This window comes from Gryllotalpicola reticulitermitis (genome assembly GCF_042651345.1).
In the GTDB taxonomy this organism is placed as follows: domain Bacteria; phylum Actinomycetota; class Actinomycetes; order Actinomycetales; family Microbacteriaceae; genus Gryllotalpicola; species Gryllotalpicola reticulitermitis.
Map to the genome: position 1 here is coordinate 510,542 of NZ_JBHSCN010000005.1, position 55,326 is coordinate 565,867.

55 protein-coding genes (1 of these 55 running past the window's edge) are annotated in these 55,326 nt (G+C 67.9%); 21 read left to right on the forward strand and 34 right to left on the reverse strand.

The window, feature by feature from the left end:
- From ACFOYW_RS09515 to ACFOYW_RS09530, 4 genes are all read right to left on the reverse strand, one after another.
- Positions 1 to 871 carry the 5' portion of a D-alanine--D-alanine ligase family protein gene (locus ACFOYW_RS09515; RefSeq protein WP_390228691.1) on the reverse strand. It extends 146 nt beyond the left edge of the window, so only the first 871 of its 1,017 coding nucleotides appear in the window; it begins with the start codon at positions 869 to 871; its stop codon lies beyond the left edge, outside the window.
- A 152-nt stretch (positions 872 to 1,023) separates the two neighbouring features.
- Positions 1,024 to 1,281, reverse strand: coding sequence for a type II toxin-antitoxin system RelE family toxin (locus ACFOYW_RS09520; protein WP_390228692.1), 258 nt, complete (start codon positions 1,279 to 1,281; stop codon positions 1,024 to 1,026).
- Positions 1,278 to 1,526 carry a type II toxin-antitoxin system Phd/YefM family antitoxin gene (locus tag ACFOYW_RS09525; RefSeq protein ID WP_390228693.1) on the reverse strand — a complete coding sequence of 83 codons (249 nt, stop codon included), beginning with the start codon at positions 1,524 to 1,526 and terminating at the stop codon, positions 1,278 to 1,280. Before ACFOYW_RS09525 ends, ACFOYW_RS09520 begins: the two co-directional genes overlap by 4 nt.
- A 52-nt stretch (positions 1,527 to 1,578) precedes the next feature.
- Positions 1,579 to 2,127, reverse strand: a complete 549-nt coding sequence (locus ACFOYW_RS09530; RefSeq protein ID WP_390228694.1) for a GNAT family N-acetyltransferase — start codon at positions 2,125 to 2,127, stop codon at positions 1,579 to 1,581.
- A gap of 207 nt (positions 2,128 to 2,334) precedes the next feature.
- Here ACFOYW_RS09530 and ACFOYW_RS09535 point away from each other — a divergent pair, with 207 nt between their 5' ends.
- Positions 2,335 to 2,919 (forward strand): AAA family ATPase, encoded by a 585-nt coding sequence (locus ACFOYW_RS09535; protein WP_390228695.1) that lies wholly within the window; start codon positions 2,335 to 2,337, stop codon positions 2,917 to 2,919.
- A gap of 171 nt (positions 2,920 to 3,090) precedes the next feature.
- Here ACFOYW_RS09535 and ACFOYW_RS09540 read toward each other — a convergent pair whose 3' ends face one another.
- On the reverse strand, positions 3,091 to 3,315 hold the full coding sequence (locus tag ACFOYW_RS09540; protein WP_390228696.1) for a DUF433 domain-containing protein: 225 nt from the start codon (positions 3,313 to 3,315) through the stop codon (positions 3,091 to 3,093).
- Positions 3,316 to 3,577: 262 nt separating this feature from the next.
- Between ACFOYW_RS09540 and ACFOYW_RS09545 the strand changes: the two genes are divergently transcribed.
- The gene (locus tag ACFOYW_RS09545) at positions 3,578 to 3,781 is read left to right on the forward strand and encodes a hypothetical protein (RefSeq protein WP_390228697.1); all 204 of its coding nucleotides are present in this window, start codon (positions 3,578 to 3,580) and stop codon (positions 3,779 to 3,781) included.
- Positions 3,782 to 3,842: 61 nt separating this feature from the next.
- Here the strand turns inward: ACFOYW_RS09545 and ACFOYW_RS09550 are convergent, their stop codons facing one another.
- The 7 genes from ACFOYW_RS09550 to ACFOYW_RS09580 all read right to left on the reverse strand — a co-directional run bounded on the left by ACFOYW_RS09550 (position 3,843) and on the right by ACFOYW_RS09580 (position 9,803).
- Positions 3,843 to 4,556 carry a tyrosine-protein phosphatase gene (locus ACFOYW_RS09550; protein WP_390228698.1) on the reverse strand — a complete coding sequence of 238 codons (714 nt, stop codon included), beginning with the start codon at positions 4,554 to 4,556 and terminating at the stop codon, positions 3,843 to 3,845.
- A 5-nt stretch (positions 4,557 to 4,561) separates the two neighbouring features.
- Positions 4,562 to 5,455, reverse strand: coding sequence for a carbohydrate ABC transporter permease (locus ACFOYW_RS09555; RefSeq protein ID WP_390228699.1), 894 nt, complete (start codon positions 5,453 to 5,455; stop codon positions 4,562 to 4,564).
- Positions 5,452 to 6,327: a carbohydrate ABC transporter permease gene (locus ACFOYW_RS09560; RefSeq protein WP_390228700.1), complete on the reverse strand. Its 876-nt coding sequence runs from the start codon at positions 6,325 to 6,327 to the stop codon at positions 5,452 to 5,454. Before ACFOYW_RS09560 ends, ACFOYW_RS09555 begins: the two co-directional genes overlap by 4 nt.
- Positions 6,324 to 7,121, reverse strand: coding sequence for a sugar phosphate isomerase/epimerase family protein (locus ACFOYW_RS09565; RefSeq protein WP_390228701.1), 798 nt, complete (start codon positions 7,119 to 7,121; stop codon positions 6,324 to 6,326). The genes ACFOYW_RS09560 and ACFOYW_RS09565 overlap by 4 nt, the downstream gene beginning before the upstream one ends.
- A gap of 100 nt (positions 7,122 to 7,221) precedes the next feature.
- Positions 7,222 to 8,535, reverse strand: a complete 1,314-nt coding sequence (locus ACFOYW_RS09570; RefSeq protein ID WP_390228702.1) for an ABC transporter substrate-binding protein — start codon at positions 8,533 to 8,535, stop codon at positions 7,222 to 7,224.
- A gap of 63 nt (positions 8,536 to 8,598) precedes the next feature.
- Complete coding sequence (locus tag ACFOYW_RS09575; RefSeq protein ID WP_390228703.1) at positions 8,599 to 8,937, reverse strand: hypothetical protein; 339 nt, start codon at positions 8,935 to 8,937, stop codon at positions 8,599 to 8,601.
- A 92-nt stretch (positions 8,938 to 9,029) separates the two neighbouring features.
- Positions 9,030 to 9,803, reverse strand: coding sequence for a GntR family transcriptional regulator (locus ACFOYW_RS09580; protein ID WP_390228704.1), 774 nt, complete (start codon positions 9,801 to 9,803; stop codon positions 9,030 to 9,032).
- Between ACFOYW_RS09580 and ACFOYW_RS09585 the strand changes: the two genes are divergently transcribed.
- Both ACFOYW_RS09585 and ACFOYW_RS09590 read left to right on the forward strand, forming a co-directional pair.
- The gene (locus tag ACFOYW_RS09585; RefSeq protein WP_390228705.1) at positions 9,783 to 9,941 is read left to right on the forward strand and encodes a type II toxin-antitoxin system RelE family toxin; all 159 of its coding nucleotides are present in this window, start codon (positions 9,783 to 9,785) and stop codon (positions 9,939 to 9,941) included. The two genes, ACFOYW_RS09580 and ACFOYW_RS09585, sit on opposite strands and share 21 nt — an antisense overlap.
- 51 nt (positions 9,942 to 9,992) lie before the next feature.
- Positions 9,993 to 10,808 (forward strand): alpha/beta fold hydrolase, encoded by an 816-nt coding sequence (locus ACFOYW_RS09590; protein WP_390228706.1) that lies wholly within the window; start codon positions 9,993 to 9,995, stop codon positions 10,806 to 10,808.
- Positions 10,809 to 10,817: 9 nt separating this feature from the next.
- On the opposite strand, the gene ACFOYW_RS09595 is transcribed toward ACFOYW_RS09590, so the two are convergent.
- Positions 10,818 to 11,417 carry an MFS transporter gene (locus ACFOYW_RS09595; protein ID WP_390229599.1) on the reverse strand — a complete coding sequence of 200 codons (600 nt, stop codon included), beginning with the start codon at positions 11,415 to 11,417 and terminating at the stop codon, positions 10,818 to 10,820.
- A gap of 186 nt (positions 11,418 to 11,603) precedes the next feature.
- Here ACFOYW_RS09595 and ACFOYW_RS09600 point away from each other — a divergent pair, with 186 nt between their 5' ends.
- Complete coding sequence (locus tag ACFOYW_RS09600; RefSeq protein WP_390228707.1) at positions 11,604 to 12,179, forward strand: peroxidase-related enzyme; 576 nt, start codon at positions 11,604 to 11,606, stop codon at positions 12,177 to 12,179.
- Between the two features lie 9 nt (positions 12,180 to 12,188).
- On the opposite strand, the gene ACFOYW_RS09605 is transcribed toward ACFOYW_RS09600, so the two are convergent.
- The 3 genes from ACFOYW_RS09605 to ACFOYW_RS09615 form a co-directional block, all read right to left on the reverse strand.
- Entirely contained in the window at positions 12,189 to 12,674 is a 486-nt protein-coding gene (locus ACFOYW_RS09605; protein WP_390228708.1) for a glutathione peroxidase, read from the reverse strand.
- A gap of 64 nt (positions 12,675 to 12,738) precedes the next feature.
- Positions 12,739 to 13,152, reverse strand: a complete 414-nt coding sequence (locus ACFOYW_RS09610; RefSeq protein ID WP_390228709.1) for a VOC family protein — start codon at positions 13,150 to 13,152, stop codon at positions 12,739 to 12,741.
- Positions 13,153 to 13,212: 60 nt separating this feature from the next.
- Positions 13,213 to 14,187 carry an NAD-dependent epimerase/dehydratase family protein gene (locus ACFOYW_RS09615; RefSeq protein ID WP_390228710.1) on the reverse strand — a complete coding sequence of 325 codons (975 nt, stop codon included), beginning with the start codon at positions 14,185 to 14,187 and terminating at the stop codon, positions 13,213 to 13,215.
- 85 nt (positions 14,188 to 14,272) lie between these two features.
- On the opposite strand from ACFOYW_RS09615, the gene ACFOYW_RS09620 reads away from it, so the two are divergent.
- Positions 14,273 to 14,734 (forward strand): MarR family winged helix-turn-helix transcriptional regulator, encoded by a 462-nt coding sequence (locus tag ACFOYW_RS09620; protein ID WP_390228711.1) that lies wholly within the window; start codon positions 14,273 to 14,275, stop codon positions 14,732 to 14,734.
- Positions 14,735 to 14,766: 32 nt separating this feature from the next.
- On the opposite strand, the gene ACFOYW_RS09625 is transcribed toward ACFOYW_RS09620, so the two are convergent.
- Positions 14,767 to 16,170, reverse strand: coding sequence for an FAD-binding oxidoreductase (locus ACFOYW_RS09625; protein ID WP_390228712.1), 1,404 nt, complete (start codon positions 16,168 to 16,170; stop codon positions 14,767 to 14,769).
- A gap of 171 nt (positions 16,171 to 16,341) precedes the next feature.
- Between ACFOYW_RS09625 and ACFOYW_RS09630 the strand changes: the two genes are divergently transcribed.
- The 11 genes from ACFOYW_RS09630 to ACFOYW_RS09680 all read left to right on the forward strand — a co-directional run bounded on the left by ACFOYW_RS09630 (position 16,342) and on the right by ACFOYW_RS09680 (position 26,687).
- Positions 16,342 to 16,800, forward strand: coding sequence for a VOC family protein (locus ACFOYW_RS09630; RefSeq protein WP_390228713.1), 459 nt, complete (start codon positions 16,342 to 16,344; stop codon positions 16,798 to 16,800).
- A 6-nt stretch (positions 16,801 to 16,806) separates the two neighbouring features.
- The gene (locus ACFOYW_RS09635; RefSeq protein ID WP_390228714.1) at positions 16,807 to 17,448 is read left to right on the forward strand and encodes a winged helix-turn-helix transcriptional regulator; all 642 of its coding nucleotides are present in this window, start codon (positions 16,807 to 16,809) and stop codon (positions 17,446 to 17,448) included.
- Positions 17,449 to 17,522: 74 nt separating this feature from the next.
- A complete protein-coding gene (locus ACFOYW_RS09640) occupies positions 17,523 to 18,251 on the forward strand; it encodes a DUF1684 domain-containing protein (protein ID WP_390228715.1) in 729 nt (242 codons plus the stop codon).
- A 160-nt stretch (positions 18,252 to 18,411) separates the two neighbouring features.
- The gene (locus ACFOYW_RS09645) at positions 18,412 to 19,938 is read left to right on the forward strand and encodes an ABC transporter substrate-binding protein (RefSeq protein ID WP_390228716.1); all 1,527 of its coding nucleotides are present in this window, start codon (positions 18,412 to 18,414) and stop codon (positions 19,936 to 19,938) included.
- A 29-nt stretch (positions 19,939 to 19,967) separates the two neighbouring features.
- Positions 19,968 to 20,921, forward strand: coding sequence for an ABC transporter permease (locus ACFOYW_RS09650; protein ID WP_390228717.1), 954 nt, complete (start codon positions 19,968 to 19,970; stop codon positions 20,919 to 20,921).
- Positions 20,918 to 21,790, forward strand: a complete 873-nt coding sequence (locus ACFOYW_RS09655; protein WP_390228718.1) for an ABC transporter permease — start codon at positions 20,918 to 20,920, stop codon at positions 21,788 to 21,790. Before ACFOYW_RS09650 ends, ACFOYW_RS09655 begins: the two co-directional genes overlap by 4 nt.
- Positions 21,787 to 22,608 carry an ATP-binding cassette domain-containing protein gene (locus tag ACFOYW_RS09660; RefSeq protein ID WP_390228719.1) on the forward strand — a complete coding sequence of 274 codons (822 nt, stop codon included), beginning with the start codon at positions 21,787 to 21,789 and terminating at the stop codon, positions 22,606 to 22,608. Before ACFOYW_RS09655 ends, ACFOYW_RS09660 begins: the two co-directional genes overlap by 4 nt.
- Positions 22,605 to 23,387, forward strand: a complete 783-nt coding sequence (locus tag ACFOYW_RS09665) for an ABC transporter ATP-binding protein (RefSeq protein ID WP_390228720.1) — start codon at positions 22,605 to 22,607, stop codon at positions 23,385 to 23,387. Before ACFOYW_RS09660 ends, ACFOYW_RS09665 begins: the two co-directional genes overlap by 4 nt.
- A gap of 96 nt (positions 23,388 to 23,483) precedes the next feature.
- Positions 23,484 to 24,173, forward strand: a complete 690-nt coding sequence (locus ACFOYW_RS09670; RefSeq protein WP_390228721.1) for a hypothetical protein — start codon at positions 23,484 to 23,486, stop codon at positions 24,171 to 24,173.
- 446 nt (positions 24,174 to 24,619) lie between these two features.
- Positions 24,620 to 25,300, forward strand: a complete 681-nt coding sequence (locus ACFOYW_RS09675) for an AAA family ATPase (RefSeq protein ID WP_390229602.1) — start codon at positions 24,620 to 24,622, stop codon at positions 25,298 to 25,300.
- Between the two features lie 28 nt (positions 25,301 to 25,328).
- Positions 25,329 to 26,687 carry a DHA2 family efflux MFS transporter permease subunit gene (locus ACFOYW_RS09680; protein ID WP_390229605.1) on the forward strand — a complete coding sequence of 453 codons (1,359 nt, stop codon included), beginning with the start codon at positions 25,329 to 25,331 and terminating at the stop codon, positions 26,685 to 26,687.
- A 26-nt stretch (positions 26,688 to 26,713) separates the two neighbouring features.
- Here the strand turns inward: ACFOYW_RS09680 and ACFOYW_RS09685 are convergent, their stop codons facing one another.
- The 5 genes from ACFOYW_RS09685 to ACFOYW_RS09705 all read right to left on the reverse strand — a co-directional run bounded on the left by ACFOYW_RS09685 (position 26,714) and on the right by ACFOYW_RS09705 (position 31,773).
- On the reverse strand, positions 26,714 to 27,844 hold the full coding sequence (locus ACFOYW_RS09685; RefSeq protein ID WP_390228722.1) for a Gfo/Idh/MocA family protein: 1,131 nt from the start codon (positions 27,842 to 27,844) through the stop codon (positions 26,714 to 26,716).
- Positions 27,841 to 28,635: a ThuA domain-containing protein gene (locus ACFOYW_RS09690; protein WP_390228723.1), complete on the reverse strand. Its 795-nt coding sequence runs from the start codon at positions 28,633 to 28,635 to the stop codon at positions 27,841 to 27,843. The genes ACFOYW_RS09685 and ACFOYW_RS09690 overlap by 4 nt, the downstream gene beginning before the upstream one ends.
- Before the next feature lie 53 nt (positions 28,636 to 28,688).
- Positions 28,689 to 29,540, reverse strand: coding sequence for a carbohydrate ABC transporter permease (locus ACFOYW_RS09695; RefSeq protein ID WP_390228724.1), 852 nt, complete (start codon positions 29,538 to 29,540; stop codon positions 28,689 to 28,691).
- Positions 29,537 to 30,472, reverse strand: a complete 936-nt coding sequence (locus tag ACFOYW_RS09700; protein ID WP_390228725.1) for a carbohydrate ABC transporter permease — start codon at positions 30,470 to 30,472, stop codon at positions 29,537 to 29,539. The genes ACFOYW_RS09695 and ACFOYW_RS09700 overlap by 4 nt, the downstream gene beginning before the upstream one ends.
- A 62-nt stretch (positions 30,473 to 30,534) precedes the next feature.
- The gene (locus ACFOYW_RS09705) at positions 30,535 to 31,773 is read right to left on the reverse strand and encodes a sugar ABC transporter substrate-binding protein (protein WP_390228726.1); all 1,239 of its coding nucleotides are present in this window, start codon (positions 31,771 to 31,773) and stop codon (positions 30,535 to 30,537) included.
- Positions 31,774 to 31,944: 171 nt separating this feature from the next.
- Between ACFOYW_RS09705 and ACFOYW_RS09710 the strand changes: the two genes are divergently transcribed.
- Positions 31,945 to 32,973 carry a LacI family DNA-binding transcriptional regulator gene (locus ACFOYW_RS09710; protein WP_390229607.1) on the forward strand — a complete coding sequence of 343 codons (1,029 nt, stop codon included), beginning with the start codon at positions 31,945 to 31,947 and terminating at the stop codon, positions 32,971 to 32,973.
- A 25-nt stretch (positions 32,974 to 32,998) separates the two neighbouring features.
- On the opposite strand, the gene ACFOYW_RS09715 is transcribed toward ACFOYW_RS09710, so the two are convergent.
- From ACFOYW_RS09715 to ACFOYW_RS09745, 7 genes are all read right to left on the reverse strand, one after another.
- Positions 32,999 to 34,936, reverse strand: coding sequence for a hypothetical protein (locus ACFOYW_RS09715; RefSeq protein WP_390228727.1), 1,938 nt, complete (start codon positions 34,934 to 34,936; stop codon positions 32,999 to 33,001).
- The gene (locus ACFOYW_RS09720) at positions 34,933 to 37,506 is read right to left on the reverse strand and encodes an alpha-mannosidase (RefSeq protein ID WP_390228728.1); all 2,574 of its coding nucleotides are present in this window, start codon (positions 37,504 to 37,506) and stop codon (positions 34,933 to 34,935) included. Before ACFOYW_RS09720 ends, ACFOYW_RS09715 begins: the two co-directional genes overlap by 4 nt.
- The gene (locus tag ACFOYW_RS09725; RefSeq protein WP_390228729.1) at positions 37,503 to 38,087 is read right to left on the reverse strand and encodes a D-sedoheptulose-7-phosphate isomerase; all 585 of its coding nucleotides are present in this window, start codon (positions 38,085 to 38,087) and stop codon (positions 37,503 to 37,505) included. The genes ACFOYW_RS09720 and ACFOYW_RS09725 overlap by 4 nt, the downstream gene beginning before the upstream one ends.
- Positions 38,080 to 39,060 (reverse strand): ROK family protein, encoded by a 981-nt coding sequence (locus ACFOYW_RS09730; protein WP_390228730.1) that lies wholly within the window; start codon positions 39,058 to 39,060, stop codon positions 38,080 to 38,082. Before ACFOYW_RS09730 ends, ACFOYW_RS09725 begins: the two co-directional genes overlap by 8 nt.
- Before the next feature lie 147 nt (positions 39,061 to 39,207).
- Positions 39,208 to 41,064 (reverse strand): MBL fold metallo-hydrolase, encoded by a 1,857-nt coding sequence (locus ACFOYW_RS09735; protein ID WP_390228731.1) that lies wholly within the window; start codon positions 41,062 to 41,064, stop codon positions 39,208 to 39,210.
- Positions 41,039 to 42,907: a hypothetical protein gene (locus ACFOYW_RS09740; RefSeq protein WP_390228732.1), complete on the reverse strand. Its 1,869-nt coding sequence runs from the start codon at positions 42,905 to 42,907 to the stop codon at positions 41,039 to 41,041. The genes ACFOYW_RS09735 and ACFOYW_RS09740 overlap by 26 nt, the downstream gene beginning before the upstream one ends.
- A 137-nt stretch (positions 42,908 to 43,044) precedes the next feature.
- On the reverse strand, positions 43,045 to 44,109 hold the full coding sequence (locus ACFOYW_RS09745; RefSeq protein ID WP_390228733.1) for a LacI family DNA-binding transcriptional regulator: 1,065 nt from the start codon (positions 44,107 to 44,109) through the stop codon (positions 43,045 to 43,047).
- A 195-nt stretch (positions 44,110 to 44,304) separates the two neighbouring features.
- Here ACFOYW_RS09745 and ACFOYW_RS09750 point away from each other — a divergent pair, with 195 nt between their 5' ends.
- Positions 44,305 to 45,291 (forward strand): carbohydrate ABC transporter permease, encoded by a 987-nt coding sequence (locus ACFOYW_RS09750; protein ID WP_390228734.1) that lies wholly within the window; start codon positions 44,305 to 44,307, stop codon positions 45,289 to 45,291.
- The gene (locus tag ACFOYW_RS09755; RefSeq protein WP_390228735.1) at positions 45,291 to 46,226 is read left to right on the forward strand and encodes a carbohydrate ABC transporter permease; all 936 of its coding nucleotides are present in this window, start codon (positions 45,291 to 45,293) and stop codon (positions 46,224 to 46,226) included. Before ACFOYW_RS09750 ends, ACFOYW_RS09755 begins: the two co-directional genes overlap by 1 nt.
- Before the next feature lie 38 nt (positions 46,227 to 46,264).
- Here ACFOYW_RS09755 and ACFOYW_RS09760 read toward each other — a convergent pair whose 3' ends face one another.
- Positions 46,265 to 46,915 carry a hypothetical protein gene (locus ACFOYW_RS09760; protein WP_390228736.1) on the reverse strand — a complete coding sequence of 217 codons (651 nt, stop codon included), beginning with the start codon at positions 46,913 to 46,915 and terminating at the stop codon, positions 46,265 to 46,267.
- A gap of 307 nt (positions 46,916 to 47,222) precedes the next feature.
- Here ACFOYW_RS09760 and ACFOYW_RS09765 point away from each other — a divergent pair, with 307 nt between their 5' ends.
- On the forward strand, positions 47,223 to 48,611 hold the full coding sequence (locus ACFOYW_RS09765; RefSeq protein ID WP_390228737.1) for an ABC transporter substrate-binding protein: 1,389 nt from the start codon (positions 47,223 to 47,225) through the stop codon (positions 48,609 to 48,611).
- 250 nt (positions 48,612 to 48,861) lie between these two features.
- On the opposite strand, the gene glgX is transcribed toward ACFOYW_RS09765, so the two are convergent.
- The 4 genes from glgX to ACFOYW_RS09785 are packed head-to-tail and all read right to left on the reverse strand — an operon-like array spanning position 48,862 to position 55,266.
- Positions 48,862 to 50,925: a glycogen debranching protein GlgX gene (gene glgX, locus ACFOYW_RS09770; RefSeq protein WP_390228738.1), complete on the reverse strand. Its 2,064-nt coding sequence runs from the start codon at positions 50,923 to 50,925 to the stop codon at positions 48,862 to 48,864.
- Between the two features lie 14 nt (positions 50,926 to 50,939).
- Complete coding sequence (treZ, locus tag ACFOYW_RS09775; RefSeq protein WP_390228739.1) at positions 50,940 to 52,679, reverse strand: malto-oligosyltrehalose trehalohydrolase; 1,740 nt, start codon at positions 52,677 to 52,679, stop codon at positions 50,940 to 50,942.
- On the reverse strand, positions 52,676 to 54,955 hold the full coding sequence (treY, locus tag ACFOYW_RS09780; protein WP_390228740.1) for a malto-oligosyltrehalose synthase: 2,280 nt from the start codon (positions 54,953 to 54,955) through the stop codon (positions 52,676 to 52,678). The genes treZ and treY overlap by 4 nt, the downstream gene beginning before the upstream one ends.
- A gap of 5 nt (positions 54,956 to 54,960) precedes the next feature.
- The gene (locus ACFOYW_RS09785; RefSeq protein ID WP_390228741.1) at positions 54,961 to 55,266 is read right to left on the reverse strand and encodes a hypothetical protein; all 306 of its coding nucleotides are present in this window, start codon (positions 55,264 to 55,266) and stop codon (positions 54,961 to 54,963) included.
- Positions 55,267 to 55,326 lie beyond the last annotated feature (60 nt).

Below are 55,326 nucleotides of genomic sequence, written 5' to 3' on the forward strand. Positions count from 1 at the left end.
CGTCGAGCCGGAAGTCTGAGCGGCTGTACCCGTCCAGCCGGAGAAGCTCATGAGCAGCTACCGCTGCGCTACGTGCGGCTTCAGCCACCGCGGCGGGCACCTCAGCTGGGAACTGCTCACGCACCGCGCCGGCTTGATACTTGTCCTCATAGGAGAACGCCTCGTCAGGCGGGATCACGATCTCGCCCACGGCGAGCGGCTGCCCGTCCAATATCCCCACGGTCAGCTCGCGACCACGGACGAATCGCTCGACCATGACGGGTCCGAACGAGCGAGCCTTGGCGATCGCCGGAAACAGGCTCTCCCGGTCTCGTGCGATAGACAGACCAACCGTCGATCCTTGCGCAGTCGGCTTCACCACCACGGGGTAGCCGAGCCGGTCACCAACCGCACGCGCGAAGGATGCGTCGTCACTCGGGAATGGGGCGATCACCCAATCGGGAGTGAGCACGCCGCCGGCCCGCAGCAGGGTCTTACTGATGTCCTTGTCCATCGCGAGGCTGCTGCCGAGCGACCCGGACCCCGTAAAGGGAATCCCGGCGAGGTCAAGGAGAGCCTGAAGCCTACCGTCCTCCCCCGAACCGCCATGCAAGGCGATGAAGACGAGATCGGTCGACCCGACAGCTGTGGGCAGCCGCAACGAACTGCCACCTTGCCGCATCGCTTGGAGGTGGGCCCCGGATGGCGGCTCGATCCCGACGCCGCCGCGTAGCACTCGTTGCTCTTCAGCCGTATCCAGAGCGCCATGCGCGGTGTCAACCGCAAGCACCTCGTAGCCGCGGGAGCGCAGGGCGGGGATGATTTCAGCGGCACTCGCGATCGAAACGTCCCGCTCTTCGCTCTCGCCGCCGAACAAGACCGAAATCCGCACGAGACGACCCTATGCGCCCGCAGGACAGCAACGGCCACCTCGCCCGCTGAAGGCTCCGTGGGTTCGTGCGGTGGTCGCAACACGATCGGGGCGGTGCATCGATGCAAGCTCCACGACCGCGCCGGCATCTCGAACGATCAGCTCGTGGTCGATCACCGGTCGTAAACATCGCGACGATGACGGAGCGCGATCACCGTGACGATGAGGACGTCGTCGTGGACGGTGTAGATGATGCGGTAGTCCCCAACCCTGACTCTGAGGGCTGGGCGCCCCTTGAGCGCTCTTGCTCCGGGCGGCCGCGGGTCCTCGCCCAAGAGCGAGATCGCTCCGCGAATCCGGCCGCGGTCACGGTGGTCGATCCGCTTCAGCGCCCGAACCGCGGCGGGACGCAGTTCGATCTGATAGCTCACGCCCAGCCCAGGTCGGCCTTCACCTGGGCCCACGGAATGTTGGGACCTTCCTCAGCCATCGCCTCATCAAACGCGGAGATGTCCTCGGAGTCCTCGAGGGCGTCAAGCATCCGCTCGTACTGCTCGGGGCTGATGAGGACGGCCGCACGCCGCCCCCGACGTTCGATGAACACGGCCTCACTCTGCGAGCGATCGATGACGTCGGACAGGTGGCTGCGCGCGTCTGCGACGCTGACGTGGGACATCGGTCAATTGTACATCCCACATTATTGGATGTACATCTTGCAATACGTCTGCTCAGCGCAACACCACTCCAAGCTCGGCGTCAGTGAGCGCACGGTTTGAGTACACCAGGCGGATCGCACTCGGGTCCGGGTTATCCGCATCGCGGCCGCGGTACGCGAGATCGAAGCCGAGTTTCACGGCGACGCGCGCGGAGGCGATGTTGTGCTCAAGCAGGTAGGCCACGATCGGGAGGTCGGGCAGTACCAGCGCAGCGTGGCGCACGGCTTCCTGAGCTATTTCGGTCGCGTAGCCCTGCCCGTGTTCGTCAGCGGCGAGCCGGTAGCCGAGATTCCAGATCGTGCCGCCGGCCATCAGAGTGCAGCCCCCGTATCCGATCACGCGTGACGAACCGAGCGGGCGCACGACCCACGCGCCGAGCCCGACCTGAATCCAACTCTCGAGCCACCGGGACATGACGGCACGCGTCTGGGCGATGTCAGCGTGCCGGCCGCTGGGAAAGTGACGCCAGACTCGCGGATCGCTGCCGATGACGAACAATTCCTCGGCATCCGCGTCTTCAGGACGCGACAGAGTCAGCCGGGCAGTTTCGACAGGCAACACGCCGTCGACGCTACGCGAAACCCACGCAAAGCCCCACGACCCCACCGCTGTCGGCTCTGACATACGAGCTCACGAGGAAAGAGGTACACCAATTTCTCAGCACGAGTGGATTGACGCCGGGGCTGGCGACGCCCTTTGACCGATCGGGTTGTAGCTTCGGCTTCCGCGTGCTAGTTCGGCGAGCAGTGAGTCTGTTAGAACGTGGATATGTCCGTCGAGCGACTTGCGCCAGGAACCCTGTACGTGGTGCTGGTAGTCGGACGCCCTGCGTCGGGTAAGTCGACCGTCAGTGCCGAGGTCGCCCGGCGTTGGAGCTTGCCTCTGGTGTCAAAGGATGGGCTGAAGGAAGTCCTGTTCGATTCCCTTGGCGTCGGTGACCGCGCCTGGTCAGTGAAGCTCGGGCAGGCCTCGTTCGCGCTTCTGGACCACGTCATCGATCTCCAGTTGCGCACCGGCCTGCCGTTCGTTGTCGATGCTGCCTACAGCGCGGAGTTCGAGAACGCGAAGTTCCAGGACTGGCAGAGGAGATACGGATTCGTGGCAGTGCAGGTTCATTGCACCGCCCCGGCCGCTGAGCTTCTGAGGCGATACCGTCGTCGTGCGAGCGATGGCACGAGACATCCCGGTCACCGCGATGCTGACGCGAGCGAGGAGTTCCGCTCCTCTTTGAAAGACACGCGGGCCGAAACGCTCAACCTCATCGGACCGGTCCTCGAATTCCCGTCAGAGCAGCCCGAGAGTCAGGCGAAGCTCATCGAAGAACTCGACGGGCTGCTGCCCGCACCTGACTAAGTCGAACGGCCTTCGGAGCAACCGGTCGCGGAAACCTTGCATCTTCGGCCGCCAGAAGCGATACATCTATCTGCGGTGCGGCGCTCAGTGAAGCTCGATCAAGCGGTTCCCGGCGGTGACCATCTTGACGGCAGAACCCAAGCGCGGCATGAACCAGGAGAGCAGCGCACGCTAGGAGGCGATCAGGACCGCGTGATCAGCCCGCGCGGCCGCGTACTCCAAGCACGCCTTGATGTCGTCTGCGGTCAGATACGGGTAGTCCTCGAGGATCTCCGCTTCGGGCACCGCGGACGCCAGGAGCGAGAGCACGTCGCTCACACGCACGCGCGTGCCGCGCACGCCTGGACGACCATGCGCGACGTCGGGGTCGACCACGATGCGCTCAAGCAGAGACATGCCGGCAGGATAACTGGCGCGACCAACGCCCCGCGGAAATCCGCTCACGCCGTACCTGCCAGACAGCCTTGTGCCCACACCGTGCGCACAATCGCACGACATTCAAGGTCAACCGGTGTGATCAATGAACTTCACGTCGGCTGCGGCCGAGTTAGCGGGCTTCACCCGTGCGCGACTCATTGCACAGATTTCCCGGCACGTCAGCCCCGTTGCGTGAACCACCGCGCGCGCGGAATCTGGATTCACGACCGAAGGAGTCTTGATGAGCGAGTCACACGAAGCCGACACCGACAAGATGCCTGCCGACGAAGAACTGCAGGAGCCGAGCACCGAGAAGGAGCCCGGCGACGAGCCGAAGGATGGTGACGACACGCCTGACGAGGTCGATCACGAGGCCGTCGGTGTCGGCGTGGTCGAACACGAGCCGGTTGAGAGCGGTTCGTCCGACGGGAACTCGGGCGAATGAGGCCTGGCGCCCGCGATCCGCGCGGGCATCGCGGCGTGACCAGTCACGTCGACCCTCGACGCTAAGGCGCGAGCCGCCGCTTGAGCTCGTGAATCTCCTCGCGGCTGCCGCCGTTGTCGAGATACCAGCCGGCGGTGCCGCCGGGATAGGCGTCCCAGTGCGCAATTACTCGCGCGATCAGTTCCGGCGGGGCAGCCACGCTGCGAACGGTGACGAGGTCCGCTTCGCGGGCGAGGTGAGAGAGACGTGAGTAGTGCCGACGCAACCTGCGGGCGAGGTCGGGCGAGATCTCGTTGGTCTTCAGATATTCGGCCTCGACGTATTCCGAGGGGATCTCGAGGAGACGTAGCACCATGGCGATCGCAACTCCGGTGCGGTCCTTGCCCGCAAGACAGTGGATCAGCGTGGGTCCCGACGAGTTCGCGACGACGCCGACGACGCGTGCAAGCGCCTGCGCGCCGGTCGAGTGCAGTAGTGAGGCGTAGAACTCACCGAGTTCTTCGCCAGAACTGGGACCTCCGGGGCCCGGTTCGCTCGGGTCGATGAGTGAGATCGCGTGGACGGTCGCGCTGTTCGCGAACGGGTGGCTCTCCGACTTCTCAAGCAGATGCCGGAGGTCGATGACCGTCGCAGGAGGCCAGGCCGCTCCGGCCGGGAGCCAGGCCGGCGGAAGATCATCCGAGAGAGGTGCGTCGCTGCGCAGCAGAACCGCCGGGCGCAGCATGCCCTGAGGCAGGCCCGCGGCGACGTCACGAAGGTTGACGAGAGAGTTCACGGCTGTTATCCCTTCATCCCGCTCAGCGCCATCGTGTTCTTGAGATGGCGTTCGATCAGCAGGAACACGATGATCGCCGGAAGCGCGACGAGTGTCGCGGCGGACATGAGCAGGGGCCAGTCGGTGCCGTTCTCGCTCTTGAACAGCGAGAGGCCGACGGTCACTGTGCGCATGGACGGGGAGCGCGTGACGATCAGCGGGTACAGGTAGCTGTTCCACGAGGAGATGAAGGTCATGAACGCGGCGACCGCCAGCGCAGGTCTCGACAGCGGGACAACCACGTTCCACATGATGCGGACCGGTCCGCACCCGTCGAGCACCGCCGCCTCCTCGAGCTCGGCAGGGATGCCTTCGAAGAACTGCTTGAGAAGGAAGATGACGAAGGCGTTCGCGAGGAATGGCACGATCAGCGCCTGGTAGCTGTCAACCCAGCCCCAGCCGCTCAGCATGACGAAGAGCGGAACGAGCAGCACTTCACCGGGAATCATGAGGCTGCCGAGAACGACGAGGAAGAGCGCATTTCGCCCAGGAAACTTCATACGCGCGAAGGCGTAGGCCGCGGGAATGCCGACCACCAGGTCTCCTGCAATCGTGGCCACCGCGACGATGAGACTGTTCAGGTACCAGCGGGCGAAGGGCCCTGCTTTCTCAACCTGCAGTACATTCCCCCATTCCCAGTGCGAGGGAATGATCCGTGGCGGCCAGGCCGCCACCGCCGAAGTCGGCTCGAGGGCGGTGAGGACCATCCAGATCAGCGGAAACAGCATGACGAGCGCAACGAGCAGCTTCAGCACGGTCGACGCTCCGCGAAGCATCCGCTCACGGGAACGAGCTCGCGATGTGGCGGCCGCGCGCGTCACCGGGCGCACACCGAGCGCCAGTTCGCGGGTGGCGGTCATTGGTAGAACACCTTCGAGCCGAGCCAGCGCTGCTGCACAAAGGTCACGAGCCCCAGCACAAGCATGAGCATGACGGCCATCGCGCAGGCGTAGCCGGTGTGGAAATAGCTGAAGCCCTGCTGATACAGCTCGTAGACGATCACGTCAGTGCTCTCCAAGGGGCCGCCCTGCGTCATCAAGTCGACCTGCGCGAACACCTGGAACGCGTCGATGACGCCGAGAACGAGACAGAAAAACAGTTGCGGGCCGAGGAGAGGCAGGGTGAGACGCAGGGCGCGCGTCGCCGGCCCGGCGCCGTCGAGTCGTGCGGCTTCGTAATAGGCCTGGTCGATGTTCTTCATGCCGGCGAGCAGGATCAGCATGAAGTAGCCGAACTGCCGCCAGACCGAGGGGATGGCGATGCCGATCATCGCGGTCGACGGATGCGTGAGCAGGCTCTGGCCGCCGAGCCCGACGAGACTCAGGGCGTAGTTCAGCAGGCCGAAGTTCGGGTCGAAGATCCACACCCACACGATCGAGACCACCGGGATGCTGATGACGAACGGCACCGCGAACGCCACACGGAGGATGGTCGACGCAATGCTCGCTCGCTCGACCGCGAGCGCGGCGAGGAAGGCGAGCACGAGAGTCGCGGGCAGAGTGAGCGCGACATACAGCAGCGTGTTTGTCGTTGCATGCAACACTTCAGGGTCGACCAGCAGTTGCGCATAGTTGCGCAGCCCGATGAAGTCACTCGTTGTGGAGATGCCGTTCCAGTTCGTCAGGCTCGTGAGCGCAGCGCGCACGATCGGATAGAAGACGAACACCCCGAGCAGGATGAGGGCCGGCGCGAGGAAGACGAAGGGAAGGAAGCGGCGGGAGCGGGCGTTCATGCCGCTCGCTCGCCGAATCGCTGAACAAGCATCTCGACGGCCTCGCGCTGTCGTGGCGCAGGACCGAACTCGAACACCGCGAAGCCGGTGAAGTCCACCTCCTCGAGCGCGGTGAAGACCGAATCCCAGTCGATCAGTCCGTCGCCGATCGGGAGATGCTCGTCGATCGGGCCGCCGTGGTTGTCCTGCAGGTGCAGATGCTTGACGCGCGGGCCCAGCCGGCGCACGGCCGCCGCTACGTCGAGCCCGGCTTGATTCGCGTGGCCGGTGTCGAGACAGACGCCCTTGAGCTCGCTGCGCCAGGCATCGTGCAGGGCGATCACCCCATCGAGGGTCCAGGTGTCCTCAAAGTGCACGTTGGTCTTGATCAGGTTCTCGGCAACGATCCGGATGCCTCGCGCTGAGCCGTAGTCGGAGAGGTCCTCGTACACGTTGCGCTCGAGTTCCTTCATCCGGGGCCAGTGCTGCGGCGGGAAATAGCCGTGAATTCCGGGATGCACGTTCACGACCTCGGCACCGATCCGATCGGCGACCTCAACCGCTCGCATCATGTCTGCCCGCGCCGCCTCGTAGGCGCCCGGGTTGAGCGAAGCGATGTTGAGGTCTCGGAACGGGGCGTGCACTGAGAAGCGCACGCCGTCGGAGCGCAGTTCAGCGATCTCGTCGAAGAGCTGGTCGGGCAGCTCGTCGAGGGCGAAGTCGACGGAAAGCTCGAAGGCACGGATGAATGACGCTGACTCGCGCATCTGCGCGACGTTGGTGATCGAGGCGGCGGCGGAGGGAGTGATGTGCACGAGGGGTCCTCTGGGTCGGCAGTTCGGCAGTGAGATGGAGGTGTTCCGGGCGCCGCCATGACGGCGGCACCCGGAACGGGGAGGGGATGCAGGTCGACAATCAGCCGGCGGATTTGGCGAGAATCGAGTTCGCTTGGCTCACGGCACTGTCCAGATTCGACTTGGCCGATCCCTTGCCGCTCATCGTCGCTTCGAACGCGTTCGCCCAGTCCGTCGAGATCTGCGGGTAGGACGGCAGGTTCGGGCGCGACCGGGCGTCGGCGATCTGTGCCGCGGCAACGGCACGACTGGGGTTGCCTGCCTCCCAGTCCTTCACGGTCTGGGTGTCCCACGCCGCCTGGATCCCGGGCATGTAGCCCGACGCGGCGGTCCACTGGGCCGAGACGTCAGGACTCGCCCACCACTTCTCGAACTCAGCGGCCGCCTGCTGCTGCCGCTTGGGGGCCCCCTTGAACACGCCGATGTTGTAGCCGCCGAGACTGAAGACCTTCTTGCCCATGGTGGGGAACTGGGAGACCCCCACCGTGAACTTGGCCGCGGTCGCAATGCCGGAATACGCCGTCGACGACTGCTCGAACATCGCCACCTTCCCTGCGGCGAACAGACTCGTGAGCTGGTCGAGTGAGGAGTCGGTCTGCACCATCTGCGCACCGCCGGTCTTCAGCAGCTGGCTGTAGTTATCGAACATCGCGAGGGACGCCTTCGAGTTGAAGGTCGCCTTGGTGTTCTTCGCGTTGAAGATCTCGCCACCGGACTGCCATTCGCGAACCTCGAGGATCCAGGGAGCCTGCGCGGGGAATCCGTATCCGATCACGGACCCACCTGTCGCCTTGGTGATGGCGCCCGCGTCGGTTTCGAGTTCACTCCAGGTCGTCGGCAACTGCGAGGTGCTGATGCCTGCCTTCTGAATGAGCGAAGGGTTGTAGTAGAGAACGTTGGAGTTGTAGCCCATCGGCACGGTGTAAAGCGTGCCGTCGTAGGAGTTCGCCGTTTCGATACTCGGGGTCATCGAGGCGCCGAGCGTCTTGGCCTCCGAGGCACCGACTGCATCGGAGAGCGGCGTGAGCGCCCCGAGTGCCGCCAGCTGAGCCATCGAGGTCAGCTCGAGCTGAGCGAGGGCGGGCGGTTTCTTGGCGGCGACCGCCGTCTGCAGCGCCTGCAGTTCGGAGTCGTACGGCTCGTAGACGAGCTTCACCTTGATGCCGGGGTGGGACTTCTCGAAGCTCCCGACGAGCGTCTGGAGCGAAGTTTCGAGCGGTCCCGTGTAGGTGTTCCAGAATTCGATTGTGACGGGGTGAGCAGCGTCGAAGCTCGGTGTCGCGGACGACTCCGAGTTCGTGGCTGCGGTGGCGCTGCATCCGGCGAGCGCCGTGATGAGGGCGAGCGGCAGCGCCGCCCTGAAGATTTTCTTCACGGTGTGCTTTCTGTTCGGTTGTCGCGAGGAGGGGCAGTGGAGGGGAGGCGAGCGGTTCGGCCGCTAACTGTCGGCGCGGCGCTGCTGGGGTCCGAGCGCTTCGTACATGCGCACGATGCTGACGGTGGTGTCGATCGACTGAGACTTGGTCCGCCCGGGAGCCATCTCGATGACGGTGCGCAGCGTGGCGTCGATGTCGTCGGATTCGATCTCGTAGACCGCCAGGTATTGCGGTCCGTCGAAGGGCGGGACTGAGTCGACCAGCCTGAACCGCTGGCCGGTGAGGAAACCGGGCATTCTGAGCACTTCCGGTACGTGAGTGTTCTCGTACCAGTCGTTGAACTCGGGCTCTGCGTCGGGGGAAGGTTGGGTGGAGACGATCTGGAGGAACCGAGGAGGCATGCCTAGATCGTAGATTCATCTAGATGAATCTACGACGGGCCCGTGCCTTAACGTTCCATGAACCGCGCAGGGCTCGTCGCGGACACCGAACCTCAGTGTTCCGCGTGACGGCCGCGATAGTGCACGACGTAGGACGCCCGCTCGGCGCGGATGCGCCTACGCACGTAATAGACGGGCACGTCATCAGGGTCGACGCTGACCCCATCGCGAACGATCAGAGGCGCCCCGAGGTATCCGCCGAGATGCGCGACCTCGATGTCGCCTGCCGCCGCAGCCGAGAAGGCGCGCCACGAGTAGAACAGGGTAACGCCGAAGCGCCGCCGCAGCTCCCCCGACATCGTCGCACCGCCGATCCAACCCTGCGCAAGGTCGGGAAAGCGCGCGCCGTCGACCCAGTAGCTGCTCACGGCGAAGGTGTCGCCCCCCGAGCCGACAAGGGTATCGAGACGGACAAGCCGCTCCGGCGGCATACCGAGATGACCTGCGGCGAGCGCGCTCGGATCGGCCGACCAGCCGAGCACGTGCTCGACCACGTCGTTCACGACGCTCTTGATCGAGGCATGCACGCTGCCCTCGTCGATCGACTGCCCTTGCGGATCGACCTGGATCTCCAGAACGGCCGGCGGATCGGCGACATAGCTACCGCTGCCCTGGCGCACCTCGATCACGCCGAGCTGCCGCAGATGCGCGAGAGCCTCTCGCAAGGTCAACCGGCCAACGCCGTACTCGGCCATCAATGCGACCTCGGTGGGCAGCCGCTGACCCGGCATCCACTCGCCTGCGTTGATCCGATCCTGCAGCCGGGAGGCGATCGTCCGAAACACGGAGTTACGGCCATATCCTCGTTGCGGCACGCCCCGAATCATAGGCCGCCTGCATGGCGCGCCGGTATCGGCAGGCCTCTCGATGGCGACTACCGCATCGTCTACGAGATTCACGACGGCGTGCTCGTGATTCTCGTGTTGGCCGTCGGTCACCGACAGGAGGTCTATCGAAATCTCTAGTGCATAACTGCCGGTGGGCGAGCGGCTCACTGGATGAGTGAGGATTCATTCATGACGGATGAATGGCAGGGGCGCACGCTCGAGCTCGACGGAGCGGTGATCTCATACTCGGAGCTGCCCGGGGACGGGCCGGTGATCGTATACGCCCACGGCCTGTCGTCGAGCAGGTCGGCCGACGATCGACGCGGAATCATCGATTTCACCCCGATCACGGAGTCGGGCCGACGATTCATCCGCTACGACGCTCGCGGGCACGGCCGCTCGACGGGGCGTGCCGTGCCGGACGACTATCTGTGGGACCGCCTGGCCGACGACCTGCTCGCCTTGGCGGACGCGGTCTCGCCCGACGAGCCGATCGTCGTGTTCGGGACCTCGATGGGGACCGGCACAGCCCTGCACGCGGTCGCGAAACGGCCGGACCGGATCAGCGCGCTTGTTCTCTCAGCGGTCCCGACAGCGTGGGAGCTGCGCGCCGCGCAGGCGGGTCTCTACGAGCAATTCGCGACGGCGGTCGAGACCAACGGCGCGGAGTACCTCGAGTCGATGCTCGAGAACGCCCCGGCCGTCCCGATCTTCGCCGACCTGGAAGTGGAGCAGTTCGGTCCGGACATCCCCGAGGCGCTGCAGCCGTCCGTGTTCCGGGGCGCCGCCCGCACCGATTTCCCGAGCCGCGACATCGTCGCTCGAACCACGACGCCGACGCTCGTGCTCAGCTGGGACACGGATCCCTCGCATCCGGTGAGCGTGGGGGCAGAGGTCCACTCGCTCATCGCGGCGTCCGAGTTCCGGGTTGCGGAAACGTCGGCCGAGGTGCGCACGTGGGGCGCCGCAGCAGCAGACTTCGTCGCGGCACTGGCTGAGCGGTAACGCGCGCCGTCAGAACTCGGGAACCTCGACCTTGCCCTCGGCGACGTCGATCATCTCGGTGGACAGCGGCTTCTCCCGCATGACCAGAGCAAGGATGAGTGACACGGCCATGAGCGGCACGGTCAGCTTGAACAGGTCTCCATACGCGCTCGCGAGTTGCGCCTGCGTCCGGGCGCCGGCAGTGGCGGCCGCCAGCACGGCGGAGAAGATCGCGGTGCCGAAGGCCCCGCCCATGGTCTTGAAGAAGTTCAGTGCGCCGGTCGCCGCGCCGAGGTGCTCGTGCGGGGCGGCGTTCTGGCCGCCGAGCAGCGCGACCTGGACGAACAGGCCGGCGCCGGCGCCGACGAACACGAGCGGGATCATGACGACCCACACACTGGTTCCGGCCCCGACATATCCGAGGAACCACATCGCGATGCCGGTGATGATCGCGGCGATCACCGGGTAGAACTTGTACCTGCCGCTCTTGGCGATGGCCGGCCCCGCGATCGAGGTGGCGACGATGAGGCCGAGGAACATCGGAATGAGCGAAAGCCCCGCGAGGAATGCGCTGTAGCCGCGGACGGTCTGAAGGTAGAGCGGCACGTAGACCATGGCGACGAACAGAATCCAACCGGCAACGAGTCAACGCGGCTGATCTGATCAACCGCCTCATCGCGCTTGCGTCACAGCGCGCAGATGAGCCGAACGACGCATAGTGGCCGAACCACGGCCAGAGACCTATCGCGACACACTCGCGGCCAGCCGCGGCCGTCACTATGATCCGCGGTATCTCGCACGTGCGAAAGGCCGGCCATGACCATACTGCGTACCGCCGATCCGTCCGAAGCGAGCGGCGACATCGCCGCGATCTACGCCGAAGACCTTGAATCCCTCGGGTATATACCTGAGCACACCCGCGTCATGGCCCTGAACCCCGAGGCATACCGCGCCTGGGAGTCACTGAGCCGCGCCATCGCGCCCGGAATGGGTAAGCGCAGGTACGAGCTCGTGACGCTTGCGGCCGCTCGTGGCACCCACTCCGCGCATTGCAGGCTCGCGCACGGCGCGCGGGCGCTCGGGCTATCGCTCTTCGACGACCAGCAGCTCGAGCGCGTGGCCCGCGATTACCGCGAAGCCGACCTCACGGACGCCGAGGTCGCGATGATGAGCTTCGCCGAGCGCGTGAGCGGCGATTCGTACGCGATGACGGATGCCGATGCCGAGGCGCTTCGCCACCATGGCTTCACCGATCGCGAGATCGTCGACATCGCGCTCGCCGCGGCAGCGCGCAATTACTTCAGCCGAGCGATCCAGGCGCTCGGCGTCGCGGTGGATGTGCCGCCCGCGCTTACGCCCGAGCTCGCGGACGCTCTGACGTCCGGCCTGTAGCCGCGCGGGTCAGCGGGGCAGGCTCGCCTCCAGCGCCGCGATGACCGATGGGTCGTCGGGCTCGGTCTTCGGGCGGAAGCGCGCGACCGTGCCGTCAGGCGCAACGAGGAACTTCTCGAAGTTCCACTTGATGTTGCCGGCCTTGCCTTCGGCGTCGGGTGTGGTCACAAGCTCTTTGTAGAGCGGATGCCGGTGGCGCCCGTTCACTCGAATCCGATCCATGATCGGGAACGTCACGCCCCACGTGGTCGAGCAGTACTCCGCGATCTTCTCGTTGTTGCCGTATTCCTGCAGGAACTGGTTGCTCGGGAATCCGATCACAGTGAACCCGCGCTCGCCATAGCTGCGCTGCAGCTGCTCGAGCTTCTCGTACTGCGGCGCCAAGCCGCACCGGCTCGCCACGTTCACGATCAGCTTCGACAGGCCCGTCCACTCCGCGAGCGTGGTGTCGCGCCCATCGAGTGTCGTGAGCGGAATGGTCTCGAGATTGGTCACAGTGAGCTCCTTACGGCATCCATCTCATGACAACACGAGTCTGCGCCGTTTGGGGTTCACTGCGTCAGGTGAATTCGCCGCGGAAGATCCATTGCACGCCGAAGCGGTCGTAGAGCTGGCCGTACAACCCGAACGGCATCTCGTGCAGCTCCTGCAGGTGGCGCGTACTTGCGCCGCTCTTGAGTCGCTCGAACGCCTCCGAAAGGTCTGCGTCTGCGGGACCCGTCACGAACACCGCCGACATGTTTCCGCGGGCGGGCGTGAGGTCCGCCGCCATCCAGTCCGATGCGGAGACCCGGAACGCACCCCGCTGCAGCTGCGCGTTGATGATGCGATCGTGCAGTGCGGGTGGGAACGCGGCTTTCATCGGGGTGTCTGCGAGTGCGGTGATCGTCAGCTCGCCGCCGAAGCAGTCACGGTAGAACGACATCGCGGCCGCGCAGTCGCCATCGAAGAGCAGATAGGGCGCCGTCTCCATGTCGTCAAGAATCGCCCCGCCGGGTAGGCGACCGGCGCGGACACTCCGGCGGGCGCGAGCCTAGCGAGCGTTGCCTGCGCGCAGCCACGCGATGTAATCGGCAACGGCGGCGGCGGTGTCGTATTCGGGCTCGTAGCCGGTGTCGGCGCGCAAGCGGCCGATGTCGAGCGGATTCCCGGCGCGGGAGACGCCTTCCGCCAGTTCCAGGTCGATGCCCGGCTCGATGGCGTGAATCGCGTCGATGACGTCGGCGTTGGTCGTAACGCGGCCGGAGGCCACGTTGTAGGTGCGGTGAACCAGGTGCTCGGCCGTCTGGAGCAGCGCGATCGCGCGGCCGGTGTCCTTGACGTAGCAGAGGTCGAGCCCGTCGCCGAGGTGCGGCGTGGCAAGCAGCCCGGACAGGTCGACCGGGCGACGCCCGGCGGCCGCGTGGATCAGGGCAGGCGCGGCGAAGAACGGGTCTTCATGGCCGACCGGCCCCCAGGTGCCCGAGATCCGGAGATTCACGATCTCGATGCCCGTCGCCTCGGCGAGTTGTTCGCCGAGGAGCTCGCCGATCTTCTTCACCCGCGGAATCGCGTGCGGCGCGCTGAGCAGGACAGGCAGCTCCTCGGTCAGGGGGCCGTCGTGCACGAGACCGCCATAGACGCCGATGGTGCTCGCGACGCCGATGCGGCGTACGCCCCACTCCTGCCCGACGCGAACGATGTTGAGGAATCCGCGCAGCACGCTCTCGGTCAGTTCAAGCCCGCCACCGACCGCAGCCGCCCCGGCACCGGCACCGGCCCCGGCCCCGCGAGGTGCCGGGTAGCCGGCGAGGTGCACGATGCCGGTGATCTCATGCCGCGCACCGAGCGCCCGCAGGGCGGCGAGGTCGGCCACGTCGATGCGCTCGGCGACCACCGGCAGATCGGCGAGGTGCGCGGGCGGCTCGGCCGCCCCGCGCTGAATGATCACGCAGTCCTCGCCCAGTCGAGCGAGCGCGCGCACGGTGTGGGAGCCGATGAACCCGGACCCGCCGGTGACAAGAATCATGTCGCATCTTTCGTCAGTTTGTCGCCTCTTCAGGACGACGGATCATCAGTGTTACTGACGATCAGCGTACGGATACCATCGACTCATGTCAAAGGAAGAATCTGGCGGCCAGACGCCTCCCGTCCGCCGACATGATGACGTGCTCGGCTACCTGCTCAAGCACGCGTACCTCGCCTCGGAGGAGCAGACCGACGCGGCCCTCGCCGAGCTGCAGGTCACCAGCCGCGAGCTCGGCGCGCTCCGCGTCATCGCGAGCGGTGAAGCGAGCTCGCAGCAGGAGGTGGCCGCCGTGCTCGGCGTCGATCGCACCTCGATGGTGGCGCTGCTCGACAGGCTCGAAGACACCGGAATCGTCGCGCGACACCCGGCACCGCAGGACCGTCGCCGGAACCTGATCGAGCTCACGCCGGCCGGTCGTGAGCTGTTCGACCGTGCCGAGCAGGTCGCGGTCGCCTCAGAACGCGAGTTCGTCGCCGCGCTCGGCGCACGCCGCGCGAGCGAGCTTCGGCAGGCGCTGCGAGACGTGCTCAGTACGGCATCCGTCTAGCTACCGGCGAGCAACCTTCGGCGGGCGGTCGCTCAGTCGGTGCCGACAGGCGCGACACGCTCGAATCGGAACAGACCGTCCGGGTCGAGGCGCCGTGCAAGATCCCCGAGTGCGAGCGACGGCAACGGCAACGCCGACGGCGCCAGTGACGCCGAAGGCGCGTACGGCGCGACGTCAGGGTCGGCCTCACGGAACGAGATCGCGTCGACGCCCGCGTCGAGGTCGGCCGCAGCGGCGAGCGCAGCACCGACGGCGGCCGCCGTCGCGGCGCGGCGCTCGGGGTCGCCGCTGCCCACCACGTGCAGCAGGAAGGGGCCGGGGGCCGTCGTGAGCACACCCGGGCGAGCCGGGGCCGAAGAGGCCACATGGCGCAGTTCGGCCATCAGCGCGCCGTCGGGGCTGCCGACTCGCGCCGCCCCCAGCAGCTCCACAGCCCGGTCGGCGGCGCCAGCAGTGAGCCACCGGCCACCGCCGACGGCCGCGACCGGCCCAGGAGGGTCGAGATGGATCTGCGCGAGGCGCGCCGCGTCCGCGGGGCCGGTGCTGTCGACCACGGGCTCGCCGGCTGCGCATACCGCGGCGCGCAGCGCGCCGGCGCCGGCACGATCCCCATCGGACACGAATGACAGGTGCACGACGGGGGCGCCGAGCAGCTCCGGCGGGAAGGGGCCTTCAGGTGGCAGCTGCAGGTGGGCGATCGTGCTCGTGATCGCTTCGGACAGCGCAGGCAGCACCGCCGCCCAGGCCGCGATGACGGCCTCGGCGCGGTCGATCGGCCACAGGAGGTGCCCGGCGATGAGCTCGCCGGGCCGGATGAGCTCGAACTCGAGCTCCGTCGCAATACCGACGGGCGCACCGCCGCGGAATGCGTGGATCGCCGCGCGATCCAGCTCGTCAGGCGCGTCATCGGACGCCCGACGGATGCGCCCGGTGCCATCGACATATCGCACGGTGCGCAGCTTTCCGGCTGCCAGCCCATAGGGACGCGTGAACCAGCCCACGCCGCCGCCGAAGGTGTAGCCCGCGACGCCGACACTCGGCGACGTTCCCGCCAGGCCGAGCAGGCCGTGTGCCTCCGCCGCGCCCTGCACCTCACCCCGCACCGCGCCGGCGCCGACGCGGGCGACGGCGTCGGCGGCGTCGATGCGCACGGCGGCGAGTCCGGACATGTCGATCAGCAGTTCAGCGGCTCCGAGCGGACGAGCGGCGCCATGGCCGCTCGCTTGCACGACAACGGATGTCTCGAGCCGGCGCGCCACCGTGACGGCCTGGGCCACGTCGGCCTCCGAGCGCGGCAGCACGACAGCGGCGGGCGACTGCCGCACCGCCCGATTGTCGGGCGCCGTCGCCTCGTCGTACCGAGCCGCGCCCGGAAGCACCACCGGAACGGAACCCATCAAGGCGGCGAGCGCCGTCGCATCCGTCGGCATGTTCATCGTGTTCCCCCTCGCGGCGCGAGCATCGTGTTGCGGTCTCGCACCGCACGATAAGCGCTCGACCCTGCCGCGCCAACGGCTGGACAGCGAACATCAGGCCTTGACGCCGCACTTGTTTTTTGCAAGTGTTCGGCTCATCAACGTAACGGATTCCCCGAACGGGAGAGTGCTATGACTGCGATGTTCGTCAACCTGCCAGTGACCGACCTCGAGCGCGCCAAGGCGTTCTATACGGCCATCGGAGGCACCGTCAATCCACTGTTCACCGATCACAACGCCGCATGCGTCGTCATCGAGGATGACTACAACTACTTCATGCTGGTCACTCGCGAGTTCTTCCAGACCTTCAGCGAACTGCCGATCGGCGACCCGACGGTCGCCGTCTCAGCCGCAACCGCCCTGTTCGTGGACAGCCGCGAGGCCGTCGACGCGGCAGTGGCCGCGGGCCTCGCCGCGGGCGGTACAGAGCCGCAGCCGGCCTCCGACTACGGCTTCATGTACCAGCGCCAGCTGACCGACCCCGACGGCAACGTTCTCGAGTTCGGGTACATGGACCCCGTCGCGGCCGCTCAGGGTCCCGAGGCGGCGCTGAGCCAGCAGGGCGCCGAGCAGACCGACCAGCAGGCCTGAGGGCGGATGGCAGCGCGCGACTACGGCCAGTACTGCGGCGTCACTCGCGCCGTCGAGCTCGTCGGCGAGCGCTGGGCGCTTCTCATCATCCGCGACCTGCTCGTCGGGCCGCGCCGCTACGGCGAGCTCGCCGCGGGATTGCCGCGGATTCCGAGCAACATCCTGGCGGCACGGCTCAAAGAGCTGCAGGCGGCCGGCATCCTGCGGCGGGTGCCGCACTCCCGAGTCGTGATCTACGAACTGACGCCGTACGGCCACGAGCTCGAGCCGATCGTGCTCGCCCTCGGCAGCTGGGGCTTCAAGGCGATGGGCGATCCGCGCCCCGAGCAGATCGTGACCGCGGATTCCATGACCGTCACCCTGCGCACGGCATTTCGCCCGCAGGTGGCCGCTGAACTTCCCTCGACGGCGTACGCGACGCGCTTCGGCGCCGCCGAGCTGCTCGTGCGGGTGGACGGCGGCGCACTGGAGGTCGCACGCGGCGGCGGCCCGGCCGACCTCGCCTTCGCCGCCGGCCCGGACATCCGTCGCCTGATCTCCGGCGAGCTCGCGCCCGACCGTGCGATCGCGACCGGGGCCGTCGAAGTGCTGCACGGACGCACGCAGTTGCTCGACCGCTTCGCCCGCACCTTCCACCTCGCCGCCTGAGGGACGCGGCGCGGACGGTAACACCGGGTAACACTCCGACGAGGCTGCGGGCGTGCAGCGTGCAAGATGGGGAAGTGAGTCTGCCCGCGCCCGCGTCCCCCACGGCTGTCAACGAGCTCGCCGAATGGCGACGCTCTCGCGACGAAGCGCTCGTCGCACCCCAGGGCAATCTCGCCCTCGTTGAGACGCGGTGGTACGACCCTGACACCGAGATCCCGGCATCCGATCTCACGGACGCCGCCGGCGGCAGCGTCACCGTCACGACGCTCGAGCGCACCGACCTCGACACAGGCTTGCCGCAGCGCGGCCTTCGTCGCTGGGACGCGGACTCCCCCGCGATCAGCGCATTCGACGGCGTGGCCGCCTACGGCTACGACCCCGAGTGGGTCATCGACGGGCAGTACGTACCGGGGCACGACGACCGCACCGTGTCGTTCGAGCACCTGCGCGACAACGGCCGCACACGCGAGCTCGCAGTGCCCGGCGAGATTCTCACGACCATCGGCGGCACCGAGTACCGACTGAACGCGTTCGACGACGGCGGGGTGCTTCTGCTCGTCTTCGGCGACCCGACCAACGGCGCGGAGACGTATGCCTCCGGCCGGTTCCTCTTCGTCGACCGCAGCGCCGACGAGTTCGGCACCGGTGGCGCCGTGACGCTCGACTTCAACCGCGCGTTCGTGCCGCCGTGCGGCTTCAGCGACCAGTACAACTGCCCGCTGCCGCCCGCGTCGAACCGCATCGCCGTGCCCGTCCGCGCCGGCGAGCAGCTCCCGCGCTTCGCGGCCGGGTTCGAGCACTAGCCCCATCCGCGTCGCGCCGCGAGTCCGGCGCGGCGAGTGCCGGGACGCGCAGCAGCACCCCCACAGCACCAGTACCAGCAGCAGCACCAGCACCAGCACCAGCACCACAAGCATCCGCACGCATCCGCACCCTCCTGCGATCCACGAAGGACACCCCACCATGCGAACCACGCGCCTCCTCGCGACCGTCGCCGCAGCAACCGCTGCGCTGCTGCTGGCCGGCTGCTCATCGGGCTCCGGCGGCTCGAGCAGCTCCGGCGGCGCGGCCGGCGCCGGCTACGACAAGAACGCGACGATCCAGGTCGGGTCGATCTACGAGCCGCAGAACCTCGACAACACCGCGGGCGGCGGCCAGGGCGTCACCGAGGCGCTCTACGGCAACGTCTACGAGAGCCTCTTCAAGCTCGGCGACGACGGCAAGGTGACCCCGCTGCTCGCGACGTCGTACTCGACCTCGTCCGACGGGCTGACCTACACGTTCAAGCTGCGTACGGGGGTCAAGTTCCACTCGGGCGCGACCATGACCTCGGCCGACGTGAAGTACAGCATCGAGAAGGTGCTCGCCCCGGCCTCGCAGTCGGCGCGCAAGAGCGACCTGCAGGTGATCAAGTCGATCGCCACCCCCGACGCGAACTCGGTCGAGGTCACGCTGTCGCAGCGTTCGATCTCGTTCGTCTACAACCTCAGCTACGTGTGGATCATCGACCACACTGCGACCAACCTGAAGACCAGCGAAGACGGAACCGGACCGTACAAGCTGGATGCCTGGAAGCAGGGCAGCACCCTCTCGCTCACGCGCTTCGCCGGCTACTGGGGCACCCCGGCGACCAATAAAGAGGTCGTCTTCAACTACTACAAGGACGCGACTGCCGAGAACAACGCGCTGCAGTCCGGTCAGCTCGACGTCGTCACGAGCGAGCAGAGCCCCGACGCGCTGACGCAGTTCGACAACAACCCGTCGTTCAAGGTCAACAACGGCAACTCGACGACCAAGCTGCTGCTCGCCTTCAACGACAAGGTGAAGCCGTTCAACAACACTGCGGTGCGCGTCGCGATCACCGAGGCGATCGATCGGCCCGCGCTGCTCAAGTCGATCTGGGGCACGTACGGCAAGGTCACGGGGTCGATGGTTCCGCCGACCGACCCGTGGTACGAAAACCTCAGCTCGGTGTACCCCTACGACCCGAGCAAGGCGAAGACGGCGCTCACGCAGGCCGGCTACCCGAACGGCTTCAGCTTCACGCTCGACACTCCGAACTACGACCCGCACCCCGCGGCGGCCCAGTTCATCAAGGCTCAGCTGGCGAAGATCGGCGTCACCGTCAAGATCAACATCATCACGCCCGACGAGTGGTACACGAAGGTGTATCAGAACCACGACTTCACGGCGACGATGCAGGAGCACGTCAACGACCGCGACGTCGTCTGGTACGGCAACCCGGACTTCTACTGGGGCTACAACAACCCCCAGGTCACGAAGCTGATCAACGCGGCCGAGCAGTCGACGACCACGGCCGAACAGACCGCGAAGCTCAAGCAGGCGAACGAGCAGATCGTGAAGGATGCGGCGAGCGACTGGCTGTACCTGTACCCGCAGATCGTTGTGGCGACGACGAAGATCTCCGGCTACCCGCTGAACGGCCTGAACTCCCAGTTCTACGTCTACGACATCAAGAAGCAGAGCTGACGGACGCCTGACCTGATGCTTCGAACGGAATGACCGCCTACGTACTGCGCCGCCTCGGCCTGCTGCTGCTCTCTCTCGCCGTCGCGGCCGTCGTGGTGTTCGTGCTGCTGCGACTGCTGCCGGGCGACCCCGCGAACGCGCTCGTCGCCGTGGGAGCGACGCCGCAGCAGATCGCGGCGGCGCGGCACGCGGTCGGTTCCGACCGGCCCCTGCCGGAGCAGTTCGCACTCTGGGTCGCGCAGCTCTCGCACCTCGACCTCGGCACGTCCTTCGTCAGCGGGCTGCCGGTCGGGCCGCAGCTCGTACAGCGCATGGTCGTCACGCTCCCGTTGACGCTCCTCGGCTTCGTGCTCGCGGTGCTGATCGCCGCGCCGGTCGGATTCTTCGCCGCACGGTACGCGCGCAGCTGGCCCGGAATCGCCCTGTCGGCCGTCTCGCAGCTCGGTGTGGCGATTCCCGTGTTCTGGGTCGGGATCCTGCTCGTCTGGGGCTTCGCGCTGCACTGGCACGTGCTGCCCGCCGGCGGTTTCCCGCAGGAGGACTGGTCGACGCCCGGCCAGGCGCTGCGCTCGCTGACGCTGCCCGTGGTGACGATCGCCATCGTCATGTCCGCCTCGGTCGCGAGATATGTGCGGGCCGGGTGTCTCGAGGTGATCGACAGCGACTACGTGCGCACCTTCCGCGCGCTCGGCGCCAGCTTCGGCTCGGCCATGCTTCGGCACGGGCTGAAGAGCGTCGCCGTTCCGGTCATCTCGGTGCTCGGCATCGAGCTCGCGACGACGTTCCTCGGCGCCGTCGTCATCGAGAACGTGTTCGCCCTGCCCGGTCTCGGCAGCCTGCTCGTGACCGGCATCTCGCAGCACGATTACCCCACGATCCAGGGCGTGATCCTGCTCACCACCCTGATCGTCCTCGTGGTCGGCTTCTTCGCGGATCTCACGCAGAAGCTGCTCGACCCGAGGCTGCGAGGGGCGCGGCGATGAGCGCGGACGAGCCGATCGACGTGGCGGTGCTCGTCGAGGCACCGGCCCGGCGCCGTCGCGGGCGGGTGTCCGCGCCGCTGGTGGCGGGAAGCATCCTGCTCGGCATCATCGTCGCCGCGTGCCTGCTGTCGTTCGTCTACCTCCCCTACCCGCCCGACCAGATCGGCGGCGGCCGCCTCACCCCGCCGTCCGGCGCGCATTGGCTCGGCACCGACACCCTCGGGCGCGACCTGCTGTCGCAGTTGATGGTGGGCGCGCGGATCGCACTGGCCGCGGGCGGCGGCTCCGTGCTGCTGGGCGGATGCCTGGGCCTCGTGCTCGGCTTGGCCGCCGCTCTCGCCCAGCGCTGGATCGACGATGCGATCGCCGCGATCCTCGACATCCTGATCGCGTTCCCGACGCTGCTGCTCGCCATGCTGGTCGTCGCCGCGCGCGGGGAGACGCTCGGCTCGGCGGTGCTCGCCATCGGCCTCGCGATGAGCGCCATCGTGGCGCGCCTGACACGCATCCTTGCGAAGCAGGTGCTGTCGGCGCAGTTCGTCACCGCGGCGCGCACGTCCGGAACCGGCTGGCTCGGGATTCTCGGCGGTCATGTGCTGCCCAACATCTGGCCGACTCTCGCCGTGAACCTGGCCCTGCAGTTCGGGCTGGCCGTGCTCGCCGAGGCGAGCCTGTCGTACCTCGGCCTCGGTGCGCCGCCGCCCAACGCCTCGTGGGGACGTCTGCTTGAGCAGGCGCAGGGCACGGTCTACACCGCCCCGGTCGGTGCGATCGCTCCCGGGCTTGCGCTCATCATGCTCGTGCTCGGCGCGAACCTGCTGGCCGACGGGCTGCGCGATGTGCTCGATCCGACTCGGAGGACCCGATGACCGCGCCCCTTCTCGACGTCTCGCAGCTGACCGTGCGAACCGCCGACGGCACGCCCGTGGTCGACGACATCTCGTTCCACATCGAGGCGGGCGGCCGTCTGGCGCTGATCGGCGAGTCCGGTAGCGGGAAGTCGCTCACGAGCCTCGCCGTGATGGGGCTGCTGCCCGGGGGCCTCGCCGCCAGCGGAAGCATCCGTATCGATGGGGTCGAGGTGATCGGCGCACCCGAGAGCGCGCTCAACCGCCTGCGCGGCCGCAAGGTCGGCATCGTCTTCCAGGAGCCGCTCACCGCGCTCGACCCGCTCGCCAAGCTGGGCGCGCAGCTCGCGGAGCCGATCCGCCGCGCGGCTCGAGCCGAGGGCACGCGGCTGAGCCGTGCGAAGGTGCGCACCGCCGTCGTCGACGCGCTGGCCGAGGTCGCGATTCGCGAGCCCGAGCGGATTGCGCGGGCGTACCCGCATGAGGTGTCCGGCGGTCAGCGGCAGCGCGTGGCCATTGCGATGGCGCTCGCGCGAGGGCCGGAACTGCTGATCGCCGACGAGCCGACGACGGCCCTCGACGTCACGGTTCAGACCGAGGTGCTCGAGCTGCTCGACCGTGTCGCGACCGAGCGCGGGACGGCGCTGCTGTTCGTGAGTCACGACCTCGCCGTCGTCGCCCAGCTCGTCGAGCAGGCACTCGTGCTGCGGGCCGGCCGCGAGGTCGAGCGGGGCGCGCTGCGCTCGCTGATCGACTCCGCGGAGGATTCATATACTCGTCGGCTGGTCGCCGCCGCGCGCGAACTCGACGAGGCACTGCGCAGCGGGGGGCGCTCATGAGCGAGCTGCTGCGCGCCGACGGGGTGGGCTTCGCGTACCGGAAGGGCGCGGACGCCCTGCGGGAGGTCGATCTCACCGTCACCGCGGGACGCCATCTCGGCATCGTTGGCGAGTCCGGTGCGGGCAAGAGCACGCTGCTGCGGTTGCTGCTCGGCCTCGATGCCCCGACTGCCGGGCGGCTGTTCGCGGATGGCACGCCGCTCGACGTCCGTGACCGCGCACGGCTGCGAGCCCACCGGCGCTTCGTGCAGCCGGTCTTTCAGGATCCGTACTCCTCGCTCGACCCCCGCCGCCGGATCGGCGCGATCGTGTCGGAGCCGCTGCGCTCGCTCGGGATCGCCCATGGCGAGACCGCGGCGACGCGCGCCGCCCACGCGCTCAAGGCCGTGGGACTGCCCGCCGACGTGGTTGTGCGCTTTCCCCATCAGTTCTCCGGGGGCCAGCGACAGCGCATCGCGATCGCGCGCGCGATCGTCGGCGGCCCGCAGGTGCTGCTCGCGGACGAGCCGGTGAGCGCGCTGGACATGTCGACACGGGTGCAGGTCATCGATCTGCTCGACGAGCTCGGGCAGAGCGGCGGCCTCGAGGGGCGGCCGTTGACCGTCGTGCTGGTGTCGCACGACCTGTCGGTCGTCGCGCGGCTGTGCCACGACATCGTCGTGCTCGAGCGCGGCACCGTCGTCGAGCGGGGCACCACTCGCGAGGTGCTCACCGCGCCGCGCGAGCCGTACACGCAGCGGCTGCTCGCGAGTGTGCCGCGACTCAGCCCGCAGAGCTGATCGCCCGCGCGGCGGGACATCAGCGCGGGCTGAGGCGCAGGTGTGCGCCCGCTTCGCAGTGGGTACCTGACGCACGGATGTCGGGAGGAGCACACCATGAGCGACACCTATGGGCGTAACGGAGCGGTCGGAAGCGACGAGGCGATCGACGATGACGGCCTCGGTCGCCACGCGGCGGTCGCGCCCGTCGACGCGACGACCGCAACGCCAGTAGCCGCCACGCGGGCCAACGTCGTGGGGCGCGAGGCGGCGGAGTTCGGCGGATTCAAATGGGGCTCAGCATTCTTCGGCTGGCTGACCGCCGCCGGGATGGCGGTGCTGCTCACGGCGATCCTCAGCGCGATCGGCGCGGGCGTGAGCCTCGGCACCAGTAACGGCAACGCGAACAACGCGGCGAAGACCGTCACGAGCAACGCCACTACGGTCACGGTCGTCGGGGCGATCGCCCTCGCGGTGATCCTGTTCGTGTCGTACTACTGCGGCGGCTACGTCGCCGGTCGGATGGCGCGCTTCAGCGGCCTCAGGCAGGGTTTCGCCGTGTGGCTGTGGGCGATCGTCATGGCGATCATCGGCGCCATCATCGCGGCGATCGCGGGGTCGAACTACGACATCCTCGGCAAGATCAACGGCTTCCCGCGCATTCCGGTCAACGAGGGCAATCTCACGGTCACCGGGATCATCACGGCGATCGTCGTCGCGCTGCTCAGCCTGATCGGCGCACTGCTCGGCGGCCTCGCGGGCATGCATTACCACCGCAAGGTCGATCGCGTCGGGTTCGACGTCTGACCGCGCACCGCGTGGGGGCCGACGTCTGATGGCGCACCGCGTCGCGTCGGGTTGCGCGATGCGGCGGGACCCTCGGAGATCACTGTCATGAGGGAACATTTTCGCGGCGCTGTAGGACGCCGTCTCTGCGCTGACAAAAATGTTCCGTGATGACAGTCTGCGCGCCACATACCGGTCGGGGGTGCGCTGACGCCATGCGAGGCCGCGACCCTGCGCAGCGGGCGCCGCGCGAGGCGGAGCGCGACTCGCACGGATGACGGCGCATAGCGGCCGTGGTTCGATGACGGTATGCGCTTGCACGTCGACGCCCACGGCGGCACCGAGACCGGCACCGAGACCGACACCGAGACCGAGACCGACGCCGATGGTGCCCGCGTCGCGAGACCCCTAGGGTCTGTGGCGTGATCGGCGACGGGCTGGCCATCCGGCACGTCGGGGAGCACCCGATGGATCCCATGCCGCGCGACAAGTGGCCCGCGACGCTGCCCGCCGTGCGCCAGCTGCTCGACGACGGGCTGGAGCTCGGCCCCGCGACGGTCTTTGTCGGCGAGAACGGCGTCGGGAAGTCGACGCTCGTCGAGGCCATCGCAGGCGCGTTCGGTCTCTCGCCGGAGGGCGGCTCGACCGGTGCGAACCTGCACACGCGGCCCTCCGAATCCGAGCTGTGGGAGCACCTGTCGATCGCCCGGGCGCCCGGCGGCGCGCGACGGGGATTCTTCCTGCGCGCCGAGACCATGCACGGGTTCTTCACGTATCTCGAGCAGAACCCGTCGTCGCGCGGGGGTGAGCCGGTCTTCCACGAGCTGTCGCACGGCGAGTCGTTCCTCGAGCTGATCGTTCAGCGCTTCCGTGGCCGCGGTCTGTGGGTGCTCGACGAGCCCGAGTCCGCGCTCTCCTTCAGCGGCTCGCTGGCCCTGCTCGGTGCGCTGCAGCAGCTCCTCGCCGACGGCGGCTCGCAAGTGATCCTCTCGACGCACTCCCCGGTCCTCGCCCACCTGTCCGGGGCTCGCATTCTCGAAGTCGGCGAGTGGGGCATCCGCGACTGCGCATGGGAAGACCTCGACCTCGTCCGGAACTGGAGGCTCTTCCTCGACGGTCCCGAGCGGTTCCTCCGGCACCTGGCGTAGCGCACCCGCATGGTTGACTGAGCGAGTGATGCGGCGCACGGTCCTGGTCGTCGCGATCCTGGCATCCTTCGTCGCGTTCCTCGACAGCAGTGTCGTCAACGTCGCGCTGCCCGCGATCGCGCGAGACCTCGGCGGCGGCCTCGCCCTGCAGCAGTGGGTCGTCGACGCGTACCTCGTGACACTCGGCGCCCTCATTCTGATCGCCGGGTCGCTCAGCGACCTCTTCAGTCGCACCCGGGTGCTGTTCGTCGGGCTGATCGCGTTCGGCGCGGCATCCGTTCTCTGCGCACTCGCCCCGAGCGGTGGCGTGCTCATCGCCGCGCGTGCGGTGCAAGGAGTCGCCGGCGCTCTGCTCGTGCCGAGCTCGCTCGCGCTGATCATCTCGGCATTCGACGGCGAGGACCAGTCGCGCGCGATCGGCCGCTGGACCGCCTGGACCAGCGCGGCGATGCTCATCGGCCCGTTCCTCGGCGGCGTGTTCGTCGACACGCTCTCGTGGCGGTGGGTGTTCGGCATCAATGCGCTGCCGATCGCTGTGACGTGCGTGCTGCTGGCGCGCCTGCCCGCGGCGCCCGCGAAGGCCGGTGGCCGCGTCGACGTGCCCGGAGCGGTGCTCGGGGCCCTCGCGCTCGGCGGCATCGTCTTCGCACTCATCGAGCAGGGGCAGCGCGGGTGGACGGATCCCGTCGTGCTCGGCTCGGCCGCGATCGGGGTCGTCGCCGGCATCGCGTTCCTCATCGTCGAGCGGCGCGTCCGCCAGCCGATGCTGCCCCTCTCGATCTTCCGGGTGCACGACTTCGCCGTCGGGAACGTCGCGACCTTCGTGATCTACGCCGCGTTCTCGCTCGGGCCGCTCATGGTCGGGCTGTATCTGCAGCAGGTCGCGGGCGTGGCCGCGTGGCTGGCCGGTCTCGCGCTGGTGCCCACGACGGTGGTCTCACTGCTGCTCGCCGGGCGCTTCGGGCGGTGGGCCGGCAAAGTCGGCGCGCGCTGGTTCATGACGGTCGGCCCCGTGATCGTCGCGATCGGATTCCTGTCGATGCTGCTGATCAGGCATCCGTTCGACTACTGGACGCAGCTCATGCCCGGCACGATCATCGCGGGCCTCGGCATCGCGACGACGGTCGCGCCACTCACTTCGGCGATCCTCGGCTCGACCCCACCGTCGCAGGCGGGCATCTCGTCGGCGATCAACAACGCCGTCGCCCGGGTCGCGGGGCTGGTCGCCGTGGCGTGCGCCGGTCTCATCGTCGGCGAGCACCTCGACCTCGGCGGCCTGCAGCGGGTGCTCCTCGTCGTCGCGGTACTGCTCGTGCTCGGCGCGGCGGTGTCGGGCATCGGCATTCGCGACGAGTTTCTGCGTCGCGACAACGGTGCACGTCGATAGGCTCCGAGTTCGCTTCGTCGGGAACCTTATCGACCGATGAGAGCGGGACTCGCCGACCCCCACGACTCCAGTACGGCCTTCACGTCGTCGCTCCGCTCGTTCACGAGCGCGCTGCGGTAGGCATCTTCGAGCACGGCGGCGAGCGTGACCGTCGCGCCGGTTTCCGCCGACCTCACGGCTCCCTCCACCATGGCGAGGCTGAAGATGTTCGAATGCACGTCGCCGGACGGGGTTCGACCGGTGCGCAGGGCATCGACGAACTCATCGAAGGCGCCCGCGATCTCAGATCGAACGGATGCCTGTCCGATCGGCGCAGGCACTTCAGCACGCGTCGGTGCGTCGAGGTACTCGACCTCCGGGCGCCCCTCGCCGTCCCAGGTCGAACTGCCGCCCGCGCCGCTCACTCGCCAGTGGCCATTCCACGACGTCTCAAGGCCCGGACTGCACCAGCTGCCGGTGAACGTGTATCGCGTGCCACCATCGAAGGTGAACGTCGCAGTGGCGGCGGCATCGCCGCGGTACCAGCTCCAGCTCGGGTTGAAGGTATGACAGTCGACGGTCACCGGGTCGGCGTCGAGCAGGTAGCGCGAGACGTCAAAGGCGTGAATGGCCATGTCGACGAGCAGCGGATGGTCCATCTCGTCGCGAAACCCGCCAAAGTGCGGCGCCTTGAAGAATTCGGTCGTGACGATGCCGATGTCGCCGAGCGCGGACGTGACCGCCTTGAACTCGGCGAGCGCCGGGTAATAGCGTCGCGACTGGCTCGTCATCAGAAGCTGGCCCGAAAGCTCCTCGGCTGCGACGAGCGAGAGCGCCTCAGCGACGGTGGGAGCGATGGGTTTCTCGCACAGCACGGGGAGCCCCGCGCGCAGCGCCTCGCTGTTGACCGCGTGGTGCGCGGGCGGGACGGTGACGTCGATCACAGCCTGAGCGCCGACGTCCGCGGCCACCGCGGTAAGCGAATCACCGACGGCAATGGACAGCCCGCGCTCAGTCGCGGCGGCACGTGCCAGATCGAGGTCGAGATCGACGAGCCCTACGACCTCCGCCGCCGGCGTTCCGACGAGCATGTCGAGCCAGTGGCGCCCCATGCTCCCCGCACCGACGAGCACGACGCGAAGGGGCCTGTCCGCCGGCACAGTGGCGAAGGTGCTCATTCGGCGTCTCCCCGGTTGTGCATGGCTCCCTGGTATCCGCCACCGTTGAAGAAATCGCCGGACTCGTAACGCAACAGCGTCGGCAGCGCACGCGCGGGCCTATCGGATGCGACCCACGCGACACCGTTGGCGATCACCCGCCGCACGTCCTTGTGGTGGTACACGGGGAAGTCCTGATCACCGGGGCTGAAATAGAAGATCTTTCCGTTGCCGCGGCGGAAGGTGATGCCGCTGCGAAACACCTCGCCGCCGGTGAAGGAGCTGATGAAGATGATCTCGTCCGGCTTCGGAATGTCGAACTGCTCGCCGTACATCTCCTGCTGGGGGATCTCGATCGGGTGCGGCACCCCCTGAGCGATCGGGTGCGTCGGGTCGACGGTCCACACGAGCTCCCGATCGTTCTCGCTCCGCCAGCGGAGCGTGCAGGTCGTGCCCATCAGTTTCTGGAAGATCTTCGACCAGTGACCCGAATGGAGCACCACGAGCCCCATGCCCTCGAGCACGTGCCGATGCACCCGCTCAACAACCTCGTCGGACACCTCACCATGGGCTGCGTGGCCCCACCACGTCAAAACATCCGTCTCGGCGAGGCGTTCTTCGGTGAGGCCGTGCTCCGGATCGTCGAGGAGCGCGGTAGAGACCGAGGCGCGCTCGCCGAGGTGCTCCTCGATGGCCGACCTGATGGCGTTGTGCATGCCGTCGGGGTAGATCTCGGCGACGTGCGGCTCGGCCTGTTCATGCCGGTTCTCTCCCCAGACGACGACGCGGAGTCGGCGGTCGGTGTCGTTCACGTGATTCTCCTTAGTGATGCTGTTCTGCTGGCTCGCGGCGTGGGCGTCGCGGGTCACTTGATCGCGCCGCCGAGGGCCCCGGCGGCGATATATTTCTGCGCGATGATGAGCAGCACGCCGGCCGGGACCGAGGCCATCACGGCCGTCGCCATGACGGGACCCCACTGCGACACGTTCGCGCCGATGTAGTTGTAGATCCCGAGCGTGATGGGGCGCACGGCCGGCGTGGTGGTGAGAGTCAGCGCGAACAGGAAGTCGCCCCACGCGCCGAGGAAGGTGAACAGCGCGGCCGTGATGATGGCGTTCTTGCTGATCGGGACCACGATCGAGATGAACGCCCTGAAGTTGTTCGCGCCGTCGACCAGCGCCGCCTCGACGAGTGTCTGCGGCACCGACACCATGAACGCTCGCATCAGGATGATCGCGAACGGAATCTGTACCGCGCTGTCGGCGAGGATCAGGCCCAGGTGCGAGTTGAGCAGACCCCACTTGTTGAAGAGCGTGTAGAGCGCGTTCGCGATGACGATCGTCGGGATCATCTGCGTGATGAGCAGCACGAAGACGAAGGCCGTGACGCCCCTCATCCGGAACCGCGCGAGGCCGTACGCGGCCGGCGTGGCCACGACGATCGTGAGGACGACGGCGCTCAGCGAGATGATCAGACTGGTGATGAGGTTGGCGCCCTGCTGCTGAATCGCCGCGGTGTAGCCGGCGAGCGTCGGATGCAGCGGGAACCAGCTGGTGTTCGCCGCGCCCGAGTTCGCCTGCAGGCTGCTGTTGATCATCCAGTAGATCGGGAACACCATGATCCCGAGAAAGATGATGCCCAGCACCGTCATGGGCCATTTCCGTGCGGGCGCGCGCCGCGGCACGCCGGCGAGTCGGATCGCTCGCGTCTCACTCATTCGTCGACCGCCTTCCGGTTGATGTAGAGATAGACGATCGCGAACAGCAGGGACACGACGATCAGCACATTGCTGATAGCGGCGCCCCGTCCGAACGCGAACTGCACGAACGAGTTCTGATACGCCCACGTGGCGAGAGTCTGGGTCGAGTTCGCCGGGCCACCACCGGTGAGACCGAGGATGATGTCGACCACCTTCAACGTGTAGACGACGCCGAGCACGATCACGACGCTGACAACAGAACGGATGCTCGGCCACGTGATGTGCCAGAACGCACGCCAGCCGACGGCGCCATCGAGCGAAGCCGCCTCATACAGTTCTTCGGGGACTCCCTGAAGGCCGCTGTAGAGGATCGTCGTGTTGAAGGGGATGCCGAGCCAGATGTTGACGCCGATGACGGCGAGGAGTGCGAGGTTGGGGCTGACGAGCCATGGGATCGCATGTACGCCGAATATGCCGAGAAACTGGTTCAGGGCCCCGCTGCCCTGGTCGAGGATCCACTTCCACACCGCGGCTGAGGCGATGAGCGGAATCAGCCATGGCAGAAGCAGCAGCGAGCGCAGGAATCCGCTCAACGGGAAGTGCCGTTTGAAGAACAGGGCGAGCCCGAGACCGAGGCTGAACTGCAGCACGATGGACCCGACCGTGAACAGGGCGGTGTTGATCACCGTGGTCCAGAACAGCGGGTTGCTGAACACTGCCGAGTAGTTGGCGCCGCCCACCCAAGGGGCCACGCCGGTGTAGAACGTGGTGGTCGTGTAGTTCTGCAGGGACATCACGACGTTCTGGACGATCGGGTACCCGAAGAAGACCAGCACGAACAGAACAGCGGGGGCCACGAACAGCCATCGGGTGAAATAGCGGCCGACGTGGCGTCGGCGCCGCGTCGCACGGGCCGTGCCGGGACCGAGCCGGGCACTGACTGAGGTCATCTCACGCTCCTTTGCGCGTCGAGGACCCGGCGGGCGCGTCGTCGTGCCCGCCGGGTGCCGGTCTATTTGTTCTGCTGCTGTGCCTGGTGCAGGGCGGCCTCCGGACTGGCCTTGCCGGTGAGCGCGAGCTGCACGGCGGTGTAGATCGCCGTCGCGGCTGTGGGCCACTTCGGCCCGAGTTCACCGGTACGTGCGCGAGCCGTCTTCACGGTCTGTACGAAGGACTGCACCTGCGGGTGGGACTTCGCCCAGGTGGCGGCGGATGCCTCGTCGGACGGAACGTTGCCCGAGATCTGTGCGATCTTGAGCTGCATCGCCGGAGAATTGAGACAGGAGACGAACTTCCCCGCGAGCCCCATCTTGGTCTTGTCGCCGGTGTTCGGAACGTTGAAGGTCTCGCCGCCGAGGGGCGACACGAGCTTCTGCGATGCGTCGCGAGTCGGGATCGGCACGCTGGCGAAGCTCAGGCCCTTCGTCGCGTTGAGTACGGGCAGCTGCCACGGTCCGTTGATCATCATCGCCGCCTTGCCGGCCACGAACTGGTTGTTCACGTCTTGCTGAGACCAGTTCACGGAGCTCTTGGACATCGAGCCGTCCTGCTGCAGCGCAACGTCGAACTGCAGCGCCTGCGCGGCTGCGGGGGTGTCGATGTTCTTCTCGTCTCCCCCGTTGGTCCACAAGAACGGCAGGAACTGCCACGTGCCCTCATACGTGTTGATGTTGCTCATTGCGAAGCCGTAGACGCCCTTGCCTGGGTCCGTGAGTTTCTTCGCGGCGGCCTCGAGCTCGGCCCAGGTCTTCGGCGGCGTGATGCCGGCCGCCTTGAGCATGTCGACGTTGTAGTAAAGGGCGATCGAGTTGATCACGGGAGCGAGGCCGTACACCTCGCCCTTGTACGTGCCGGCTTCGACGACGCCAGGCACGTCACCCTTCGGCGCAGTGACGCCATAGTTCTTCAGCGGCGTGAGCGCGCCGGTTGCGGCGATCTGCTGCACGTCGGGGTTGTCGAGCATCAGCACGTCGGGAAGAGTCTTCGACGACGCTTGCTGAAGGACCTTCTGGATGAGGGAGGCACCGGCGATGTGGACCGGGGTCACCTTGCCCGCACCGACCTGGGTCCCACACTGCTGGTAGATCGAGTTGTACCCGCTCATGCTCGGGTTCGAGGTGTAGTAGTCCTCGACGGTCAGCGTCTGCTTCCCGCCGGTGCTGGCGCCGCCTGACCCTGAGGTGCAGGCGACCAGGGAGAGCGAGATCGCCGTTCCTGTTGCGAGCATCGCGATGATGCGTGACTTCTTCACGAAGAGCTCCTTTGCTCCGAAGATGTGCAATGCGGTCAAGCGCTTGACTTTGACCTCCCACGATTGTGAGGGTGCGTGGGTGCGGGAGTCAAGCGCTTTACCGAATGGTGACCCGACGCGTGCGATACTTGCCAAAAATCCGCCGGGATCGAAGGAGCGCGTGTGGTCACGATGCAACAGGTCGCGGACCGGGCGAGCGTCTCGATCTCCACGGTTTCGTTCGTCGTGAACAACACGAAGCCCGTGACACCCGAGACACGCGACCGTGTGCTGAGGGCGATCTCCGAATTGGGATACCGCCGTAACACCGCGGCGCGCGCGCTCGCGAGTCGGAAGTCACGCATCCTGGCGTTGATCTATCCGCTCCTCGACCACCGGAACCACCACGCCTTCGTGGAGGCTGCTGCGACCGCGGCCGAGGAACACGGTTACAACCTCGTGCTGTGGCCGCTGCACAGCGACAACGTCACGACCGAGATCACGTCCCTGATCCAAGCGGGCTTCGCCGACGGTGTTCTGCTCATGGAGGTGCAGTTCGACGATGAGCGCGTGACGCGTCTGCACGAGGCGGAGGCGCCGTTCGCGCTGATCGGCCGCACGCGGGATCTCGACGGCATCGACTATGTCGACATCGACTTCGAGCGCACGACCGAGACGGCCGTCGCCGATCTCGCCGAACTCGGCCATCGCGATTTCAGCCTCGTGCTGGAAGACCTCAGCGACACACCGCTTGCGGGCTACGCCCCGCCTTTTCGCGCCGAGGAGACGTTCCGCCGGGTGATCAGCGAGCGCGGACTGAAGGGAGCGGTGTTCCGCGTTCCCCACCGGGCTCGTGCGATCTCATCGGTGGCCGACGAGATCCTGCGCGACGCGCCCAACACGACGGCCATCATCGCGATGCATGACGAGGCCGCACTCTCTCTCGTCAACGCGTTGCCCCATCGCGGCATCGCGATTCCTCAGGACATCTCCGTCGTGGCGCTCGCAACCGCCACCACCCTGGCCGATGTCACCGATCCCCCGCTCAGCACCTATGTCGCCCCGGGGCACGAGCTGGGCCGGAAAGCCGCCGAGATCCTCATCGCCCGCCTGGAGGGCCGCGGCGCTCCCGCCGGGCAGGCGCTGATCACGTGCCTGCCACACAAGGGCGGTACCGTCGCGCCGGCGCGCGCGCCGGCAACGAGCCCGACCGCACCGTAGCGACGCGAATCCCGCATCGTGGCGCTCAGCTGTCAGCGTCCCACCCGGACGGCGGGGCGATGACCTGCTCGCAGGCAAGCAGCAGCACGCCGACGCTCCAAGCGTGGGACAGCGTCAGGATCATGCCCTTCGGCTGGAAGCACGCTGTCTGGTAGTAGCGCTCGGTTGCCATGCCGCGGTACGCATTGAAGTCGCCATCCTCGCGCGCGATGAACTGCCGGAAGCACGCGAGGGATTCTTCGGCGCGCTCGCGGTAGTACGGGTCGCCGGTCCACTCGCTGAGCTGGCGCAGTTCGGCGGTGCATACGAGCCCGTAGGCGTGCAGGTGCTGGTTGGACGGCGACGCCTGGTCGGCACCGCGCGACGCAAAGCCGTAGATCCCCAGCGTCGTGTGCGCGTCGAACGAGACGTTGTAGCTGTACCGGAAGGTGAACGTCCAGTCGGCAGCGTGCGCGGCGAGGCGCAGCCAGCGCTGATCGCGCGTGCGGCGGTAGAGCGAGGCATACGACATAACGGCGACGTAGCCGTCCTCCGAGGTGGGTGCGAGGTCGACGTCTTCAGGAGCGCCATGCAGGTACTCGCGCTCGACGAAAGTCGCGTAGTACTCACCCGCCCGCAGCGCCGCGGGCAGATAGCGAGGATCGCGATCGGATGCCTCGGCCAATGCCGCGACCCAGGCCAGCCCCGCCGACCCGGCCCAGCTGAGCACTGCGCCCGTCGTCGCCTCGTGCAAGGTGCCGAGGTTCCCATCGACGCGCTGCCGGGCGACGACCGCATCGAGATTCGAGCGCAGCGCGCGCTCCCAGGTAGGGTGCTCGGGCTCCAGCCGCAGCGCGCGGGCCAGGAAGAGTGTCGCCTCCGCGAGAGTGCGCGAGTGCAGAGCGTTCGGAACGCTCGACCAGCTCTGGTTCCAGCCGTGGTCGCGATACCAGACGCCCCAGAACGTGCCGCTCGGCGAGAGGGCGGCGGCGATGGTGTCGATGACGGCGCGGCCGGCATCCGTCGCCGCCTCATTGCCGACGCGTGTGCCATGAGCGAGCAGCGCGTACGCCCACGGCACACCGCTCACCCAGCCGACGTGCATCGCCTGCCGGTCCACGGAGAGCCCGTCGCGCCCCGTGATCTCGCGGTCGAAGCCGACCGTCTCGAGCAGCACGCCGGGGTCGGGGTCGAAGTGCCAGCGGACGAGGCCCTCCGCCGCAAGGTTCGCCGCGGTCGCAATGTCGACCCACGGTGCGAGCGGCGAGCGCGGCGCAGATTCGGCATGCAACTCTCGCAGCACGCCGGCATATGCATGGCGGTCCGCGTCGAGTTCGAAGACCGAGAAGCGGATGCGTCGCACCTCGCCGGGCTGCCACCGGCGCACCGCCGCGTCGGGGACCCGTGGCACGGAGTCACCGTAGTACGTGATCGGATGCTCCCGGAACGGGAAGCTCAGCCGCAGCTGGGCGTCACCCGTCGTGGCATCATGCGCGAAGCCGACGCCCGTCAGGCCGAGCTCGGTGGACTCGGCCAGGGCGGCGAGCCCGAAGCCGCCGCGGCCGGGCGCCGCCCACAGCAGGACCGCGGGCGTGGCGCACCGGTCGGCGCGGAAATCCCACGACGAGCTGGTCATCGGGTCGGCACCGCCGTCGCCGGCGACGGCCCCCGCCTCGAAGCGCGGGAACGGCCGGTCGTTACCGACTGGGCGATTCTCGCCGTAGAACAGCCCCGGGATCAGCCAGTACGGGTCCGCTGCCTCTGGCACGTTAAGCGCTACGGTGATCCGGGCGTCGGCCGCCGCCGCACCACGATACGCGACGTCGAGCGCGGCGTCCCAGCAACCGTCCGCGCGGTCGGCGAGCCTGAGCGAGAATTCGAAGTCGTCGGCGGACGCCTGTTCCGTGCCGATCGTCATGGTGCCGGCGCCAGCCGGCAGGCTGACCTCGATGCCTGCGATATCTCCTGCTTCGCGCCGGTTCATTCGGTCGGTGGGGCGCTTGGCGGCAGCTCATGCGAGGCGGGCTTCACTAGCGGGCGCTCGAGCAGGTCGACCTCGATGATCTCAGCCTGCCCATCGACCGGCACGAGGAAGGTGCGCAGCTGGCTCGGGCCGAAATCGGCCTCGATCTCACGCCCCGCAAGCGGAACCGCAATGCGCGCGTGACCGGCGACACCAGCCGTCTCGACGGCGCGCACGATGATCGCCTCGCCGCCGCCCGGCAACGGATCCTCGCTGCCCTTGACGGCCGTGACCATGATCGTGTCACCGCCGTCGTCGACGAAGGACAGCGTGTGCGGCAGTTCGCCCGGGTGGAACGACTCGAGCATCGCACGAGGCGGCGCAGCCAACTGCGCCGCGCGGCGAGTGGGCTGCGCCGTGCGCCATTCGCCACTGTGCGGCACGAGCTCATACGAGAACCGCTGTACACCCTGATCGTGGTACTCGTACAAGCCGTTGTCGTCGAGCTGCTTGGGGTCGTGCCATGCATAGACCGGCGAGCGGACGGCGGTGACGCCGATGCTCGGCTCGTCGCCCGGCGACACGTCGTAGCCGTGCTTGCCCGCGACGATCACAGTGAGACCGGCGGCCGCGCCGCCCACGGTTCCCGTGAGGTCGACCCACGACTGCGCGGGCTCCTCGGCGCCGTCGACGGGGCGTTCGAGGTGACCGAACGGGATCTCATACGTCGCAGCCGGGTCGACGAGTTTGGTCGGAAAGCGCAGCTTCAAGAGGTGGAGCGGCTCGCGCCAGTCGAGGCGAACGTCGACGCGGACGGCGCGCGAGTCGTGGTCGAGCACGAGCTCCTCCACAAGCTGCGAGCGGCCCCACGACCGCTCGATGCGGACGCGGGTGCGCAACGGCCCCCGTTCGCGGACGAGCATCCGCTCGACGGTCATCGACTCGCCCGGCCAGGCGTACGAGATGACCCGATGGCCCCAGGTATCGGTCGGGTCCGCGCTGATCTGGGTGTGCTGGGTGCCGTCGATCCCGGCCATCACGTCGACGCCGGTCACCTTGTCGAAGTACGACGAGATCCAGCCCGTGGCCGGGTCGAGCGTGACGCGCACGAGATCGTTCTCGAGTACGCCGCCGTTCTCCAGCAGGAGGCCGGTCTCGGGAACCGGCGCATCCTCGGAGCCGGCGTGCGGAGCATCCGACACCGCCGCTCCCGGCGTAAGCCGGTAGAGCCGGTAGCCGAGCGCCGGAAGGTCCGCGCGGAAGGCGATCGCGCCGCGGCCCGCGTCGTCGAGCGTGGGTGTCGCCTGCACGATCTGGCCGGGCGTCGGCACGCCGTCGCCGTCGATGACGTGCAGTCCGGCGGAGAAGCCGCTGTAGTTGATTGTCACGTCGGTACTGACCGGCCAGGGGTGCGGGTTGAAGACGATGACCGGCTGCGTGCGTCCATCGAACGGGATGTCGACGCGGCGAGCGACCACGTTGTGGGCGCGCACGATCTGGCGTTTGGCGATCGAGATCGCCTCACCGAGCTGATCGCGGGCGTCGTCGTATCCGCTCTCGATGGCCGAGCCCGGCAGCACGTCGTGGAACTGATTGAAGAGCACCTGCTTCCACGCGCGCTCGAGATCGGCGCGCGGGTAGTCCTCGCCGAATGCCGCGCTGACGACCGCCGACCACCGCTCGGCCGACAGCACCGCCGACTGAGCGCGCCGCTGCCACAGCTTGATGCCTGAGTGCGACGAGTAACAGCCGGGAGCGTGATGCTGCAGGTCGTCGCGGCGCACCGCCAGCCCGTCGAGGAACTCGCCCCCGCGGGCGAGGATCTCGTCGAAGTATTCACGCGGGGTCGACATGGTCATCCTCCCGAAGGACCCCATCCGGTCGTAGCGGTGGATCGATTCGATATTTGCCTTCGTCGGGCCGCCGCCGTGGTTACCGACACCGTAGAAGACCATCATTGAGCCGAGCGAACGGTCGAGCTGCGCCAGCGATTTCTCGGCCTGGCCGGAGATGTCACCAGGCGGGCTGCAGTACTCGAACGGAATCCGATACCCGAGCACGCGCGAGCCGTCAGGCGCCTCCCACCAGAACAGCGTCTCGTTCAGGTCGCTCTCGTGCGGTCCCGGGCGCAGGAAACAATACGAGTCCATGCCCTGACCCTTGAGGATCTGCGGCAGCATCGCGTTGTGGCCGAACGGGTCGACGTTCATGCCGACCGTCGCCGGCTTCCCGAAGCGTGAGATCAGGAAGCGCTGACCGTAGAGGCCCTGGCGTACGAACGACTCGCCCATCGGCATGTTGCAGTCGGGTTCGACCCACCAGCCGCCCGCATTGACCCAGCGCCCCTCGGCAACCCGCTTCGTGATGCGCTCGAACAATTCGGGGTCGGATTCCTCGACCCAACTCAGCAGCACGACCTGGTCGCACGTGAACACGAAATCGGGGTATTCCTCCATGCGATCGAGGGCGGAACGGAACGTCGCGCGCGCCTCCTGATAGCCCTCCTGCCACGGCCACAGCCAGACGGGGTCGAGGTGGGTCGTGCCGATCATGTGCAGGGTGCGATCGGGGGTCGCGACCGGCCGCCTCACCGGTCAGCCCAGTCGTCGATGAGCTCGCTGATCACATGCAGCAGCAGGGTGTGCACCTCTTGCACGCGCGGCGTCACGGCCGACGGCACGAGCAGTACCTGGTCGGCCAGTGCGAGCGCTGGGCCGCCGTCGCCGCCCGCGAACAGCACGGTCGTCGCGCCGTTCGCCTTCGCCGCCTCGAGACCGCGGATGATGTTGGCCGAGCGCCCACTCGTCGTGAACGCAGCGACGACATCGCCCTTTCGCGCGAGGGCTTCGACCTGTCGCGAGAACACGGAATCGAAGTCGTAGTCGTTCGCGATGCAGGTCGTCACGGTCGCGTCAGTGGTGAGAGTGACGGCCGGCAGCGGGCGCCGGTCGCGCCGGTAATGGCCGATCAGCTCACCGCTCAGGTGCTGCGCATCGGCTGCGCTGCCGCCGTTTCCCATCGTGTAGAGAATGCCACCGGCGGCGAAGCGATCACAGAGCAGCTCGCCGACAGCGCGCGCGGTCATGATGAGCGACTCACTCGCCGCAGCCACAGCGAGGTGGTCGTGCCACTGCTCGACCATCCCGTCGGCCATCTTCTGGGCCTCAGACATGAGCCACCTCGTTCATCGCGTCGAATGCCAGTGCGGCAGCACCGACCACGCAGACCGTGTCGCCGAGTTCGGCGATCACGACATCCGTCTTCGCCGCGGCGGGGCGCATGGCGTCGCACAGTGCGGCGGTCCTGACCGGGTCGAGCAGCGCCGCACCCGAGCGCGTCACTCCGCCGCCGAGCACCACGATGTCGGGCTCGAAGACGTTGATCAGGTCGGTGACGGCGATCGCGAGCACCTCCGTCGTCTCGGCCCACAGTTCGCCGGCGAGCGCGTCGCCCGCTTCCGAGCCGCGCACGACATCGGCGGCGGTCGGATTCTCGATGTCGCGGAGCGCCGACTCGCGATCGCTCGCCGCGAGGGCATCCATGGCACGCGCCGCGATGGAGGTGCCGGACGCATACGCCTCGAGACAGCCCTTTCGGCCGCAGAGGCAGTTCCGGCCGCCGGGGCGCACCATGATGTGGCCGAATTCGCCGCCATTGCCCGCCGCCCCGCGGTGCAGCCGGCCGTCGACGACGGCGCCGCCGCCGATGCCTGTCGAGACGGTGAGGTAGAGCTCGGTCGCTGTCCCGCGGCCAGCCCCGAAGCGGTACTCCGCGAGAGCACCAGCCGTCGCGTCGTTCTCGAGCACCGCGACCGCTCCGAATTCCTCGCTCGCGAGTCGCACAATCGGGACGTCGATCCAGCCGGGCAGGTGCAGCGGGTTGACGAGCACCCCGGCGGCCGCGTCGAGCGGCCCCCCGCAAGAGATGCCGACGGCGCCGATCGCCCCGACGCCGTCATGCATGGCGTCGGCGATCGCCGCATGTCCCATCTCGAACAGCCTTGGGATGATGACGCCGGGGCCTTCATCGCGACGCGTCGGTTCGACCCGATATCCGTGCAGCACGCCATCCGGCGTCACCACTGCGACGGCGAGTTTGGTTCCACCGATATCGAGAGCAAGTGCGGGCTTCGCGCCGGCTGCCATGCGGTCCCCTCCAGTCATGCGTCGATGCGTGTCCAGGCCGCTGTGCCAGCCTCATGTGACATCGTTCCCACAAAAAATCCTATGCTGCTCATCACAAGCGCGTCAACTAGCCCATGCACCCGTGGACAGGGCGCACTGGGATCGTTTTCATTCCGTTACGACATCCACGAGCGCCTCGGCCTGCTGGCCGAACAGCCGGTCGTCGAAAGAGACGTCGGCCGCCAGTCGCTGCCGACGAGCTGGGCGAGCACCGGCGACGACGTCGAAGGTACAGGTGATCCACGACTCGCCACCGCCGCCCGGCGCGCTCAGCAGGCGCTCGGCCGGGTCAGCCGCCCAGCCGTCAGGCACGACGAGCGAGACGCAGGCGACGGATGCCTCGGCCAACGGGCTGCGCACCCGCACGGTGAAGCGGGCACGCTGCCCGGCTCGCAGCTGCGTGAAGAACGGCTCGAGCGTCGCCATGCCGCCATCCGGGGATGCACCGTCGAGCGGCAGCAGAGCACTGTGCAGCTCCGCGAGCTCCCGCCCCTCGTCCTCGAGCATCGTCAGGTAGGCGTCGTCCACCCAGCGGCCACGCCAGTGGCCGCTGATCATCAGGCCAGGCGCGACCCGCCGGTAGAGCGCGGCGCTGTCGATGTAGTCGTCGCGCCGGAAGCGGTTTCGGTACTGGTAGTTGAGGATCTCGCGCTCAACGCCCGGCACCCCGAGTCCCGTCTGCTGGTCGCCGGTCGCGAGCACGCGCACGCCATCGACTTCGAACTCGAACGCTGCGGCGAACCGCGTGTGCCCTGGGAGGTCGTGCGTGGTGATGCGGATGCCTCGCCATTCGACCGTGCCCCCGAGCTCTAGTCGGCGGTCGGCGGGAATCGGATCGAACCACTGGCACGGCAGGTCGGTCCGCAGGGGAGCCGCCATGATGTCAGCGACGTGCTCGGGCAGCCAGATCTCGGTGCCCTCCACTTCACGCAGCAGGTTGAAGCCGGCGACATGATCGTCGTGGTAGTGGGTTCCGAGAGCGACCTCGATGCGGGTCACTCCGTAGCGCCTGCGCAGCGCGGGCAGCGATGCGAGCCACGGGCGGCGCGACGCACGGTCGGTGCCGGCAGGCCATCCCGTCGACATGTCGTAGCCATAGTCGATCAGGAGTGCTTCGCCGGTGCCCGACAGCAGGACGTACGAGCACGAGTTCGCCGTCCAGTTGAGCAGCAGGTGCTCGGTGATCGACACGAACGGGTCGTCGAGCATCTCGGAGAGATCCCACGGCGACGGGCGGCGGGAGTCGACATAGGCCTGCATACGCCGCCCCAGTAGGGCCAGTGCGTTGGAGGCATCCGTCATCGGCTCGCCGTGCGACGGAAGGAGGAGCTGCGGCTCCTCGGCCGCGAGCAGGAGGCAGCTCAGCACCGACATCGCAGGACCTTCGTTCTCGGTGTACGACCATTGCGTCGCGGCGAGACTCCACACCTTGCCCGGTGCGTAGATTAAGTCGCCCGAGAACGCGATTCGCCGACCGCCGCGGTCGAGGAGGTAGGTGACCGACCCCATGGTGTGCCCGGGCGTAGGAATCGTCGTGACTGCAACCCCACCGAAGTCGTGCTCGCGGTACTCGGGCACCGTGCCCGCGATCGGAACACGGTCGAGGATCGAGAAGCGATCCTGGCGCAGGTTGTAGTCGTTCGCGAGGGCGCGCATCGCCCACATCTCGTCGACGGCGGCGAACAGATCCTGCTCGACCGGCGGAACATGGATGGGGATGCCTGCAGCGACGGCGCGCGGCAGGCCCTGCCCCTGGTCGCGGTGGTGGTGCGTCATGAGCACGTGCGTGATCCGCGCGATGCCGAGCTCTGCGAGGGCGTCGAGCGCGAGGCCCGAGCCGAAATCGATCGCGATCGCCGTGCGCTCGCCGGAGCCGCTGTTCTCCACGAGGTAGACGTTGCAGGTGTCGCGGACGAGGTGCACCCCCGGCGTTACTTCCTCAGAGAGCGCGGGCACGGTAGTCACGCCATGATCGTGCCACTGTGTCGAGGTCGGCAGCGGTGATCACCTCGCCGGAATTGTCGATGGACTCGACGTAGTACAGGGCGGGGATGCCGAGCTCGGGCTGCACCGCTACGTATTCGGCCCATTGCGCATGGTCGGGCATCGGCCACTGGTCGGTATCCACGGGGTGCGCGGGGAGCGCCGCCGCCGCGATCGCGTGCCGTACTCGAGCCTGCAGGGCCACCGGCACGACGTCGCCCTGTTCGTCGCGTTCTTGCATGTCGTTGAGACGCAACACGTCCTCGACCCCGGCGAAGGCGGGGTGCATCGCGTGCGCCACCACCATTGGGTCGGGCTTCGCCGCCTTGGCGGCGTCGTGCAGCGTCTGCAGTAGCGTGTGGAGCGCCGCGATGCCCCAGCCGCCGTTCTGCGTCGCCTTCGAGCCGGTCAACAGCGCGCCCGAGGGCCCGCGCTGAGTGAAGTCGACCTTGAAGCCGTCGGCGTCGAGACCGTTCGGTCCGAGCATCCGTTGCACCTGCTCGTGCAGGAGCGCACGATAATCGGGGTTGCCGGGGTCGACACAGACGGGCAGTCCGTCGGGGGTGCGCACGCACAGCTCGGGCGGCAAGCCGCTCGGGTCCCACGCCTTGAACCACAGCAGCACGCGGCGGCCGCGTTCGTGCTGGGTGGCGATCCACCCGCGCAGGTCCGGCCACTGCGATTCGTCGACGCTGTTCAGCCCATAGCTCCTCTGCCACCGGTCATCGATGACGACCGTGCCGGGGGCCGCGCCGTGCTGGTCGAGCAGTTCGAGCCACGCGTCGTAGCGCGGGCGGCTCGAGAGGGCCGAAGTGCCGAGGTCGGGCGGCCGCACAGGGTTCGTCCACGGGTCCCAGCCGCGCGCCGACGCCGCCTCCGCGGCGTCGGGCCAGTCGGCGACGGCGGCGGCGCACTGAGCGCCCCACCCACAGAAGATCGGCTCACGCCACCATCTCGGCGACGGCGCGAGAGCGCAGGGCACCCAGCCGCGCTCGACGAGGTCGTCACGCAGACTTTCGACCGATCCGATTGCCGTGGCGACCGGCCGCAGCACGAGCTCGGGCGATGTCCACACCCCGTCGACCGCCGTGTGGCCCTCGTAGCCCAGGCGGAACAGATAGCCGCCGTCGAGCGGCTCATACGCGAAGGTCGTGAACCCGCACTGCTCGACGGGCGCGGCGAGGTGCACAGAGAGCCACGCCTCGACTTCCCCGGCGGATGCCTCGGCAAGTAGTACTTGCGGCGCGGTCTCGCGTGCGCGGCCGAAGGCGAAGCACAAGGGCGGCGGGGCGAAGACGGCGTTCAGCCTTCCCGGATCCGCGTCGCCGACGACGCCGAGCTGGGCCGGTGCCGACGATGGCCTGAGGAACGCGACCGGACGCGTGGGGGTCGGCGAGAACAGCGTCGGGAACGAGATCGACGAGCGGAAGACCCCAGCCGCGCCTGACACCGTGACGCCCCGACCTCCGAGCAGCGTGACGTCGGCGACGAGGCCCGAGCCCTCCACTTCGACCCGTGCCCGCACATCGGCGGGGCGGCACTCGAGCACGATGCGCTCGTTGCGCCACGCGCTCGATGGCTGGCTGATCACGATCTCGACGAGGTCGTCGCCGGTCCGTGAGGCGATCTCCGCGGCGCCGTAGCGTTCGTCGCGCATCTCGGCGCGGTCGACGGATGCGGTGAGCGCCAGTCGCGTCCACACCATGCCGTCGGCGCCGGCAAGATACGCCTCGGCCGAGCCCGCAGGGATGGTCAAGCGATACCGATCGCCGGCGATCACCGTGCTCGTGGCATCCGTCTGAATCGAGAGTCGCTCGCCGCTCATCGGGCACGACCGGGTCGAAGTGGCTGAGTCATCATGTGAGAACGTATCCACATCGCGAACCGGGGTCAATGAGGCGGCCGAAAGCGTGCCGGCTCCGGCGTGCTCGGTCCCACCATGCGCGAGTCGGCCCGGCGAGCTCAGCTCCGTGCGAAGACCGGGGCCAGGGTCGAACCTCGCGGCAGCATCTCAGCGGGCAGGATCACCGTCTCCGGCGCGGCTTCCGGGTCATGGATTCGTGCCAGCATCCGGTCCATCGCTGATGCCCCCAACGCCACAGTGTCCTGCGCGACGGCGGTGACGCCGGGCGTCACCATGCTCATCCAGGGTGCGTCATCGAAGGAGACCAGAGAGACGTCCTCCGGCACTCGGAGCCCCAGGTCCTTGATGCCGCGCCACACGCCTTCGGCGATGACGTTGTTAGCGGCGAAGACCGCCGTCGGGCGGTCACGGCGGGACAGCGCCTCGACGGTCGCCTTGCGCGAGCCGCCCGCGTCCCAGCCGGACGGAATGATCAGCGCCTGGTCGACCTCGATACCGGACTGCTCGAGCGATTCCTGGTAGCCGCGGAAGCGGTCCGCGCCTGTCGTCCAGTCGGTCTCGTCGATGAACAGTGCGATCCGACGATGGCCGAGGGAGATGAGATGGTCGGCCATACGGCGCGAGGCGCCGACGTTGTCGATCACGACAGCGTCGGAGGCTCCTCCCGAAAACGTGCGGTCCGCCTCTACGAACGGGGTGCGTTGGCGGTCAAGGTATTCGATCGCGCTGTTCGAGAGCGGGGTCAGGATGACGCCGGCAACGCGCATGCCGACGAACACAGCGAGCGCATCATGCTCCTCGTCGACCGAGCCTCGGTCATCGACGAGGACCATGGTGTAGCCGTGCTCGCGGGCGCGGCGCCCAACGCCGGCCGCGAGGTCGGCGTAGAACGCGTTCCGGAGGTCGGAGACAAGAACTCCGATCGATCGGCTCGACTGCCTGCGAAGGCTGCTCGCCATGGCATGCGGCACATAGCCGAGGTCGTCGGCCACCGCGCGCACCCTTTCCTGGACGGCACCCGCAACGTATCCCTCGCCGCTCAGCGCCCGCGCTGCGGTGGACTGAGAGACGCCCGCCGCGTGGGCCACGTCCTTGATCGTGGCACGACGCAGCTGTGGTCGTGGCCGCCCCGTCTCGCCTGTTCCGCCTTCGGCGACCGTCACTTCGGTTGTTCCTCCCCGCGTCGCGCGCGACGCTGCGTTCCGCACCTAGTATCCGACCACGGGCCGGACCCCCGACGACGGAAAACGCAAGCGATTGCGAAAGCCGAGGCATCTGACCTAGTGTTTTGCGCACGGTGTGGTAACGATGTCACATCTCGTTTTTCAGCAGTCAGTGTCGTCGCTGAAGGGAAGCCGATGGGACTAGTCGACCAAGCGCCGCCGCCAAGCACGGTGGGCGGCATCTTCGGGCGCTTCCGCCGTGGCCGCACGAGGATGACCAAGGCACAGCGGCGCGAGGCGCTCGCAGGTTACCTGTTCATCTCACCGTGGATCGTGGGATTCCTCGTCTTCACGCTCGGCGCGATGATCTACAGCCTCGTGATCTCGTTCACGAACTACGACCTCTCGACCAACACCGCCTCCCCTGTCGGCATCGCAAACTACGAGCAGCTGTTCTCCGACCCCAAGGTCATGAGCTCGCTCGGCAACACGCTCTACTACGCCGTGATGGCCGTGCCGCTGACCATCTGCTTCGCACTGTTCCTGGCGATGCTGCTCAATCGGCTGCAACGCAGCGCGGGGGTATTCCGAGTCATCTTCTACTTGCCGGTGATGACGCCGTCGGTCGCGGCAGCCTCGGTGTTCCTCCTGCTGCTCAACGGCAACGAGGGCGCCATCGACAAGTTCCTCGGCTTCTTCGGGATTCCCGGGCCACAGTGGCTGATCGATCCCAACTGGGTGAAGCCCTCAATTGTCCTAATGGCGATGTGGGCCGTCAGTGGAACGATGCTGATCCTGCTCGCTGCACTCAAAAACGTTCCGACGGACCTGTACGAGGCCGCCGAGATCGACGGCGCGGGCCCTTTCCGACGCTTCTTCCGCGTCACGCTGCCGATGATCTCGAATGCACTGTTCTTCTGCGTCATCACTGCGACGATCGCAGCGCTGCAGATCTTCGACCAGGTCTATCTGCTCTTCTACAACTCGCCGACGAGCTCGGTTCCGGCGCCGAACGCGGCCCTTTTCATCGCCGTCTACCTGTTCCAGCAGGCGTTCCAGCAGTTCAACCTCGGCTTCGCCGCCGCGATGGGGTGGCTGCTGTTCGTCATCATCATGATCATCACGATCGTCCAGGTGAAGTACGGAAACCGCTTCGTCTACTACGAGGGAGACGCCAACTGATGGCCATCACATCCGTGCCCCAGCAGCTCGCGGAATCCCGCACCGACCTGCGCCCGGTCAGTGCACTCACACCTCGGCGTAAGCGCCGCGGGCCCGGCTGGTTCATCGGCAAGATCGTGCTGTGGGCGACGCTCATCGCCTGCTCGATCGCGTTCCTCTACCCCTTGGTCTGGCTGCTCGCCGCCTCCTTCAAAACCCGTGGCACCGTCTTCGACAACCGGCTGATTCCCGAGACCTTCAACTGGTCGAACTACGCGACCGTCTGGAATCACCTGCCACTTCTCAGCTGGCTCGGCAACAGCGTCTACATCGCGTTGCTCGCCGCGGGGTTCGTGACCATCTCGAGCTCACTCGTCGCGTTCGGCTTCGCGTACTTCCGCTTCCCATTCCGCAACGCCCTGTTCGGCCTGGTGCTCGCCACCATGATGCTGCCTGGTGCGGTCACGATGATTCCGACCTACCTCATCTGGAAGGACCTGCACCTGCTCGGCACGACCGTGCCATTGTGGGGCGCAAATCTCTTCGGGTCCGCGTTCTATATATTCCTGCAGCGCCAGTTCTTCCTCGGGCTTCCACGCGAGCTCTTCGAGGCGGCGCGCATCGACGGCTGCTCCTACTTCGGCCTCTTCCGGCGCATAGCCGTGCCGTTATCGATCCCGTCATTCGTGATCGTGTTCATCTTCGAGTTCCAGGCGAGCTGGAACAACCTGCAGAACCCGCTCATCTACCTGAACTTCGGCACTCCGAAGGAGTACACCGTGCCGCTCGGCATCTCCTACGCGATGAGCCTGTACAACCCGCAGACGGGAGGCCAGGGCGACTACCAGTACGTCATGACAGCGGCACTCATCGTCACGCTGCCGATGCTCATCATCTTCGCGTTCGGCCAGCGGTACTTCATTCAGGGAATCGCGACGCAGGGTCGGAAGGGCTAGCGGCCGAGCTGGGCGCACCGCAGCACACGGCCCGGGAGTCAGAGCGTGTGCCGGAATACGCTCGGGTCATCGAGACGCGGCTGATGCGCGGCGCGCTCAGGGCCGGCGGCGTGCTCATCGCCTGCACGCGTACCGGCAAGGCGGTGGCCGGGCACGCCGTGGGACGCCTCGTGCACGCCGCCCGCACGCATCAGCTTCCCGCACACCGGGCACGTCTCGGCGTCCTCTACGCGCGCGGTGCGCTCGTACTGGAACGTGTCGATGTCAGCCGAGGCCGACAGGTATACGGCCTCAAGGGGCTTCTCGGCCGATGACACCGGCACGCGGATCTCGCGCAGCCGGTCGGCGTCGGCAGGCACGAGGACGATGACGTCGCTCGCCGCGAAGGTCGGGCGCCCCCCGGTGATCGAGAGAGCACGGTGTCGACTGATGTCTAGTGCCGCCGGGTCGCGCAGCGCGCGCTGGTCGTCGGCATAGGGCTCGGGCATGCCGTGCGCGAGGGCGCCACGGCGCAGGCGTCGGTATCCGCGAGCGCCGCGATCCTTCCAGTCCATGATGATCGCGTCCGGCGCGACTTCCGTGAACAACAGCACCGCGGTCTCCGCTGAGCCGTCCGACTCGCTGAGCACGGCGACTCCCGTGGCGCGCATCACGCCGGAGCCGAGAACGAGCGGGATTCGATCAGACACACCCCTATTAATCGAACAGGGGATTTGGCGTGCCAAGCGCTTGACAGCGCGCTCCCGATGCGCACAGCATGCAGTTCTGGGGTAGGCAGAAGTGAAAACGATGTCACATCGGGCCGACGCACGTGATTCGGCCGTTATCAGGTTGAGATACGCGTTTTCGGGGAACCATTGTGCGGGCAGGCCGGCACCGTTACTGTTCGGTGTGGGAAGGTTCCCACATTGGCTCGCTCATAGGTGGCAACACCGCCACATGCCCCTCAACGGCGAGGAAGACGTCACCATCAGGAAAGGTACGAAGGCAATGCGGATGAGAAAGGTTGTCGCGGCCGCAGCTGTATCGGCTGCGCTCGCACTGACCGTCGCAGGGTGCTCGTCGGGGTCCACCTCGACCAGCGGCACAGGCAGCAACGGCGTCAAGGTTCCGGACTTCTCGGCCAAGCCCGCGAAGACCCTTTTGGTCGAGGGCGTGAACCCGACTGACGAAGTGGCCACTTCGCGCGTCGACTACGCGGACGCGAAGCTCAAGTCCGCAGGGGTCACGGTCACCCTCAACAAGACCACGTTCGACCCGCAGAAGTTCACGGCGCAGATCGCGAGCGGCAAGGTGCCCGACCTGATCTACATGGATCGCGCCGACGTCGCCACGTACGCGTCGAAGGGCCTGGTAGTGCCGCTGGACCAGTGCTTCAAGCAGAACAAGGTCACGGCAACGAGCGCTTACTACCCGGCGATCCTCGACGCGGTGAAGTACCAGGGCGACACCTACGCGATCCCGGAGTTCTGGCAGACCAACGCGATCATGCTCAACCAGCGCGTGCTGCAGAAGGCCGGCGTCACGGCCGCCGACTTCAACATGAAGGACCCGAATGAGGTGCTCGTCGCCGCGAAGAAGGTCTACCAGTCCAGCGGCGGCAAGCCCACCGTGATGGGCTTCGACCCGGCGGTCTCGGGCGGAAACGCGAACGTGTGGCTGTTCGCCTTCGGCGGCGGCCTTGTCGACTCAAGCGGTAAGCCGACCCTGAACTCCGCCGCGAACATCAAAGCATTCACCTGGCTCAAGCAGCTCTATGACGAGCAGGGCGGCTACGCCAAGGCGGCCAGCTTCGTGAATACCTTCGACTACTTCGGCAACAACAACCAGTACGTCAAGGACCAGGTCGGCGCCGAGCTCGTGCAGCAGTGGTACCCCGCAGTGCTGACGGCTGTCGCCTCGAAGATCGACATCTCGGGCGTCCCGCTCACGAATACGCAGGGACAGCCGATCGGCGTCGCCGACGGCAACGGCTACGCGATCCCCACCGCGTCGAAGAACCCGCAGGCCGCGTGCCAGTGGGCGCTCGACATGACGTCGACGACGGCCTGGAACAAGGCGACCACGGCGCGCCTCGCGACGGACGCCAAGCAGAACCCCGACATCTTCACCGGCCTGTTCACCGGCTCCCCCTCGGCCGACAAGGCGATCAACGCGAAGCAGAGCTACGCGGGCAACACCGGGTTCCAGCAGGTCGAGCAGGCCTTCAACCAGACGCTCACCAACGGCGTCTCGTGGGGCTCGTCGCCAGTCGGCCAACAAGTCGCAACCGAACTGTCGAACGCTGTCGAGCCGGCCATGACGGGCAGCAAGACCGTCACGCAGGCGCTGGACGCGGCACAGACCGCGGCGATGACCGACTACAACCAGGCGCAGAAGAAATAGCACCCGCGCGAGGCGAAGGCGGTCCGCAGCGGCGGGCCGCCTTCGTCGTGTCGCCCTGTGGCACACCTCACACGATTCGTCACTCCGGCATCGGCATTCGCGACGAGTTTCTGCGTCGGTCCGACGCGCGCCGCTGAGGGTTCGCCGCCTCAACTGTGCCCGGGCGGCGCAACTGTGCCTGATATAGCGGGCGCACTTGCGACGTTCGGGCACACTTCCCCGGCCGGACGCAACGGCGCGCGAGAGGCGACTAGCGCCCGCGGCGCTGGCGCCCCGCCGAGCTCAGCAGCGCGAACGAGCGCGGCGCGAGGATGAGCTTGCGCCCCACGCCGCCCGACCGCTCGAGCTGCGGGTCGCTTGCGAGCTCCAGCTGCCACGCGCGGTGCGTCGGCGCCGGCACAGAGAAGGTGACGCCGTTCTCGGCGGCGTTCAGCATCAGGGCGAACGCGGTCTCGCCGCCGTGCCCGAACACGAAGGTGATCGCGCGGTTCTCGGCGAACGCCCAGTCGCCGGCGTTGAATCGGCGGGCGTCCGCGCGGCGGATGTCGATCGTACGGATGCTCCCCTGCCCCGGTGCGTGGCGATACCAGTCGGGCCTGAGCGCGGGCGACTCGCGCCGCAGGCGGATGAGCGTACGGGTGAAGTCGTGCAGCTCCTCGTCGACGTGGTCCCAGTCGAACCACGACAGCTCGTTGTCCTGGCAGTAGGCGTTGTTGTTGCCCTGCTGCGTGCGGCCGATCTCGTCGCCGCCGAGGATCATGGGCACCCCCGCGGAGAGCAGCACCGTGGCGAGCAGGTTCTTCCGTTGCCGGGTCCGCAGCGCGTTGATCTCGGGGTCGTCGGTCGGGCCCTCGGCGCCGTAGTTGGCCGAGCGGTTGTCGGACTCGCCGTCGGCGCCGCCCTCACCGTTGGCCTCGTTGTGCTTCTCGTCGTAGCTCGTGAGGTCGGCGAGCGTGAAGCCGTCGTGCGCGGTGATGAAGTTGACGCTCGAGACGGGCGCGCGGTTCGAGGACTCGTAGACGTCGGGGCTGCCGAGCACCCGCTGGGCGACGGTGCCGATCGTGCCGGGCGTGCCGCGCCAGAAGTCGCGCACGTCGTCGCGGAAGCGGCCGTTCCACTCGGACCAGTCGGCGGGGAATCCGCCCACCTGATAGCCCGCGGTGTCCCAGGGCTCGGCGATCATCTTGACCCGCTGCAGCACCGGGTCCTGGTGGATGAGTGCGAGGAACGCGCTGTGGATGTCGGCGCTGCCGTCCTGCCGGGTGAGGGTCGTGGCGAGGTCGAAGCGGAAGCCGTCGACGTGCATCTCGGTCACCCAGTAGCGCAGGGAGTCCATGATCAGCGCGAGGGGTGCCGGGTGGCCGACGTTCAGGCTGTTGCCGGTGCCCGTCGTGTCGAAGTAATGGCCGCCGTCGCCCTGCACGAGACGGTAGTACGACGGGTTGTCGATGCCCTTGAGGCTGAGGGTCGGCCCGAGGTCGTTGCCCTCTGCCGTGTGGTTGTAGACCACGTCGAGGATCACCTCGATGCCGGCGGCGTGGAGCGCCCGGACCATCGACTTGAACTCGTCGACCTGGCCGCCCGGCTCGTGCGCGGCCGCGTAGTCGGCGTGCGGCGCGAGGAACGCGAGGCTGCTGTAGCCCCAGTAGTTGCGCAGGCCCTTCTCGAGCAGGTGGTTGTCGTGCACGAACTGATGCACGGGCATCAGCTCGACCGCTGTCACGCCGAGGTCGGTGAGGTGCCTGATTGCGGCGGGGTCCGCGAGCCCGGCGTAGGTTCCGCGCAGATGCTCGGGCACGCCCGGCATCCGCTTCGTGAATCCCTTGACGTGCAGCTCGTACACGATCGTCTCGGCGAGCGGCGTGGCCGGCGGCGCATCGTCACCCCAGCCGAAGCCGTGCCGGTCGGTGACGATGCCGAGGGCCACATGGCCGGCTCCGTCGGTGTCGTCCCGTTCGAGCGGTTCGTCGAGACGGTGCCCGAACACCGCCTGCCCGAAGTCGTAGTCGCCGACCGTCGCCGTCGCATACGGGTCGAGCAGCACCTTGGCCGGATTGAAGCGCAGACCGGATGCCGGATCCCACGGCCCATCGATGCGGAGGCCGTACCGGCTCCCGACCCGCAGGCCCGTCACGAGGTCGTGGAAGACGTGGCCCGTGCGGTCGCGCAGCTCGGTCCTCGTCTCACGGCCCTCGTCGTCGAAGACGCAGACCCACACCCGCGTCGCGTTCTCGGTGTAGATGGCGACGTTCGCGGCGCGGTCGGTCAGCGTGACGCCGAGCGGGTAGGGCAGAGATCGCGGTGCAGGGCTCATCGGGTTTCCTGGTCTCAGTCGAGGCGGACGATCTGAACGGCATGGTCGAATGCGGCGACGGGCTCCCCCGTGCAAGGCAGCGCCGCCGCGTCGGGCCGCAATTGCGCCATGATGCGCAGTCGGCCGCGGGTGAAGGCGAACGTGCCGGCGGCCTCGTCGGCGGCGACGTCGACCGCCGGCTCGTCTCGATCGAGTTCTCCGCGCAGGGCGATGAGTGCTCTGAAGAACTCGAGCAGTCGCCGATGTGACGCACGCTCGGGCTCGGTCCAGTCGAGGTGCGACCGGGCGAACGTCTCGGGGTCCTGCGGGTTCGGCACGCTCGCCGGGTCCCAGCCGTGCCGCGCGAACTCGGCGAGGCGCCCCTCGGCGGTGGCCCGGCCGAGCTCCTCTTCGGGGTGGGAGGTGAAGAACTGCCACGGGGTGCGGGCGCCCCACTCCTCGCCCATGAACAGCATGGGGGTGAAGGGGCCGAGCAGCACGAGTGCCGCACCCGCGGCGACGAGCCCGTCGGGAACGAGCTGCGCAAGCCGGTCGCCGGCGGCGCGATTGCCGATCTGGTCGTGATCCTGCGCGAACGCCACGAGACGACGGAACGGAATGCCCGAGTCGAGCGGGCGCCCGTGGCGCCGCCCGCGGAAGCTCGACCATGCCCCGTCGTGGAACCACCCCTGCTCGAAGACCTTCGCCAAAGCATCCGTGGTCGCGAAGTCGGCGTAGTAGCCGGACGACTCGCCCGTCAGGTTCGCGTGGACCGCGTGGTGCACGTCGTCGTCCCACTGCGCGTCGAGGCCGTAGCCGTGCTCGGCACGCGGGCGGATCAGCTTCGGGTCGTTCAGATCGCTTTCGGCGATCAGTGTGAGCGGCCGGCCGAGCTCCTCCGACCACCGCTCGGCATGTTCGGCGAGCTCCTCGAGGATGTGCACGGCACGGCTGTCGTGCAGCGCGTGCACCGCATCCAGCCGCAACCCGTCGACGTGCAGCTCGACCAGCCAGTATCGAGCGTTGTCGATGATGTAGCGCCGCACGTCGTCGGAGTCGGGCCCGTCGAGATTGACCGCGGCGCCCCACGGACCACTCGCGTCGCTCAGATACGGCGCGAACCGCGGCAGGTAGTTTCCGCTCGGGCCGAAGTGGTTGTAGACGACGTCCTGCACGACCGCGAGGCCGCGCTCGTGACACGCGTCGACGAAGCGCTGGTACGCCGCGGGGCCGCCGTACGGCTCGTGCACCGCGAACCACAGCACTCCGTCGTAGCCCCAGCCGTGCTCGCCGTTGAACGCGTTGACGGGCAGCAGCTCAACGGCCCCGACGCCGAGCTCGACGAGGTGGTCGAGCCGTTCGATCGCCGCGTCGAGGGTGCCCTCGGGCGTGAACGTGCCGAGGTGCAGCTCGTAGATCACGCCGCCGAGCACCTCGCGGCCGCGCCACCCGGCGTCGCGCCAGCTGTGCTCGGTCGGGTCGAACGGTGCCGAGAGTCCGTGCACGCCGTCCGGCTGGCGCAACGAGCGGGGATCGGGAAACGGCCCGTCGCCGTCGACGAGGTAGCCGTAACGCTCGATGCCGGGCAGTTCGGTCGCGCCCGGAAGGCGCCACCAGCCGTCGGCGTCGCGGTGCAGCTCGTGCCTCACGGGCCCGGGCTCCGTGAGCAATATGACGCTGCCGGCCGCCGGCGCCCACACCGCGTACGCGTTGCTTGCTCCTGCCGTGCTTGTCGGCACGGCGCGGAGAGCACCGTGGGCGCGCGCGTCGCTCATTCCGCAACCATAAGGGCAACGGGGTAGCTCGCGAAGAGCTCGCGCAGCAGCGTCCGGCCGGCGAAGCGACGCCCGGTGAGCTCGTCGACGGCACCGGCGCCGAGCTCGACCGCGGTCTCCTCGTCCCAGCCGCCCGTAGCCTCGAGGCCGAGCGGAAGCCGCGTCGCGAACGCCGCGACGCGGCCGCGGTCGAACGCGACGAGGTGCGCGGCCTGCGGGCCGAGCGCCTCGATCGACTCGTAGCCGCGCAGCAGCTCGGGGCGGTCGCGTCGGAGCCGCAGTGTGCGCGAGACCACGAGCAGCTTCGCGGCGCCCGTCTCGTCGACCGGCGGCCGCCAGCCGCCGTCGATGCGAGCGAGCAGATCGGATGCCTCGCCGAAGTCGACCGGACGCCGATTGTCGGGGTCGACGAGCGAATGGTCGAGACGCTCCGTGCCCTGGTAGACGTCGGGCATTCCGGGCGCCAGCAGCTGCAGCAGCTTCATGCCGAGCCCGTTGCTGCGCCCGGCCGGCGCGATGCGCGCGGTGAACGCCTCGACAATGTCGTGCAGCTCGGTGCAGTCGACCGCCGACCTCGCGAGCGTCGTCAGTGCACGCTCGAACTCCTCGTCGGGCTCGGTCCAGCTCGTCATCCGCCCGGATTCCCGCGCGGCCTTCAGCGCGTACTCGACCAGACGCTCCGCCGACGCCGGCCACGCCCCGACGATCGCCTGCCAGACGAGCTCGTCGAGGGCCGCGTCGGAGGTGGCCACCAGAGCGCGCAGCTGCGCGAACGTCGTCGCCCATTCACCCGGAATCTCGGCGAGCGCGGCGATGCGTGCCCTGGTGTCCTCGCTGCGCTTCGTGTCGTGCGTGGTCAGCGTCGTCATCGAGCGGGGCAGCTCCCGCAGCCGAACCTCCTGACGGGCGTGGAAGTCGGCGAGTGGGACGGCGAAGCGCCCAGGGTCGCCGCCGACCTCGTTGAGGCTCGTGAGTCGCGGGTAGCGATAGAACGCCGTGTCCTCAACGCCCTTCGCCATGACCATGCCGCTCGTCTGCTGGAAGCGCAGGGCGGCGGGGTGGGCCGGGTCGGCGAGCACGCGGACGACGCGCGCGATCGCCTCGGTGAGGTCAGGCCGGGCGGCGGATGCCTGAGCCGCCGCCTCGTCGAGATACTGGCGCCCGAAGGGCAGGTAGGTGCGGTACACGAGCAGGGCCACCGCGAGTTCGACGAGCGCGTCCTCCGTGTCGTCTCCGGCCGTCGCGCCGGCCTCCCTCGCGATGCGCGCGATCTCCGGGTGGAGCGCACCCTCGGCCATCGCGCGCTTCTGACTCGCGGCCAGTTCCGCCCAGTCGAGGCGCGCGCCCTCCGCCTCGTCCATCACGCGGGTGAGCTCGGCTTCGCCGGCCGGGTCGACGAACACGCGATCGATGTCGCCGAGCGCGTCGTAGCCGGTGGTGCCTTCGACGGGCCACTGGGCAGGCATCCGCTCGTCGCCCTCGATGATCTTCTCGACCCAGATCGGCGCACCGCCCGTGGCGGCGCTGAGCCGCGCGAAGTACGCGCCCGGGTCGCGCAGGCCGTCGGGGTGGTCGACGCGCAACCCGTCGATGAGGCCTTCGGCGTGCCAGCGCAGGATCTCGCGGTGCGACGCATCGAAGACCCGGGGGTCCTCGACGCGCAGGCCGGCGAGCTCGTTGACCGTGAAGAACCGGCGGTAGTTGAGCTTGTGCGTGCCCTCGGGCCATGGGACGAGCCGGTAGTGCTGGCGACCGAGGATCTCTCGCGGGGTTCCGTCGCCCGTGCCCGCGGCGATCGGGAAGCGGTGCTCGTAGTACACGAGCTCGTCACCGTCGACGCGCAGCTGCTCGAGCTCGTCGGGCGCCGTTCCGAGCACCGGCAGGTACACGCGCCCGTCGCCGGCATCCCAGTCGATGTCGAAGAAGTCCACGAACTCGGACGCGCGACCGCGGGCGAGCACGTCCCACCACCACGCGTTCGCACGGGCGTCGGCGACCCCCATGTGGTTCGGCACGATGTCGACGAGCACGCCCATGCCCGCCTCGTGTGCCTGATCGGCGAGCGCCCGCAGGGCGGCCGGGCCGCCGCGGGAGGCATCCGTTCGCGTCGCATCGACGACGTCGTAGCCGTGCGTCGACCCTGCCGCCGCTTCGAGCAGCGGCGAGAGGTAGATCCAGTCGACACCGAGTGCGTGCAGGTAGGGAACCGTGCGCGCCGCCTCGGTGAGCGTGAAGTCAGCGGATATCTGAAGTCGGTAGCTGCTGGCCGGCGCCATGTCGCTTAGAGGAACAGCCGCGGGCCGCCGCCGTGAGGCAGACCCGTGGGGCCGGCCGGCTTCATGCCGCTCGTGAACAGGGTGAGCACCGCAACGTCGGGGTCGGCGTGCTGCCCGACCTCGGTCGCCCACGAGTAGACCGGGCCGCACAGTGCGACCCAGACGCCGCCCGCGAGCTCGAGGAACCCGACGACCTCGTCGCCGACCGTGACCTCGACGAGGCCCGCCTCCACCGAGCGCGTGCGCAGCAGCGCGGTTTCCGGCGGTGCCGCCGAACAGGTCGTTGCCGGTGCCATCTCCGCGAGCGTCATGTGCCCCCACCCTCCGTAGATCACTACATCCGTACATGGTGAGACTATGCGGTGAAAAGT

Excerpts from the sequence above, each read along its gene's own strand:
- ACFOYW_RS09750 (WP_390228734.1), top strand. The coding sequence starts at position 44,305 with ATGGGACTAGTCGACCAAGCGCCGCCGCCAAGCACGGTGGGCGGCATC.
- ACFOYW_RS09625 (WP_390228712.1), bottom strand. The coding sequence starts at position 16,170 with ATGAACATGCCGACGGATGCGACGGCGCTCGCCGCCTTGATGGGTTCC.
- treY (WP_390228740.1), bottom strand. The coding sequence starts at position 54,955 with ATGGCGCCGGCCAGCAGCTACCGACTTCAGATATCCGCTGACTTCACG.
- ACFOYW_RS09685 (WP_390228722.1), bottom strand. The coding sequence starts at position 27,844 with ATGAGCACCTTCGCCACTGTGCCGGCGGACAGGCCCCTTCGCGTCGTG.
- ACFOYW_RS09645 (WP_390228716.1), top strand. The coding sequence starts at position 18,412 with ATGCGAACCACGCGCCTCCTCGCGACCGTCGCCGCAGCAACCGCTGCG.
- treZ (WP_390228739.1), bottom strand. The coding sequence starts at position 52,679 with ATGAGCGACGCGCGCGCCCACGGTGCTCTCCGCGCCGTGCCGACAAGC.
- ACFOYW_RS09535 (WP_390228695.1), top strand. The coding sequence starts at position 2,335 with ATGTCCGTCGAGCGACTTGCGCCAGGAACCCTGTACGTGGTGCTGGTA.
- ACFOYW_RS09560 (WP_390228700.1), bottom strand. The coding sequence starts at position 6,327 with ATGAACGCCCGCTCCCGCCGCTTCCTTCCCTTCGTCTTCCTCGCGCCG.
- ACFOYW_RS09630 (WP_390228713.1), top strand. The coding sequence starts at position 16,342 with ATGACTGCGATGTTCGTCAACCTGCCAGTGACCGACCTCGAGCGCGCC.
- ACFOYW_RS09715 (WP_390228727.1), bottom strand. The coding sequence starts at position 34,936 with ATGAACCGGCGCGAAGCAGGAGATATCGCAGGCATCGAGGTCAGCCTG.
- ACFOYW_RS09650 (WP_390228717.1), top strand. The coding sequence starts at position 19,968 with ATGACCGCCTACGTACTGCGCCGCCTCGGCCTGCTGCTGCTCTCTCTC.
- ACFOYW_RS09740 (WP_390228732.1), bottom strand. The coding sequence starts at position 42,907 with ATGAGCGGCGAGCGACTCTCGATTCAGACGGATGCCACGAGCACGGTG.
- ACFOYW_RS09555 (WP_390228699.1), bottom strand. The coding sequence starts at position 5,455 with ATGACCGCCACCCGCGAACTGGCGCTCGGTGTGCGCCCGGTGACGCGC.
- ACFOYW_RS09525 (WP_390228693.1), bottom strand. The coding sequence starts at position 1,526 with ATGTCCCACGTCAGCGTCGCAGACGCGCGCAGCCACCTGTCCGACGTC.
- ACFOYW_RS09655 (WP_390228718.1), top strand. The coding sequence starts at position 20,918 with ATGAGCGCGGACGAGCCGATCGACGTGGCGGTGCTCGTCGAGGCACCG.
- ACFOYW_RS09635 (WP_390228714.1), top strand. The coding sequence starts at position 16,807 with ATGGCAGCGCGCGACTACGGCCAGTACTGCGGCGTCACTCGCGCCGTC.
- ACFOYW_RS09730 (WP_390228730.1), bottom strand. The coding sequence starts at position 39,060 with ATGGCAGCCGGCGCGAAGCCCGCACTTGCTCTCGATATCGGTGGAACC.
- ACFOYW_RS09725 (WP_390228729.1), bottom strand. The coding sequence starts at position 38,087 with ATGTCTGAGGCCCAGAAGATGGCCGACGGGATGGTCGAGCAGTGGCAC.
- ACFOYW_RS09615 (WP_390228710.1), bottom strand. The coding sequence starts at position 14,187 with ATGATTCTTGTCACCGGCGGGTCCGGGTTCATCGGCTCCCACACCGTG.
- ACFOYW_RS09785 (WP_390228741.1), bottom strand. The coding sequence starts at position 55,266 with ATGACGCTCGCGGAGATGGCACCGGCAACGACCTGTTCGGCGGCACCG.
- ACFOYW_RS09675 (WP_390229602.1), top strand. The coding sequence starts at position 24,620 with ATGGATCCCATGCCGCGCGACAAGTGGCCCGCGACGCTGCCCGCCGTG.
- ACFOYW_RS09700 (WP_390228725.1), bottom strand. The coding sequence starts at position 30,472 with ATGACCTCAGTCAGTGCCCGGCTCGGTCCCGGCACGGCCCGTGCGACG.
- ACFOYW_RS09575 (WP_390228703.1), bottom strand. The coding sequence starts at position 8,937 with ATGCCTCCTCGGTTCCTCCAGATCGTCTCCACCCAACCTTCCCCCGAC.
- ACFOYW_RS09765 (WP_390228737.1), top strand. The coding sequence starts at position 47,223 with ATGAGAAAGGTTGTCGCGGCCGCAGCTGTATCGGCTGCGCTCGCACTG.
- glgX (WP_390228738.1), bottom strand. The coding sequence starts at position 50,925 with ATGAGCCCTGCACCGCGATCTCTGCCCTACCCGCTCGGCGTCACGCTG.
- ACFOYW_RS09610 (WP_390228709.1), bottom strand. The coding sequence starts at position 13,152 with ATGGAGACGGCGCCCTATCTGCTCTTCGATGGCGACTGCGCGGCCGCG.
- ACFOYW_RS09590 (WP_390228706.1), top strand. The coding sequence starts at position 9,993 with ATGACGGATGAATGGCAGGGGCGCACGCTCGAGCTCGACGGAGCGGTG.
- ACFOYW_RS09695 (WP_390228724.1), bottom strand. The coding sequence starts at position 29,540 with ATGAGTGAGACGCGAGCGATCCGACTCGCCGGCGTGCCGCGGCGCGCG.
- ACFOYW_RS09545 (WP_390228697.1), top strand. The coding sequence starts at position 3,578 with ATGAGCGAGTCACACGAAGCCGACACCGACAAGATGCCTGCCGACGAA.
- ACFOYW_RS09680 (WP_390229605.1), top strand. The coding sequence starts at position 25,329 with ATGCGGCGCACGGTCCTGGTCGTCGCGATCCTGGCATCCTTCGTCGCG.
- ACFOYW_RS09620 (WP_390228711.1), top strand. The coding sequence starts at position 14,273 with ATGTCAAAGGAAGAATCTGGCGGCCAGACGCCTCCCGTCCGCCGACAT.
- ACFOYW_RS09710 (WP_390229607.1), top strand. The coding sequence starts at position 31,945 with ATGCAACAGGTCGCGGACCGGGCGAGCGTCTCGATCTCCACGGTTTCG.
- ACFOYW_RS09755 (WP_390228735.1), top strand. The coding sequence starts at position 45,291 with ATGGCCATCACATCCGTGCCCCAGCAGCTCGCGGAATCCCGCACCGAC.
- ACFOYW_RS09580 (WP_390228704.1), bottom strand. The coding sequence starts at position 9,803 with ATGATTCGGGGCGTGCCGCAACGAGGATATGGCCGTAACTCCGTGTTT.
- ACFOYW_RS09670 (WP_390228721.1), top strand. The coding sequence starts at position 23,484 with ATGAGCGACACCTATGGGCGTAACGGAGCGGTCGGAAGCGACGAGGCG.
- ACFOYW_RS09665 (WP_390228720.1), top strand. The coding sequence starts at position 22,605 with ATGAGCGAGCTGCTGCGCGCCGACGGGGTGGGCTTCGCGTACCGGAAG.
- ACFOYW_RS09660 (WP_390228719.1), top strand. The coding sequence starts at position 21,787 with ATGACCGCGCCCCTTCTCGACGTCTCGCAGCTGACCGTGCGAACCGCC.
- ACFOYW_RS09540 (WP_390228696.1), bottom strand. The coding sequence starts at position 3,315 with ATGTCTCTGCTTGAGCGCATCGTGGTCGACCCCGACGTCGCGCATGGT.
- ACFOYW_RS09600 (WP_390228707.1), top strand. The coding sequence starts at position 11,604 with ATGACCATACTGCGTACCGCCGATCCGTCCGAAGCGAGCGGCGACATC.